This window comes from Streptomyces sp. NPDC094034, assembly GCF_040303865.1.
GTDB lineage: Bacteria > Actinomycetota > Actinomycetes > Streptomycetales > Streptomycetaceae > Streptomyces.
The window spans coordinates 1-48,075 of sequence record NZ_JBEOUD010000055.1 but is presented as its reverse complement, the minus strand read 5'-3'; the positions used below and the strand labels follow the sequence as shown (position 1 = coordinate 48,075).

The 48,075-nt window shown below is 68.7% G+C and carries 39 protein-coding genes and 11 pseudogenes; 19 read left to right on the top strand and 31 right to left on the bottom strand.

Going from position 1 to position 48,075, the window contains the following annotated elements; all coding sequences use genetic code 11:
- Positions 1-113: 113 nt before the first annotated feature.
- The 9 genes and pseudogenes from ABTZ59_RS32960 to ABTZ59_RS32920 all read right to left on the bottom strand — a co-directional run bounded on the left by ABTZ59_RS32960 (position 114) and on the right by ABTZ59_RS32920 (position 7,663).
- A pseudogene (locus ABTZ59_RS32960) lies at positions 114-1,117 on the bottom strand (IS5 family transposase).
- Between the two features lie 102 nt (positions 1,118-1,219).
- Entirely contained in the window at positions 1,220-1,951 is a 732-nt protein-coding gene (locus ABTZ59_RS32955) for a helix-turn-helix transcriptional regulator (RefSeq protein ID WP_351422492.1), read from the bottom strand.
- Positions 1,952-1,964: 13 nt separating this feature from the next.
- The gene (locus ABTZ59_RS32950) at positions 1,965-2,213 is read right to left on the bottom strand and encodes a hypothetical protein (protein WP_351422486.1); all 249 of its coding nucleotides are present in this window, start codon (positions 2,211-2,213) and stop codon (positions 1,965-1,967) included.
- Positions 2,214-2,997: 784 nt separating this feature from the next.
- Positions 2,998-3,756 (bottom strand): ABC transporter permease, encoded by a 759-nt coding sequence (locus ABTZ59_RS32945; protein WP_351422483.1) that lies wholly within the window; start codon positions 3,754-3,756, stop codon positions 2,998-3,000.
- Positions 3,757-3,851: 95 nt separating this feature from the next.
- Entirely contained in the window at positions 3,852-4,826 is a 975-nt protein-coding gene (locus tag ABTZ59_RS32940; RefSeq protein WP_351422471.1) for an ATP-binding cassette domain-containing protein, read from the bottom strand.
- Positions 4,823-5,245, bottom strand: a complete 423-nt coding sequence (locus tag ABTZ59_RS32935) for a lasso peptide biosynthesis B2 protein (protein ID WP_351422457.1) — start codon at positions 5,243-5,245, stop codon at positions 4,823-4,825. The genes ABTZ59_RS32940 and ABTZ59_RS32935 overlap by 4 nt, the downstream gene beginning before the upstream one ends.
- On the bottom strand, positions 5,246-5,500 hold the full coding sequence (locus ABTZ59_RS32930; protein WP_351422453.1) for a lasso peptide biosynthesis PqqD family chaperone: 255 nt from the start codon (positions 5,498-5,500) through the stop codon (positions 5,246-5,248).
- A complete protein-coding gene (locus ABTZ59_RS32925) occupies positions 5,497-7,344 on the bottom strand; it encodes an asparagine synthase-related protein (protein WP_351422450.1) in 1,848 nt (615 codons plus the stop codon). The genes ABTZ59_RS32930 and ABTZ59_RS32925 overlap by 4 nt, the downstream gene beginning before the upstream one ends.
- A gap of 184 nt (positions 7,345-7,528) precedes the next feature.
- Positions 7,529-7,663, bottom strand: coding sequence for a lasso RiPP family leader peptide-containing protein (locus tag ABTZ59_RS32920; protein ID WP_351422436.1), 135 nt, complete (start codon positions 7,661-7,663; stop codon positions 7,529-7,531).
- 1,200 nt (positions 7,664-8,863) lie between these two features.
- On the opposite strand from ABTZ59_RS32920, the pseudogene ABTZ59_RS32915 reads away from it, so the two are divergent.
- Positions 8,864-9,561 (top strand): annotated as a pseudogene (locus tag ABTZ59_RS32915) (IS256 family transposase); the annotation flags it as partial.
- A gap of 41 nt (positions 9,562-9,602) precedes the next feature.
- Here the strand turns inward: ABTZ59_RS32915 and ABTZ59_RS32910 are convergent.
- Both ABTZ59_RS32910 and ABTZ59_RS32905 read right to left on the bottom strand, forming a co-directional pair.
- Complete coding sequence (locus ABTZ59_RS32910) at positions 9,603-10,556, bottom strand: MerR family transcriptional regulator (protein WP_351422425.1); 954 nt, start codon at positions 10,554-10,556, stop codon at positions 9,603-9,605.
- Between the two features lie 80 nt (positions 10,557-10,636).
- The gene (locus ABTZ59_RS32905) at positions 10,637-11,329 is read right to left on the bottom strand and encodes an NsdA family TPR-like regulatory protein (protein WP_351422422.1); all 693 of its coding nucleotides are present in this window, start codon (positions 11,327-11,329) and stop codon (positions 10,637-10,639) included.
- Between the two features lie 135 nt (positions 11,330-11,464).
- Here ABTZ59_RS32905 and ABTZ59_RS32900 point away from each other — a divergent pair, with 135 nt between their 5' ends.
- Positions 11,465-15,826 (top strand): nSTAND1 domain-containing NTPase, encoded by a 4,362-nt coding sequence (locus ABTZ59_RS32900; RefSeq protein WP_351422417.1) that lies wholly within the window; start codon positions 11,465-11,467, stop codon positions 15,824-15,826.
- Positions 15,827-15,848: 22 nt separating this feature from the next.
- On the opposite strand, the gene ABTZ59_RS32895 is transcribed toward ABTZ59_RS32900, so the two are convergent.
- From ABTZ59_RS32895 to ABTZ59_RS32880, 4 genes are all read right to left on the bottom strand, one after another.
- Entirely contained in the window at positions 15,849-16,571 is a 723-nt protein-coding gene (locus tag ABTZ59_RS32895; RefSeq protein ID WP_351422411.1) for a ribonuclease FAU-1 family protein, read from the bottom strand.
- Positions 16,572-16,965: 394 nt separating this feature from the next.
- Complete coding sequence (locus ABTZ59_RS32890; RefSeq protein ID WP_351422514.1) at positions 16,966-17,937, bottom strand: hypothetical protein; 972 nt, start codon at positions 17,935-17,937, stop codon at positions 16,966-16,968.
- A gap of 616 nt (positions 17,938-18,553) precedes the next feature.
- Complete coding sequence (locus tag ABTZ59_RS32885; RefSeq protein WP_351422406.1) at positions 18,554-18,931, bottom strand: hypothetical protein; 378 nt, start codon at positions 18,929-18,931, stop codon at positions 18,554-18,556.
- 410 nt (positions 18,932-19,341) lie between these two features.
- Positions 19,342-20,349: a C40 family peptidase gene (locus ABTZ59_RS32880; protein WP_351422403.1), complete on the bottom strand. Its 1,008-nt coding sequence runs from the start codon at positions 20,347-20,349 to the stop codon at positions 19,342-19,344.
- A gap of 372 nt (positions 20,350-20,721) precedes the next feature.
- Between ABTZ59_RS32880 and ABTZ59_RS32875 the strand changes: the two genes are divergently transcribed.
- The 3 genes and pseudogenes from ABTZ59_RS32875 to ABTZ59_RS32865 form a co-directional block, all read left to right on the top strand.
- Positions 20,722-21,255 (top strand): hypothetical protein, encoded by a 534-nt coding sequence (locus ABTZ59_RS32875; RefSeq protein WP_351422398.1) that lies wholly within the window; start codon positions 20,722-20,724, stop codon positions 21,253-21,255.
- A 50-nt stretch (positions 21,256-21,305) separates the two neighbouring features.
- Positions 21,306-21,824 carry a hypothetical protein gene (locus ABTZ59_RS32870; RefSeq protein WP_351422395.1) on the top strand — a complete coding sequence of 173 codons (519 nt, stop codon included), beginning with the start codon at positions 21,306-21,308 and terminating at the stop codon, positions 21,822-21,824.
- Positions 21,825-22,068: 244 nt separating this feature from the next.
- Positions 22,069-22,368: pseudogene (locus ABTZ59_RS32865) on the top strand (site-specific integrase); the annotation flags it as partial.
- Positions 22,369-22,817: 449 nt separating this feature from the next.
- On the opposite strand, the gene ABTZ59_RS32860 reads toward ABTZ59_RS32865, so the two are convergent.
- Entirely contained in the window at positions 22,818-23,033 is a 216-nt protein-coding gene (locus ABTZ59_RS32860; RefSeq protein WP_351422391.1) for a site-specific integrase, read from the bottom strand.
- Between the two features lie 144 nt (positions 23,034-23,177).
- On the opposite strand from ABTZ59_RS32860, the pseudogene ABTZ59_RS32855 reads away from it, so the two are divergent.
- Positions 23,178-23,944 (top strand): annotated as a pseudogene (locus ABTZ59_RS32855) (Tn3 family transposase); the annotation flags it as partial.
- 67 nt (positions 23,945-24,011) lie between these two features.
- Here ABTZ59_RS32855 and ABTZ59_RS32850 read toward each other — a convergent pair.
- A complete protein-coding gene (locus tag ABTZ59_RS32850; RefSeq protein WP_351422387.1) occupies positions 24,012-25,328 on the bottom strand; it encodes an MFS transporter in 1,317 nt (438 codons plus the stop codon).
- An 89-nt stretch (positions 25,329-25,417) separates the two neighbouring features.
- On the opposite strand from ABTZ59_RS32850, the gene ABTZ59_RS32845 reads away from it, so the two are divergent.
- The gene (locus ABTZ59_RS32845) at positions 25,418-26,401 is read left to right on the top strand and encodes an ArsR/SmtB family transcription factor (protein WP_351422383.1); all 984 of its coding nucleotides are present in this window, start codon (positions 25,418-25,420) and stop codon (positions 26,399-26,401) included.
- A gap of 42 nt (positions 26,402-26,443) precedes the next feature.
- Here ABTZ59_RS32845 and ABTZ59_RS37455 read toward each other — a convergent pair.
- A pseudogene (locus ABTZ59_RS37455) lies at positions 26,444-27,606 on the bottom strand (IS30 family transposase).
- Between ABTZ59_RS37455 and ABTZ59_RS32830 the strand changes: the two are divergent.
- Both ABTZ59_RS32830 and ABTZ59_RS32825 read left to right on the top strand, forming a co-directional pair.
- A complete protein-coding gene (locus ABTZ59_RS32830; protein ID WP_351422380.1) occupies positions 27,599-27,919 on the top strand; it encodes a hypothetical protein in 321 nt (106 codons plus the stop codon). The pseudogene ABTZ59_RS37455 and the gene ABTZ59_RS32830 overlap by 8 nt on opposite strands.
- Before the next feature lie 34 nt (positions 27,920-27,953).
- On the top strand, positions 27,954-28,871 hold the full coding sequence (locus ABTZ59_RS32825) for an alpha/beta hydrolase (protein ID WP_351422374.1): 918 nt from the start codon (positions 27,954-27,956) through the stop codon (positions 28,869-28,871).
- Between the two features lie 144 nt (positions 28,872-29,015).
- On the opposite strand, the gene ABTZ59_RS37450 is transcribed toward ABTZ59_RS32825, so the two are convergent.
- Together ABTZ59_RS37450 and ABTZ59_RS32820 are read right to left on the bottom strand one after the other, a co-directional pair.
- Complete coding sequence (locus tag ABTZ59_RS37450; protein ID WP_503003797.1) at positions 29,016-29,267, bottom strand: zinc finger domain-containing protein; 252 nt, start codon at positions 29,265-29,267, stop codon at positions 29,016-29,018.
- Positions 29,268-29,638: 371 nt separating this feature from the next.
- Positions 29,639-30,247, bottom strand: a complete 609-nt coding sequence (locus ABTZ59_RS32820; protein WP_351422369.1) for a helix-turn-helix domain-containing protein — start codon at positions 30,245-30,247, stop codon at positions 29,639-29,641.
- Positions 30,248-30,420: 173 nt separating this feature from the next.
- On the opposite strand from ABTZ59_RS32820, the gene ABTZ59_RS32815 reads away from it, so the two are divergent.
- Positions 30,421-30,810: a DUF6210 family protein gene (locus ABTZ59_RS32815; protein WP_351422360.1), complete on the top strand. Its 390-nt coding sequence runs from the start codon at positions 30,421-30,423 to the stop codon at positions 30,808-30,810.
- A gap of 7 nt (positions 30,811-30,817) precedes the next feature.
- On the opposite strand, the pseudogene ABTZ59_RS32810 reads toward ABTZ59_RS32815, so the two are convergent.
- A pseudogene (locus tag ABTZ59_RS32810) lies at positions 30,818-31,078 on the bottom strand (IS5/IS1182 family transposase); the annotation flags it as partial.
- Positions 31,079-31,250: 172 nt separating this feature from the next.
- Between ABTZ59_RS32810 and ABTZ59_RS32805 the strand changes: the two are divergent.
- From ABTZ59_RS32805 to ABTZ59_RS32790, 4 genes are all read left to right on the top strand, one after another.
- On the top strand, positions 31,251-32,225 hold the full coding sequence (locus tag ABTZ59_RS32805; protein WP_351422497.1) for a TniB family NTP-binding protein: 975 nt from the start codon (positions 31,251-31,253) through the stop codon (positions 32,223-32,225).
- A gap of 935 nt (positions 32,226-33,160) precedes the next feature.
- Positions 33,161-34,156 carry a LacI family DNA-binding transcriptional regulator gene (locus ABTZ59_RS32800; RefSeq protein ID WP_351422356.1) on the top strand — a complete coding sequence of 332 codons (996 nt, stop codon included), beginning with the start codon at positions 33,161-33,163 and terminating at the stop codon, positions 34,154-34,156.
- A 64-nt stretch (positions 34,157-34,220) separates the two neighbouring features.
- On the top strand, positions 34,221-34,676 hold the full coding sequence (locus tag ABTZ59_RS32795) for an RpiB/LacA/LacB family sugar-phosphate isomerase (protein ID WP_351422352.1): 456 nt from the start codon (positions 34,221-34,223) through the stop codon (positions 34,674-34,676).
- A 166-nt stretch (positions 34,677-34,842) separates the two neighbouring features.
- Positions 34,843-36,171 (top strand): MFS transporter, encoded by a 1,329-nt coding sequence (locus ABTZ59_RS32790; protein WP_351422349.1) that lies wholly within the window; start codon positions 34,843-34,845, stop codon positions 36,169-36,171.
- A gap of 302 nt (positions 36,172-36,473) precedes the next feature.
- Here the strand turns inward: ABTZ59_RS32790 and ABTZ59_RS32785 are convergent.
- Positions 36,474-36,884: pseudogene (locus ABTZ59_RS32785) on the bottom strand (MerR family transcriptional regulator); the annotation flags it as partial.
- On the opposite strand from ABTZ59_RS32785, the pseudogene ABTZ59_RS32780 reads away from it, so the two are divergent.
- A pseudogene (locus ABTZ59_RS32780) lies at positions 36,840-37,573 on the top strand (phosphotransferase family protein). The pseudogenes ABTZ59_RS32785 and ABTZ59_RS32780 sit on opposite strands and share 45 nt — an antisense overlap.
- A gap of 491 nt (positions 37,574-38,064) precedes the next feature.
- Here the strand turns inward: ABTZ59_RS32780 and ABTZ59_RS32775 are convergent.
- The 8 genes and pseudogenes from ABTZ59_RS32775 to ABTZ59_RS32740 form a co-directional block, all read right to left on the bottom strand.
- Positions 38,065-38,208: pseudogene (locus ABTZ59_RS32775) on the bottom strand (winged helix-turn-helix transcriptional regulator); the annotation flags it as partial.
- 177 nt (positions 38,209-38,385) lie between these two features.
- Positions 38,386-39,624, bottom strand: a complete 1,239-nt coding sequence (locus tag ABTZ59_RS32770) for a cytochrome P450 (protein ID WP_351422342.1) — start codon at positions 39,622-39,624, stop codon at positions 38,386-38,388.
- A 57-nt stretch (positions 39,625-39,681) separates the two neighbouring features.
- Positions 39,682-41,217 (bottom strand): MFS transporter, encoded by a 1,536-nt coding sequence (locus ABTZ59_RS32765; RefSeq protein WP_351422339.1) that lies wholly within the window; start codon positions 41,215-41,217, stop codon positions 39,682-39,684.
- 78 nt (positions 41,218-41,295) lie between these two features.
- Positions 41,296-42,504 carry an NAD(P)/FAD-dependent oxidoreductase gene (locus ABTZ59_RS32760; RefSeq protein WP_351422334.1) on the bottom strand — a complete coding sequence of 403 codons (1,209 nt, stop codon included), beginning with the start codon at positions 42,502-42,504 and terminating at the stop codon, positions 41,296-41,298.
- A complete protein-coding gene (locus tag ABTZ59_RS32755; RefSeq protein WP_351422330.1) occupies positions 42,501-42,701 on the bottom strand; it encodes a ferredoxin in 201 nt (66 codons plus the stop codon). The genes ABTZ59_RS32760 and ABTZ59_RS32755 overlap by 4 nt, the downstream gene beginning before the upstream one ends.
- 42 nt (positions 42,702-42,743) lie before the next feature.
- Positions 42,744-43,397 (bottom strand): TetR/AcrR family transcriptional regulator, encoded by a 654-nt coding sequence (locus ABTZ59_RS32750; protein ID WP_351422327.1) that lies wholly within the window; start codon positions 43,395-43,397, stop codon positions 42,744-42,746.
- Positions 43,391-44,056, bottom strand: a complete 666-nt coding sequence (locus ABTZ59_RS32745; RefSeq protein ID WP_351422313.1) for a cytochrome P450 — start codon at positions 44,054-44,056, stop codon at positions 43,391-43,393. Before ABTZ59_RS32745 ends, ABTZ59_RS32750 begins: the two co-directional genes overlap by 7 nt.
- A gap of 68 nt (positions 44,057-44,124) precedes the next feature.
- Entirely contained in the window at positions 44,125-44,535 is a 411-nt protein-coding gene (locus ABTZ59_RS32740) for a hypothetical protein (RefSeq protein WP_351422305.1), read from the bottom strand.
- A 167-nt stretch (positions 44,536-44,702) separates the two neighbouring features.
- Between ABTZ59_RS32740 and ABTZ59_RS32735 the strand changes: the two genes are divergently transcribed.
- From ABTZ59_RS32735 to ABTZ59_RS32725, 3 genes and pseudogenes are all read left to right on the top strand, one after another.
- Positions 44,703-45,860 (top strand): sensor histidine kinase, encoded by a 1,158-nt coding sequence (locus ABTZ59_RS32735; protein WP_351422302.1) that lies wholly within the window; start codon positions 44,703-44,705, stop codon positions 45,858-45,860.
- Positions 45,848-46,492, top strand: coding sequence for a response regulator transcription factor (locus ABTZ59_RS32730; protein ID WP_351422298.1), 645 nt, complete (start codon positions 45,848-45,850; stop codon positions 46,490-46,492). The genes ABTZ59_RS32735 and ABTZ59_RS32730 overlap by 13 nt, the downstream gene beginning before the upstream one ends.
- A gap of 55 nt (positions 46,493-46,547) precedes the next feature.
- Positions 46,548-46,988: pseudogene (locus ABTZ59_RS32725) on the top strand (NF041680 family putative transposase); the annotation flags it as partial.
- A 16-nt stretch (positions 46,989-47,004) separates the two neighbouring features.
- Here ABTZ59_RS32725 and ABTZ59_RS32720 read toward each other — a convergent pair.
- Positions 47,005-47,325: a hypothetical protein gene (locus ABTZ59_RS32720; protein WP_351422294.1), complete on the bottom strand. Its 321-nt coding sequence runs from the start codon at positions 47,323-47,325 to the stop codon at positions 47,005-47,007.
- 386 nt (positions 47,326-47,711) lie between these two features.
- Between ABTZ59_RS32720 and ABTZ59_RS32715 the strand changes: the two are divergent.
- Positions 47,712-47,867: pseudogene (locus ABTZ59_RS32715) on the top strand (HNH endonuclease); the annotation flags it as partial.
- Positions 47,868-48,075 lie beyond the last annotated feature (208 nt).

Genomic DNA, 48,075 nt, shown 5'->3' with positions numbered 1-48,075 from the left:
GCGGTGCAGTCCTAGACAGCTCCACCACACCGGAGGTCTTCGCCATGATCAAGCACCGGCACGTGTCAACAACGCTCGTGATCAATACAACTAGGGCCTGTGTGATGTCGTGATCAGCCAGTCGCCTTCAGGAGATCGTTGATCCAGATCATCGAGGCACGGAGGTGGAGGCCGGCGAGGTAGCTCTCGGGCGTCTTGTCATATCGAGTCGCGATGCCCCGCCATGCCTTCAGCTTGTTGATCAGGCGCTCGACAGTGTTCCGCTCCTTGTAGAGATCGGTGTCGTGGCGTGTGGGCCGGCCACCCCGGCTGCCTCTCTTCTTCCGGTTTGCGGCCTGGTCCTTCTTCCCCGGGATGACCGCCTTGATGTTGCGTTTCCGCAGGCAAGAGCGGTTGGCGCGGGACGAGTAGGCCTTGTCCGCAGCCACAGCGCCAGGCCGGGTCCGGGGCCGGCCGGCTGGCAGACGGATACGCACCTTCCGCAGCACCGAGACGAACTGCGGGCTGCCAGCAGCCTGTCCCGCGGTCAGCACGAGTGACAACGGACGGCACCGGCGGTCCGCGGCGAGATGAACCTTGCTCGTCAGCCCACCACGGGACCTGCCGAGCAGGGCCTCCTTCAAACGGAGCTCGCGCCGTCGCCTGATGTGCCGCCGCCCTTCCCGCTCGGGATCGTCACCTCCGTCCTGACCGTTCTGTTCCGGCGGGCCGCCCCCCTTTGCCGGGCCCGCTCCTGCTCGGCAGCGGCTTCCTCAAGGGCATCCATGACCTCCTTGCCGATAGCCATCCCCGCGGCGTCGTGGTGGGCACGGGCGGTGGTGGAGTCCACGCTGACCAAGGACAAGTCTGTCCTGCCCTGACGGGCGGCCTCGGCGATCACGCCTTCCAGCAGTGCGGTGAAGACACCGGTGTCCCTCCACACCCGGAAGCGGCCGTAGACCGTCGGCCACGGACCGAACTCGCCGGGCATCTCCCGCCACTGGCTGCTGGAACGAAACCGCCAGATCACCCCCTCGAACTGCTCCCGCAACCGCCCGGGACAGGGGCCGTACTCGCCAATCGGCAGGAACGGCTCGATGAACTCCCACAGCCCGTCGGTAAGTTGCCTGCGCGTCACACCCGCCTTCCTACCGGATCCGCCTCTCCATGCGGATCCGGATCGGCAAGATTGATCACGACATCACACAGGCCCTAGTCCGTCACGGCCTGTCAGTGCCAACTAGCAGGTCACTAGGGCTACCCCTCTGACATCGAAACAACGACTCTCTACTGTCACTCCCCTGCAGACCATCACCCGCTTGACCAGGGATGCGGTCGCCGCCTCCACATCGCCCTCGTGCGCCTCGAGCGCCTCGGCCACGGCCGCCGCGATCGGGCCGGACGGGTCGGCGTCGGACGCGGTCGGCGCACGGCGGCCCGCGGGCGCGGCTTTTACCGGCTTCGCCGTGCGGCCCCCCATCTGTTGGGCGGGGGTGTCGGGTGCGGGGGCTGTAGTGGCGCACTGGGCGGGGTCGAGGTGCTGGGGAAAACCGGCGACCTGGTGGCGGGCAGGCTGCCCACACAGGACACACGACTCAGGCGCAGCCAGAGCTTCGACGTCGTCCATGTCGTCGTCTGCGGCCAGGCCGTCGCCGGCTGCCGGGGACGTTGTGCTCTCGTCCAGTGCGGGCCGGGGCGCGGAGGCTTCGTCTGCGGACTGGGGGACGGATGGTGCGAGTTTCACGGCCAGGCCGTCCAGGAGGTAGGCGTACTTCGTCCTGAGCTCCCCGGAGGGATCCCGGCCTGTCTCCCACCCCGTGACCGTGGAGGAGCTCACTCCGAGGGCCCGGGCCACCTGCGCCTTCGACAGGCCGGCCCGCTCACGCAGCCCGCGGCGTACCTGGGCTTCGGGGAGCGCGGGCTGGGGGGTGAGTGAGGCGAGCAGCGAGTCGATCGCGTCGAAGTCGCTCATCGGTCCGCGGCTCTCAGACGTAGGTGACGGGGTTGCGGGACAGGTGCGGGCTCGGCGTGGGCTGGCCCACGCGCGGGTCACCGCGCAGCAGGTCGCCCTCGAGGGCGTAGCGGGCGCCGTGCTTGGATATCCCGGTGATCCTCGCGACGGCGAGCACCGTGCCGTCGGTGTTGATGACCTGTACCTCGTCCTGGGACAGAGCCCGGTCGGCATTGAACTTCCAGATGCCGCGCCCTGCCTGCCAGGCCTCATCTTCAGACATCCCGGGGCGCCATCCGATCGTGGCGCGTCCCAGACCGTCGCCGGTGCCGGCGGGCCGCTCGGCTCCCAGCCGGATCTGCAGCACCCCGTCCACCCCTCCCGCCATTCAACTCTTTAACTTGTTGTGAAGTTACCAGCACTGGGGTAAGTTCGCAACAAGTTAAAGAGTAATCCGCTCACTCGGCGGACGGACCCGTCCGCCACCACCGAGCCAACCAGGGAAAGCGCACGGCGAAGAACAACGCGGCGTCCGCGAGGGCACCTGCACCTCGTGCGGCACACCCCGTGCCGAGCTGATCCACGTGCGGTTCACCCCCGACGCGGACAACCGCCGCTGCAGCGAATGCGGCGGCGACACACCGCTGGAGTTCCTCGCCTTTGCCCCGCCGAGCGAGGTCACCCACCCCGGCGCCGACCAACCAACCGGCCTGGTGGGGCGGCCCCGCCGTGCCCGGCGCCATCTTCCCCACAGCCGTCGTTCACGCCGCCCGACACACGGCCTGTCGTGCAACCCACCGGCGCTGCCAGGGAGATCACGAAAGGTCAACGGTACGGCCAGGACATCCCCTGTCCGCCGCCCGTGATCGCACGCCACTCGACGGCGGGAACACCGAGGCCGAGGCGCGCGGGAACCGTGCTTCGGGAAGGCCGGACAGCCGGCCCTGGCAGGCCTGAACTGCCGTGATCTCCGCCCAGCTTGGTTGGGTCGAGTCAACTGCACGGGCCGGGACGAGCGGCGGTCGCTCCCACTCCGGTATGGAAGGGACCGCCGCTCGTCCCGCGTATTACTCGATACGGGAGAAACGCCGCGCGGCCGTGAACAGCGCCAGCAGCGTCAGCGCTCCGATCAGCGCGATCTCCAGGGTTACCGACGGCTGCCAACCTCCCCAGTCAAGTCCGGTGCTGGCCCCCAGGTCGGGGAAGAGCGTGCGGCGCAGCGCGTCGACACCGTACGAGAGCGGGTTGGCCAGGACCGCCGCGTTCAGCCAGCCGGGCAGTCCGCTGACCGGGAAAACCGCCCCGGACAGAAAGATCAGCGGCATCATTGTCAGCCCGACCACCGCCTGAAAGGTCTCGATGCGGGTGATGCTCACGGCCGCGAGCGCTCCGAGCGCGGTCAACGCCAGCGTGATCACCAGCAGTTCCAGCAGCAACGGCGCCAGCAGGAACGGGTCGAAGGTGATGCCGAAGAGCGCAGCGAGGAGAAGCATCAGTCCGCCGTAGCTGGTCGCCGCGAGTGCGCCGCCCAGACAGATTCCGGCGATCAGCGCACTGCGGTGCACGGGGGCGACGAGCATCTCGCGGAGGAATCCGGCCCGCCGGTCCCAGACGATCGACACGCCTGTGTTCACCGCGGGCGCAAGGACGACCATGACCAGGACGCCGGGCAGCAGATACGTTCGGTAGTCGGTGTCGTCAGAAGCCGAACCCACCGCGGTGTTCAGCCCGGTGCCCAGCACCACCAGAAACAGAAAGGGCATCAGCAGGCTTATTACGACGGCGAACGGGTTGCGGGAGAGTCGGATGAGTTCACGCTGCGCCATTACCCGGACCGCACGCCGGTTCCGGGCGAACCGGCCGACGCCCGCAACGGGCAGCGGTGTCCACGCCCGGGTGCCAGGATCTGCTTCGGTACGGGTCACGGTGATCCCTTCGCGTCCGGGCCGCCGTCGCCGGTCTCCCGTATGGCGCGGCCGGTGTAGTGCAGAAAGACGTCGTCCAGGGTCGGTGGGGTGACGGACACCGAGTGGACGGGCACGGTGAGTTCAGCGCACAGCCGGGGCACGAACACCGCCGCGTCGGCCACCTGCAACCGGATCCCTCCGGGCCCTGCTTTGCCCCGCAGGGCGAAGTGCTCCTTCAGCGCCTTTACGGCCACTTCGTCGTCACCGGTGCGCAGCAGTAGCGTATCGGTGCCGACGACGGACTTCAGTTCGGCCGGCGCCCCCTCCACGACCAGGCGGCCCCTGTCCATGATGGCGATCCGGTCGCAGTTCTCTGCCTCTTCAAGATGATGCGTTGTCAGGAATATGGTGATTCCGCTTTCTTCGCGCAACTGGTGCAGGTGTTCCCAGATGGCTGCCCGGGTCTGCGGGTCCAGTCCAGTGGTCGGCTCGTCCAGGAACAGCACGCGCGGGTCGTGCAGCAGTCCCCGGACAACCTCCAGCCGTCGCCGCATACCGCCGGAGAAGCTTCGTACCCGGTCCGAGCGCCGCTGGGTCAGGCCTACCAGGTCGAGCATGGCCAGGGTCCTCCGGCGGCCCTCCCGGCTGGGCAGACCGTAGAGGTCCGCGTGGAAACGGAGGTTCTGTTCGGCGGTCAGGTCTGCGTCGAGGGTGGACTCCTGGAAGACCAGTCCGATGCTGCGGCGCACTTCGTCCTGCTCATGGCGTACGTCGTAACCGGCCACGCTGGCCACGCCCTTGGTGGGTCGCAGCAGGGTGCTGAGCATGCCGAGGGACGTGCTCTTGCCGGCGCCGTTGGGACCGAGGAAGCCGAAGATCTCGCCTGCTGGGACCGTGAGGTCGAGTCCCCGGACCACCTCGGCGGTGCCGTAGCTCTTGCTGAGGTCTGCCGTGAGGACTGCTGTTCCGGTGTCTCGGGCCGTCTTCACGGGCGGCTCGGCACAGTGAGCTGGACATGAAAGTGCTTGACCTCTTCGTTGTTCTCGCCGACCGGTCTGCCGTTGACGGCGACCCAGGCGTGCGCTTGGAAAGGCTGGGTACGGACACCGGTGCACCAGTCCGGCCAGAAGCCCTTCGCCCGGCAGAGCAGCACGACGGCGATAGAGCGTTGCAGACAGCGCGGTCCGGCCACCGGCACGCTGACGGACACCACGTCGTTACGGGCGCGCAGCGTTTCGGCCTCGGTCGCGGGACGGGCGCCCCGGCGGGCGAATTCCAGCACGCTGCGCAGCCGTCGCGGCGGGATCTTGGCGAGCACCCTGGCGGTTGCCACCGCGCACAGGGCGGCCGGGCGGCGGCGCCAGGGGGGCGATTCGGGGGTTTCGAGGTTCAGAGCCCGGACACTCATTCAGATCACCAACTTCGCTCTTCGCAACGCCGACACCAACTGCTCCACGTCGGCTGCCGCTTGCGACACGGGGCCGGGAAGCCCCTTGCTCAGCATGGTGGTCGCGGACTCGACCGTTCCGTCCTCCAGGAGGTGGCGCAGGACGAGCGCGCCGGTGTTGTTCAACTGCCAGTAACGGCCGTCCTTCTCGTCCAGCAGGACGAGGCCGTCGTCGGTGTCGGTGGCGGTGACGTGCGGGGCCATGGAGAATGTCATGACACTCCTTGGACGGGCGCGGACGGGACGGATGAGGTGGAGGTGGCGGACACGTCCGGTCCCGTACCGACCGATCGCAGCCAGAGCTCGGTGAGCAGCGTCGGGTCGAAGGGCATCACCGGGCGGGCGTCAGCATGCAGTCCGCGCAGTACGGTGCGGATACCGTCAGGCTCCACCAGGCCCAGCCGGGCCATCCGCGAGTCGTCGAACAACTCCAGCAGCCGTCGCCGGTGACGCCGCAGCCCGATGTACAGCTCCGGACTGGCGTCCCCCTTGCTCTTGCGGTCCAGGAGGTCGTCGGGCGCGATACCGCGCATCGCCGCCGCCAGCACCGGCTTGACCTGGCCGGGCACCAGCCGGTCGGCCAGCCGGACCGACATTGCCGCCGTCAGCACCTGGTCGTCGACGTAGGGAGCCTGGAAGGACATGCCGTATCGCGCGCCGATCCGGGAGGAGGCGCGGATCGCAGTGCCGTTGACCTGGGTCAGCCGCAGCATTTCGTGATGCACCGGCAGCGCGGCGAGTGGTTCGGCGTGCTCCTCGGCAGCCCGGCGGATCATGCGGCGTGCGACGTCGACCGCGTCCGCCGTGGCCCACGGTGGCATCTTCGGGGCGACCTCCCAGTCGATCGAGGTGCCCCAGGCCCGTTCGGCGGCAATGCCGTCGGCGGCGCGGCGCAGCCAGCGCGGATAGGACTCGCTGTGCAGAAGGTTGCGTGCCGTGGTCGCCCATGACCAGCGGCGCATCGACTTCATCGCCCGCACCTGCCGCATCGCGCCCAGCGGGTGACGGCGGACCAATCCGTGCAGGGACAGGGCGCTGGGGAGGAACAGTTCGTCGGAGCCCATGCCCTGCAGATGGAGGGTGGAGCCGTGGCCGGACACCAGTCGCGCGAGATGTTCCATCATCGGCCGCCGGACGAAGGACAGCGGCGCGTCTGCGTCCTGATCGGCAGCCATGGCCGATTCGCTGTACAGCCCCGGTGTGTCGGACATGGGGATCGTCAGATGCCGAGCGCCGGGCAGCTGGGCCGCACAGCGGGTGGCCCAGGCGTGATCCTCGTTCGCTGCGTCCGACGACCTGAGATGCACGGTCACCAGCGGGGCGTCGTGCCGGGCGGCGAGGAAGCACAAGCTGGTCGAGTCCTTGCCGCCCGACAGGTCTGCGCTGATGGTGCCGCCCCGGGCCGTGCGTGCCTCGACCGCGTTCTCCAGTGCCGTGCGGATCGCGGCAGCTCCCTCGGCCACCGGAACCTCCGGGTCCGGAGGTGTCCAGTAGGTCCGGACGCTTGCCCCCTCCTGCCGCATCTCCAGACAACTTCCGGGCGGCAGAGTCCGGACCCCTCGCCACACGGACCGGCTGTTCAGCGGCCACGGAGGGCCGAATGGGGCCAGCAGTTGCAACGCCAGCAGTTCCTCGTCGACACCGGCTCCGGTCATCGATGCCAGAGTCCGCGGACCGTCGGCCGCCACTGTCACACCAGCGACGGCCCCGTAGAAGATCTGGCACGCGTTGGACACGGTCCCCTGCGCCCGCACCTGACCGTCGACCGACGCGATCAGATGGAAGCAGCCGGGCAGCGAACGGACCAGCGTGTCCAGGTCGTACAGCGTGCGTACGGCGCCCAGCCGCTTGGCCAATCGCGCGGCGGTCGCCGTTGTGACGCCGAAGAGTGCCAGCCTGCTCTTTCCAGCCGACGCGAGGACGATGTCCTTGTCGTCCCAGTGCCCGACAATCCATGGCCGGCCCGAGGCGTGTGTCAGCTCCCGTGTCCGTGCCGCCCCCGGTAAGAGCGCCACCGCCCGTCGGCCTTCCGAATAGTCCGGGAGGATCACGAATCCCATGTCTGGTCTCCCCTACAGGGCCGACGCGGCGTTTGGCGCCGCGCTGGCCTCGATCTGCGCACTTGGGTCCGCCGGGTGGGACAGCTGCGCCACCCGAGCGCCGCCCCGGGCCGGAGCTCGGATGCGTCGCGCACCCACCGCTCCGGCCCGGGGCCACTGGGCCCTGACAGGCGTGGTCAGGGTTTTAGAGGTCGAACCAAGCCGAGACCCAGAACGGATTGTCCAGCCACCGGCCGCAGCAGGTGACACGCGTCAGTTCGCTGAACTCGCCGATCTCGATGAGCATCGGCGACTCGTACTCCAGCTCTTCGTCCTTCATGGAAGGCATCTCCTTGTGTGGTGTGAAATGAGGGCCCAGTGAGCTTGTCGCTCGGTGGGCCTGTGAAGGATCCTGTCGAACACATGTGGGTAAGTCGTTGTCTGTTTCCGTGCACCTGTTGACGATTCGCGCACGCGGATCGGCCTGCTCCCGGCAGGCCGAGGAGGCCCATCGCACGGCTCTCGTTCGCGTTGACCCGCAGGATGGCCTGTTCGGCCGCGAGGCGGACTGCTTGGCGCTGAATCTCATCCAGGGCCGCGGCCACCACGCCGGCACCGCCCTTCGCAGGTATGCCGTGCGGCTGTATAGCGCGCCGCCCGAGGCGGCGGCCAAGCAGCGGGGGCTCTGCCCCCACGCAAACAGGCGCTGACCGCCGGAGCCGAGCACGAACCAGACAGCCCACGCGAGTGGATCAACTGGTTCGCGGGCTCGAAGAAGGTGCTCCACGGGCATCACGCTGACCGTCAACCGCACATCAGGTGTGGACGCGGCGGAGAAGCCGTGCGGCGTGCTTACGCCGCCACTTTCGGCTGCGGCGACTACGTCAGCTCCTGACAGGGGGACGCGGCAAGCCTCGACCTTGTCCTCACTGAAGTCCGGGTGCCCCGAGCGGGCCCGCGACCGCGGCTGAGGCGGCGGCGACGGGTCCAAGGAGCGCGCTCAGGGCGACGAGAGCGACGGCAGCTGTGCGTAACAAGACAGCACCTTTCGAAAACACGTGGAGTACGGGTTCCTCAGTAGCGGCTCTGGACCGCCGCCGTGCTGTGACCAGCCGTCACCTCACCCGCGAGGGTGGTAAGTCGCACCGCCCGTCCCCGGATGTCTTCGCGCCAGGCGTCGACGGGACCATGCCTGCTGACGGAGTTCAGTCTCTGGGCTCGGCCAGCCCAATCGCGCCCATCCCAGCCGCCCGGCAGATCGCGTGCTGCGTGGCGAGAATGCTCCACCCGGGGCTGTGCGCGTACGGGTGCCAGGCGTGGCCGCAGTCCGAGCAGACCATGTCCGCGGATTCCCCATCGCCCCGGAACTGGAGCCGCCCCGAATGCGCAGGCAGTGCAGACCATGGTCTCCACGGTCTCCTCCGACGCGATGTCCTCCTCTGTCCGGCGGTGGGCGCCCGCACGAGATCGACACCGATCCGTGCGGCGAGCACGGGGCGATGTGCGCGAAGGACGGTTGACGCCTTGCTGGGCGAGCACGGAAAAGGACAAAGCGTGTGTCCTGGTGCTCATCGGAGTGCGTGCCGACGGCTCCAAGGAACTCGTCGCGGTCAAGGACGGCTACCGTGAATCGGACGAGTCGTGGGCCGACCTGCTGCGGGACCGCGCACACCGGGGCATGCGCGCCCCAATCCTCGCGGTCGGCGACGGGGCCCTGGGTTCCCGGAAGGCCCTGGCGGAGGTGTTCCCCGCCACCCGCGAGCAGAGGTGCCGGGTTCACAAAACCCCAAATGTGCTCGACTCCCTGCCACAGTCCGCGCAGCCGGGCGCGAAGAAGGCCATCCAGGACATCCACAACGCCGAGGACAGACAGAACGCCCAAGCGGCCATCAAGACGCTCGCTCAGCTCTACGGCGCGAAGTTCCCCAAAGCTGTCAAAAAGATCACCGACGACGAGGCCGAACTGCCGGCCTTCTTCGATTTCCCGGCCGAGCACTGGATCCACCTGCGGACCATGAATCCGATCGAGTCCACGTTCGCCACCGTCCGCCTGCGGACCAAGGTCACCCGCGGCGCCGGCTCCCGCACCGCCCGCCCTGGCCATGGTCTTCACACTCGTCGAGTCCGCCCAGCAGCGGTGGCGCGGTGAACGCACCCCACCTCGTCGCCCCCGCCCGCGCCGGAGCCCGCTTCGAGCAAGGCCGCCTTGCCGAACGCCCCGAGCCCCTCGCGGCCTGATCGAAGCCGCGAGGAAGCAGGGCCGACCGCCAGGCGCGGGACTACTCCACGCGGGACTGCTGCCCGGTGCGGGCGCGCAAGGCGTGCGTGAACCACGTGAACACCGGAGCCAGGCTGGGCGGGACAGGCCATCCGTTGATGACGGCGAGCAGGTGCCAGTAGCGTTCCGTACGGGGATCGCCGGCGATCTCCAGGCGCCTCAGCAGCCAGCGGCGCAGGTCGGCGTCGTCGGCGCGGCCGAAGGTCTGCGCGTAGCGGGCGGTGAGGACGTCGACGACTGATGCGGCCTCGGCCGAGGCCGGGGCGATGCCGGCATCGAGCGCGCGGCCGACGCTGTCTCGAACGGTCTCGGTGAGGCCGTGGTGCAAACCGGTGACGTCGCCTTGGGCGCGCTCGGCCGCCTGGTAGTGCGCCATGCGGCGCACGGCCGCGCGGAAGTCGGGATCCTGGGCGAGCTCGGCGAGTTCCACCCAGGCGTCGACCTGCTCAGGTTCTGGGTCGTCGGGCAGTTCGGGCATGGCCGAGCGCATCATCTCGACGAAGTCGGCGTTGGCGTCGAGCCCACCGAACGTGTCGTCGATGAAGTCGGTGATCAAGCGTCGGCGTTCGTTGTCGGAGAGCTTTGCGAGCTTGTGCATGAGGTCCATCTCCTCGGGGCTGGAGCCGCGTTTGGCCACCGCGCGCAGCACTGCGCGCCGCAGTCGCAGAGTGCGGATCTGCACCTCCAGGGCATCGGCGTGTGCGGCCGCGACCTCGGGCACCGAGACCTCCCGGTCCAGCACCTGCCGGATGACGGCAAGGTCGAGCCCCAGGTCGCGCAGGGTGCGCACCAGATCCAGACGTGTGAGCGCGCCGATGTCGTAGAGCCGGTAGCCGGCCGGGCTGCGGTCTGTCGGCGGCACGGTCCCCGTGTCGGAGTAGAACCGGATGGTCTTGACCGTCAGCCCGGTCCGCCGGGCCAGGTCACCGATCGTGAAGAGCGTGTCGCCGTCCATGCCCGCACTCTCGCGTCTCCCCCTACGGGAGACTCAACCTCACTCTCCCCGCTTGGCCACCAATCCACAGATCTTGACAATTACTCGTTGCGCGCGAACTGGTCGCCGTGCGGGAGAACGGCCTGTTCAGCGCCTGCGGCGGCGCGTTCGTGCTGGTCCAGGTCGGCGCGGGCGGGCACGTCGAGGCCGGCGAGTGCGGCGGGGGCGTAGAACTCCAGCCAGTTGGGGTCAGCGCTCTCGCGCGGGCCCCTGTCGGAGAGGGGGCGCGGACGATCGACTTGTCGGCGGCGCTCGCGTCCCCGAGCAGTGCCCACCCGCCGGCCTCGCAGCGCGAACAGGGCCAGCATCTGCGGCGAACCGTAGGTGCGGACCACCGACTGTGCGCCGTGCGCCGCGGCGACCGCCTTGCGGGGTCGGCCGGAGGCTTTGGCCAGCAGCGACAGGCAGCCAGAAGCGTGACCCTCCAGGCTTCGGTCGTCAGCGATCCTCGCGGCGGCCAGGGCCTCGTTGCAGAGCGAGCGGGAGTCGGCGGCCCGCCCCGAGTCGTACGCGAGCCACCCCGCCGCGATCGACAGGTGCCCCGTCGCCGAACACAGCCGTCGCCCGGCCCGGCCGGTGTACGTGCCCTCCCGAAGCCACCCGTAGGCGGTGTGCAGGGCCTCGGCAGCAGCACGGCGCAGCGCGGCGGAGCCGTGGTCGTGGTCGTGCGCGTAGATCCGGCTGACGGCCCGGCCGTTCGGGGTGCCGCTGTCGGCCGAGGCCGATGTGGTCATCGCGAGCACCGCCACCGCGGCGAGCTTTCCGTGATCCTCACATGGGGCAGGAACGACGATTCCGAGACAACGAGTCACACTTCGTGGGAAGTTGATCCGATGGGAATTGCCGGGCCGTGGTGAAACGGAGGCCATGTGACGGAGCCGGAGCCGCAGGAGCCTGATGAGGCGCTGGTCTCGTCGGTCGTCCGGATCAAGGGGCAGAACGGTGAGCCGGTGGGTGCGGGCTTCCTCCTGGCACCGGATGTGGTGCTGACCTGCGCCCATGTGGTGGCGTACGCCTCGGGGGAGAAACACGGCACGGCGAAGGTGGCGGCCGGGACCACGGTCACGCTGGACATGCCGCTGGACGCGGACCTGGCGGGACGTTCTTGGACCGCCGAGGTCGAGCACTGCGTCGAGGAGAGGGATGACCGTACCGGTGATGTCGCGGTCCTGCGTGTACGCGGCGCCCTACCGGGCGGCCGTCCGCTGGCGCTGGCCGAGCCCGCGACCGCCTGGGACAAGAGAGTCGGCGTCGTCGGATTCACGGGACGACGGCCGGGTGGATCCTGGTACTGGGGAGTCCTCGGCGGGCCGACGGAGGAGGGCTGGCGACAGCTCTCCCGGACCGATGAGACCAGGCCCTACATCGAGGAAGGCTTCAGCGGCAGCCCGGTCTGGGATTCCCACGGCCGTGCGGTCGTGGGCCTCGTCGCGGTGACCCAGCGGGGTGCCAACGAGGCCCAGCAGACGTTCGTGATCCGCGCGAGCACGGTGCTGAGGCTCATCCCCGAACTTGAGAAGATCGTGGAACCGCCGTCGCCGTTCCGGAGCCTGAAGACCTTCCAAGAATGCGACGCGGAGGTCTACTTCGGCCGTGAGGACGACAAGGCGAAGGTGACCAGAGCCCTGCTGGGCGGGCGTCCGAGCGTCACCGTGTACGGGCCGTCGGGCTCGGGCAAATCGTCGCTCGCGCTGGCCGGTGTGATGCCCACGATGCGTGAGAAGGGGTACGACGTCCTGGTGGTGGACGCCGGGCCAGTCTCCTCGCCGCTGGCCGCGCTCGCCACCGAACTGTACGAGGCCCATCGCACCGGGCGGCACGGGGCGCGCAACGCCGGTGACGTACAGCAGTGGCTCACGGATCTGGGGCTCGTGGACACCCTTCACCGCCTTCGTGGGAAGTCGGGCGGCAAGCTCCTCGTCGTACTCGACCAGGCCGAAGCTCTGCTCGCCGGCAAGGACACCGAGGTCGCCCAGGTGGTCGATGTGCTCTTCCCGGAGAAACGGCCGACCGGCGCGCCCAGCGTCCTGGTCACACTCCGGGCCGACTTCATCGACGCCGCCCTCAGACACCCGAGCCTCGGTCCCGCGCTGCAGCGCGGAGAGACCCTCCCGCTGACGCCGATGTCCCGCAAGCAGCTCACTGATGTGATCACCAAGCCGCTGCGTGACCTCCCGGGCATCGCCGTGACCTACGAACCAGGACTCGCCGAAAGGATCCTGGACGACGCCGGCAGCGAAACGGGGACACTGCCGCTCCTCGGTTTCGTCCTGGAAAAGCTGTGGAAGAGCAAGGAAGGCGGCCGGCTCCGGACCGCGGCCTACGAGGCGGCTGGCGGTGTCCCCGGCGCGCTGGCAGGCCACGCCGCGCAGGCCTGGGACCAGTGCGTCACAGACGAAGAGAAACAGAAGGACGGCGAAGCGAGCCGACTGCTCACCGGCCTCGTCCGGGTACTGCCCGGCAGCCCCCATCCACTGCGTCGCAGGCTCACCCGGCAGGAAGCGGGCGACAAACGATGGGACATCGCGATCCGGCTCACCGGCCCCGAGCACCGACTACTCGTCGTCCACGGCGGACAAGAAGAACCAGAGTCCGTCGAACTAGCCCATGAAGCACTGGTCACCGAATGGCCGGCCCTGCAGGAGCAGGTACGATCCGACAGCGAGTTCCTGGCGGCTCGGTGGGAACTCGCCCATGAGCGTGAGCGGTGGGCCGACGGGGACAAGGCGGCAGGGCTGTTACCTGGGGGGCTCCAACTCGCCGGTCTGGAACGGCACGTGAAAGACCGGGAGCACGAACTCGACCCAGACGAACGGGACTTCCTCCACCTCACACGTCAGCGCCACCGCGCGAGACGGAACCGGCTGCGCGCCGCGTGGACCGCGACCGCCGTGGTGCTCGCGGTGATCGCCGGGCTGGGTACGTTCCTCGTCTACCAGGGGCAGGTCAGCGAACGGCGGGACGCGGAGGCACGCTCCCGGGCGATGGCCGTCCTCGCGGGCCAACTGGACAGGAGTGATCCGGGACAGGCCGCACTCGTCGCCGTGGCGGCTTACGAGATCGCGCCGACGCAGGAGGCCCGCAACGCCGTGCTGCGCGGATACGACCGGTTCAAGCGAGCCGACTGGGTGCTCAGCGGCACCGAGGGGAAGATCGTCGATATGGCGATGAGCACCGACGGCACGGTGACTCTGGCGACGACCCAGCTCGGGCGCGCGTCACTATTTGTCCGCAGAGCCGGGAAGAGCGTCATGAGTACGCGGCTTCGTCTCCATGAGATGGCCTTCCGCCCCATGGTCAGCAGGGACGGGCGGCGTATCGCCTATACGTCGGGGGCAGGCGCGCTGGTATGGCACGACCTCGATCCGGAGGCGGACAGTACGGCGGAACTGCTGGGGCCAGCACATACGATCCGTAACGGCGAGTTCCGGGACAGGGCTGAGGAACAGGGGCACAGCAGCGATCAGGTCCACACCGCGGACTTCTCTCCGGACGCCCGGCGAATGGTCACGGTGGCACCCGACGGGCGGCTGCGGCTGTGGGATCTGGAGACGGGACGGCATGAGGGACTTCCCTCGCGGCTGCCCGCATTCGAGGCCGTGTGGTTCGGATCCAACAGCGACACGCTGGTGACCCAGCGGCGCAAAGCCGACGAATACGCGTTCGCGGCGGTGAACACCGGTACCGGCAAGATCCGCGAGCTGACGACCGACGTAGGGGACTTCAGTCCCACCGACGGCGTTTACAGCGCTCCCGCGGTCAGTCTCTCGGGCGACGGTGGGGTGCTGGCCTGGTGCAGGGTGGAACCTGACAAGGACGGCTTCAACAACGCTGTATACCGTTTCGTGCGCGTGCGTGACGGGCGGGTACTGAACCGCTACAGCAGCGATTCGTATGGCTGCGACGGTGTCTCCATGAACGAGTCGGGGCAGCGTTTCGCGGTATACGGCCGCGAGTGGGTGCTCGGTGACAATCGACAAGGCGGAGGAGAAAAGAAGGCGAACGGGTCGAAGCCGGCCAATTTCAGCAACCGGCTCCTCGGGGATTCGGCCCATCCCGTAGTCACCACCTGGGACGAGACGACGGTGACGGGACTGTCCCTGCAACCGATCAACGGCAGTGAATACCACATGGTCGCCAGCAGCCCCGTGCTGATCGACGACGGTCGCATTCAGGTGGCCCAGGTGACCCAGACCAGAGGCTCCTCCGGCCTCACCGCTGAAAAGCTCGTGCTCTACGACGTGGTGACCGACGAGGTGACGACCGAGGTGAAGCGGCCCACGACGGATGCGCCTGAAGACCCCCATCCCGCCAACGTGCTGGCGGTGAACGAGAGGGAGACTCTGGTAGCCGACGTGGTGGGACGCAACAAGATCCTTGTCCGGAGCCTTCCGTCCCTGCGCGAGGTTGCGGAGATCACCACGCTCACGCCCCCTGTCCGTAAGGATGGGGAGACGGAGCCGCTGTCGCTCTTCTTCGCGAGAGAAAACGAACTGATCACGCGGTCCGGCAGCCGGATCGAGCGATGGAACGCCAGGGAGGGTCGACGGCTCTCACAACCGGTGGACGCGCGTGGCCTCGGGCTCGCCAGAGAGAACCCACCGCTGTACACCTCGGAGGAGAAACCCCTCGACTCCGGCTTCGCAGTGAACAGGCGCCCCGAGCCGGGATACGTACAGATCATGGTCCGGGGTTACCCGACACTGCACGCCATCGATCTGCGCACAGGCAAGGAGGACAAGGCGCTGAGTGTCAGCCTCGCGCCGGACAACGACCGCGCGTTCCTCGACAGCAGTGGGCGATATGCGGCCGCGAAGACGAAGGGGGCCATGCTGGAGCTATGGTCGGTGCGGCCGGGACGAGAGGCCCACAGAGTGGTGGGTCCGCTAGGGCCAGTGGGAGCGAACGACGTGTCCTGGGGGGATGGGTTCCATCTCGGCTTCACCGGCCACGGGACCGAGTTCTTCGTGGCCAACGGGAACTCCGTGCGTTTCCAGCGGGCGGACGACCCCAGCCACTTCGACTCCTACGACTTCACGGAGGATCAGCATTTCGTCGCCGCGAGCAGGGACGGCAAGACGTTGATCCGGGTCGTCGACGGCCGCGGGGACCTGATCCGCCTCGATCCCGACCTCTGGGAACGGCACCTGTGCGACGTCGTCGACCGTAACCTCACTCAGGACGAACGCCGTGGCATGCCCGGCGGCCTCCCGGACCGGATCTGCCCCTGAACACGGGCAACCAGGGCGGGTCTCACCAGCTCACCGCCACCGGTCCGGGGCCGGCTTCCTCGCGCTGGGGCAGGCACGGCGGCGGCCAGGCCGGGTCCCAGCGCCAGGACGCCCACCGGTCGGCGTCCGCGAACGGTCCGGCCCGCTCGTCGAGCAGGCCAAGGACCTGGGCGCGGGCGAGCTCCACCGCCCGGTGCTCGGCGTCGGTAACAATGCCCAGGCGCCGGACGTGAGCGTACTCGTCCTCGTCCTTCCACGTGAGGGTGCTCAGGTCGGCGTCGATGACAAGGTCGACGGTCAGGTCGAAGGTGTCGAACCCGGCCCCGGTACGGCGCGCGGGGCGCTCGAAGTTGACGTACCAGTTCCTCAGCCGGCGCCCGTCACCGTCAGGGACGAAGAACGCGTTGATACTGAACCAGGCCGCCGACGGCTTCCACAGCAGCAGGTCGGTCTCCTGCCACACCGCCGCCGCCAGCTCCCACCGGCCGCTCGCCATCGCCTCGAACGCCTCCGTGCGCAACGAACGGTCCCCGTCCGTACGGGCCTTCGCGTACAGGGCGGGCCACCGGGCCTGCGCACCGGGCGCGCAGGCGGTCACCAGCGCCTGGTCTGTATCGGCGACGACACGCAGCGCGTGTTCGGTCCACACCCGGCCGCTGCGGTGCACCTCGCGCCGCACGACCGTCTGCCCTGCCTCGAAGGCGTACACCGTCTCCTCCTCCGTCCCGGCCGGGATACCCGGCACGACAACAGCTCAGCGCGATCCCGGCCCCAGGGCAAGCCGCCGCACAGCGGCTTGCCCAGGACCACCTTGCGCTTGCCCAGGCCAGATACAGAAGCCCGAGCACCAGCGGCCGGCCCCCACGGTGATCTGCTTGGAGGAGATCCGCGACAACCTCGTTGCCCGCATCGCCGAGGCCGAGCGCGAGGGCTGACTCGGCGAGGTCGAAGGACTCCGGGTCAGCCTGGCCGGCGCCGAGGACAAACTCGCGCAGATCACGAGACGCACGGCCCGGGCGTTGGCCGACCTCCAGATCCCGACGCTCCGGAGGGAGCCCTGGGCACGCACGAAAGCGTCGGCGGGACGAAGCATCGAGATTTCCTCAGGAGGTGTCCCTGGTCCTTCGCCGTGAAACGCGCTAGGCGAGCACCCATTGGGGCGGGTGTCCGGGGTCGGCCGGGCAGGCGAAAACGTGCAGGTCTCGGTCCCGGCCGAAGCGGAGCCAAGTGGGTCGGGCAACGGATGGGCCACCCCGGATCGATGCCTTCCCCCTCAGGGTTGGGTCTCGGTCCTCCAGCGGCACCCAGCTGTGCGAGCCGGCGTCCATCTCGTAGCCCTCGGCCGTCAGCAGCAGTCGCATGGGGATTGCGCAGGACGCGCAGTCGATGGCCATCGGGCCCGTCGACGCCCAACTGGGGTAGCCGCCGACGCGCCAGCCGGGAGGGATCGACAGGTCGTACTGGTAGCTGGGGGCATCGGGGCCGTGTTCCGCTACCTGGGCATCGTCCCACGCGTCGATACGCGCGATCAGCGAGGCGGGCAGCGTGCCGTCCTCCGCCCAGGGATAGGTGTCCACCTCTTCCGGGTGCAGGACACACGGCTCGGGGAGTTCGTGCTCCCATCGAAGCAGGGGCGCTTCGGGCGGAGCGGCGAGGAAGCGTTCCGCGCGCTCCGTCTGCCCTGCCTGTCGCCACCGCAGGCGGTGGAGGCGCTCCAGGTAGGGACCATGGGTGAAGGGGCAGCGGAAGAGCTGCACCAGGTCCGCACCGCTGGGCCCGCAGGCAAGACCGGGGATGTCACGGCGGAAGAACTGGGCCAGCCCCACGAAGGGCACCGGACCGTCCTTTTCGGCAGTTCCCGCGAGGGGCCATGGCCGGCTCGGCGACCAGACGCCTGCGGCCCGGGCGCTGCGGATCTCCCCCGGTGCGTACCCCCTCCCGGTCTCGCGCTGGTGCGGCTCGTGGCAGAGCGGCCATGGTTCGCCGTCCGGCCACAGCATCGGCCCGCCGACGTGGCTGTCATGCATGCCGGGCCGCCCCGGTCTGGGGTGCAACCGGGTCGTCCGGGCCCGGTACGGGGCCAGCTCCGGGAACACGGCCTCCACGGACACCGGTCTGGCCGGCGTGGTCCTCGTCATGCGCAGACCGTACGCGGCCGGGAAAAGGCCACGCGAACGGATTGCCGCGATCCCGGTGCAGCATCCCGACCGACGACCGAACCTCGGCTGTCGCCCTCACCTCGTAGTGAGGCCCAACTCGCGCCATGCGAGAGCCGGCATCCGGTCGGGTCTGCGGCAGCAGCTGCACGTCCCGATAACGGTGGTTCGGGGTGGCGGCAGGCGGCTGACCCGAGTGGTGCCGGCGGCGGCTTCGCGGAGCCCGATGATTTCTTCGTGCTGGGCGGCGAGCCGAGCCAGGGCCCGGCCGCGGAAGTCGGTGAGTGCTTCGACCGTCTGCTCCTCCGGGGCGCGAGGCATACCCTTCCGTTGTAGCGACAACGAGCCCTGTGGGGGTGGCCGTTGGCCGGGCGGAGAGGCGAGGTGCTCACAGCCTCCGCCATACGCGGGGAACGCGACGCCCAAGTCCGCCGCTCCGGCTTCGGCGCCGGATCACCACCGGCGGCGGGTATCGGGGGGTGCTGGCCATGCTGAAGGATCTCCCGTCTCGTCCATCCAGACCAACCCCGCAAAGCAGGTGCCTCAGCCGAGACCGCCAGAGAGGGGGCTCTCAGGCGTCCTTGGCACAGACGACGTTGACGTAACCGGCGTTCCTGATGTTGAAGTTCGGGGAGCCGGAGTGCCTGCGCACCTGCACCCGCCAGCCACGGGGCACCGTGTCGCCCTGCTCGAACGCCGGACCGGAGGTGGTCGTGTACACGTACTCGGTCGCCAGCGCGAACCCTCCGCCCGTCGCATGCCAGCCCTTGCGGCACAGCACGCTCGCCTCACCCACCATCTTGCCCTCGGCGACCGTGATCTGGGCCCGGTCCGCGTAGGAACTCTCCGCAGGCGCGGCGCCCGCCTCCCCCTGTGCGAGAGCGCACACAGCCACCGCACACACCGCCGTCGCCATGACCCGCCGCACCACCGCTGAATTCAGCGTCATCATCCGATCCCCTTCGCGCACACGCAGTCGGCTCCGGCGCCGGCACGGCACCGGTCGCTGTCTCCAACAGCCCAACGAGACCTGCACCGCTATCGCCACGGCGCCGGTTCGGGCGTCACTCGAAGGTGTCCAGACAAGGAGATGCGGGAGCGACTCCACTTCGAGATGCCCGCCGAGACCATGCTCGTGATCGCCGGTTCCCGCTCCGGTCTCCGAGGGGGTACGCCTCCCGTAGCCGCGACTGCATCCACAAGCTGATCGACATCGAGACCGCGAAGGGCCGTCATCAGCACTGTCCCCCATCTTCACCACGATCTCGTCGGCGCGGCGCGCCATCAAAACCGCAGCCAGCGCACTGCGGTTCTCCGGCACTGTCATCACCGGGTTCATGCCGGGAAGTTCCGCTTCGGTCACGGTGTGATGTGGCGGTAGCTGACGACTGTGGACGGGCTGGGGAGTTTCGCGGTGGTGACGGTACGGCCGGTGCCGGGGGCATGGATGACCTTGCCGTCGCCGATATAGAGCTGAACGTGCCCGCCCTTGTTGCTGATGATCAGGTCGCCGGGTACCAGGTCGGCGCGGGTGGTGGCTTTGCCGGCCTTCACCTGGCCCCACGTGGTGCGGGGGAGTTTCACCCCGGCTTTCTCCCAGGCCCGCATCACCAGACCTGAGCAGTCGTAACCGCGCGGGCCGGTGCCGCCCCAGATGTAGGGCTTGCCGAGCTGGTCCCGCGCGAAGGCGACGACCGCCTTCGCCCCCGCCTTCGGTGCCGTCTTCGGTGCCGTCTTCGGTGCCGTCTTGGGTGCCTTCTTCTTCCGCGGGTCGGACTTCGACGGGTCGGACTTCGGCTGATCGGACTTGGGCGCATCCGACTTCGGCTGATCCGACGTGGGCTGATCCGACGTGGGCTGATCGGCCTCCGGGAGTTCCGTCTCCGGCAGATCCAGTTGACCTGGCGCGGAGGGCGGGCTGCCGGGGACGCGCAGGGTGTCGTCCGCGTAGATGAGTGTCGAGGTGCCCAGATCGTTCAGCTCCTGGAGGACCTTGACGCTCGTACTGTGAGCGCCGGCCAGGGCGTAGAGCGTGTCGCCGGGGCGCAGGGTGACCTTCTCGACGGCCGTGTTGCCGGACGCGGCCGGGATGGCCGGCTTCTCCGACGAGGAGTGAGGCGCGGGCGGGGACGGCTCTTCCACGACTGTCGCTGGGGGTGGGGCCGATGTGGCCGGGGAGCTGTGCACACCGATGACCGCGCCCAGAAGGACGGAGGCGATGCCGGTCACGAGCACGGTGACCGCAGCCACCGCCAGCTTCGGCACCAGGCGTACGAAGGCCCTGGTGCGTGTGGGCCGGGCATGCCGCCCGCGGGGCACCGTGCGCGGCTTCCTGATCCGCGGGGCGGGGCTTTCTTTTCTGAGCATCGTGGCCTCCTCCGGGCCCCGGCGCGGCGCCCTGCCGGAAGCCTTTTGGAGCCGGTGAGAGGCAGGCAAGAGCCTTTGCCGTCCTGGACAGTCCGGGTCTGTCCAGGACGGCATACCGCTCGTGTCCGCAGGCATTCAGACGCCCTGTGACCTGCACAGACAGTTGCGGACTGTCTCGGACTTCACAGGTCATTGCCGATGCGGCGGACCACCCCGACTCTGGTCCTGGGCCAGTCGCAGCCCGTAGCGCTTTCCTTCTGGTGCTGCCTCAGCGCGGCTGAGTTCTCCGTCACCTGCCGGTGCTGTCCTGCCCGGTCGTCTCGGGCTACCGGACCGGCCCCCTTTCCTCTTTCATCCGATCAGGAGTCAGCAATGCGTCTTGCACGCGTTCACAGGGCCCGCCTCGTGGTGGTCACCGCGGTCGTGGGTCTGATGGCCGGCATGGTCGCCGCCCTGAGCACCGCCCAGGCCAACGAGGAGTCAGCGGAGTGCAGGCTCCGGCACGTCAAGGTCTACCCGGGCGACGAGATGCCTCCGTCCTGGCGCTACGGAGAGGTGGACTTCCAGGTCACTGTCTGCCCCGACGAAGACGCCTCCGAATGGGGCACCCAGGCCATCGCCATCACCAACAAGACCGGTTCCGCAGTCGGCTACCTGCTTGAGTCGGCCGACCTGAAGGTCGTGGCGTCAGGCGAGAACAAGCGGACCCGCAACGCCAGCTACTCGGGCAGCTTCGTCGTGCGGGACTGCCTTCCCTATGTCGAATGGCCCTGTGCGCGGACCTTCAAGATCGAAGTGGGCTTCGCCCTTACCGCCGACAAGAAGGACGGCCAGGTACGGCTCGTCTACGGCGGCGCCATCAACAGCACCGTCCCGAGCGCCATGACGGTCTACCGCACACCGTGACCCCACCCGGCCCCACTCCATCCGCTGTCGATCCGTGCAAAGGAAACCCAGTGAAACTGAAGCGCATCGCCACCGTCACCGCCACCTGCGGTCTCATCGCGGGGGCCCTGGTCACCGCGACCATGGCACAGGGAACGGCGGCACCCGCCCAGCGGGCCGCGGCCTGCCAGAACGTCAACGTCACCCTGTATCCCGGCAGCCAGCTCACCCCCCGCTACGGGGAATGGAGCATCGACGCACTGGTCTGCCCCACGAAAAAGCCCAGCAGCTGGAAGACACAGACCAGCGTCGAACTAAACGCAACAGCCAGCAACCTGGCCATGACCGTTCTCGACGAGCCAGTGCTGAGCATCGCTGAGACCGGCAGCAACCAGTGGAACAACTACGCCCGGTACGAAGCGACCTTCAAGTCACAAAGCTGCACTCCCAAGGTTGGCTGGCCCTGCTGGAGCACCAACACCTGGAGGGTATGGCTCACCATCACCGCGGACAAGAACACCCACGAAGTGAAGACCTACCTCCAGAAGAAGGAAATACCCCCCACGTTCGGGCTCTGGTCAACCCCCTGACACCGCGCAGGCCTCCGAGCACCCATACCCCCCGCCGGCACTGCCCGACGCACGGAGGCCCACCGCGGAGCAAGCCACAGACCTGGCCCTACATCCCCCTCTGATAGCCCGTGTCCCTCTGTTCAAGCGGCAATGTCCCCAGGGCGTACTGGAGAACGGCTGATCTCACATGCCCGACGGACGGCCGCATCAACGGCCCTGATACGCGCGCGGCCCCCAGCCAAGGCATCCGGCTGGGGGCCGCGCGCTTCGGCCCCGCGACGTGTGCCCGGACACCGGGCTGGCCCGGCTGTCGTACGGGCAGGCCCGCGCGCTGCTCGATCAGCACACCGCCGTCGCCGGGGTTGCCGGCACAGGCTGGGACCTGCACGAATGGCGCCACTCCGGGCTGACCCTCTTGGGGAGGCCAGGCGCGAGCCTGCTGATGCTCATGGCCAAGTCCTGGCACCGCAGGCCGGGGAACGTGAAGCACTGGTTCAAACCCTCCCCGGAGGCGATCGCGGAGATCACCGGTCTGCTCGCGCCGAGTGACGCCCACCGGTGACGCATGTGACCGGACAGGGCCGCAGTGAAACGGTCTGCCGCGCTGCGGCCGTAACACGCCGGTCGCGGGGCGGAACTCCGCCCCGCGACAAGCACCTCAGTTGATGAGAGAGTCCACGACAGCCCGAGCTATGCCCGCAAAAATGCCTCGCACAACAGCAGCGAGAATCCATTCCCGGGAAGCTGCACCGTCAGTCTTGGTCTTGCCTCTTCACATCGAGCGCGCTGAGTTCCACATCGAAGCTGCCCTCCTGGTCACAGTGAGCGGGGTTGCAGTGATCGCCTCGGCAGCGTCCCCGGCAACGGCACGATCAACGCGCCCGCTCGTGGATGAGCAAGGGAGGAGAGGGTTAGGAACTCGTAAACTGGCGCGTCAGAAGCCTGACGGTGACCAGCGCATGGGGCGCAACGTTGAGAGACATACCGTCAGGTTACTCCGAATCGCGGGGATCAACGACCTGAAAACCGGACAAGCAACAGGACGGGCACACGGAGCCGGAAACCGGCCAGGTAGACGAACCAGTCCTTCAGATCGTGGGCGTACGCCTTGACCGTGTTCGGTGACTTCTCGCCCCAGGCCAGGTAGGCCAGGTAGCGCTCGATCGGCGCGACCGGAACGTGGTCATCCCCGAGCACCGTCCACGACTCGGCCTCCGAGTCCGGCATCAGCACGCGCTGTACCCGTATGGAACTTCCCGCTCATCCGTGGTGGATGACGGAAGGTAATCCCATCCAGGACGGGCCGAAGGGGCCTTCACCCGTACGAGCTGGACGTGGTGGACAGGGCCTCAGCGACTCCAGATAACGAACCCCAGCCGGTTCGCCACCGACAATGCCTCCTACTCCGACATGGCCTTCGGCCTCTACAAGACGCTCGGCTTCCGCTTCGCCCCGCGCTTCCGCGACCTGAACGACCAACGCTTCTGGCGAGCCGACCTGCCCGACGGCGACGAGCCGTCGGGGTACGGACCGCTGGAGGCGGTCGCCTGCAACAAGGTCAACCTGAAGAAGATCGCCGCCTACTGGCCAGACATGCTCCGCGTCGCCGGATCGCTCATCACCAACCAGGCCCGCGCGTACGACCTGCTCCGCATGTTCGGCCGCGAGGGCCACCCCACCCCGCTCGGCGCCGCGTTCGCCGAGTACGGCCGGATCGACCATGCACCTGCTCGCCATGGTCGACCCGGTCGACGACACCCACCGGCGACTGATGAACCGGCAGCTCACCGTGCAGGAGTCCCGCCACCGCCTGGCCCGCGCGATCTGCCACGGCAGCCGGGGCCAGATCCGCCAGGCGTGCCGCGAGGGCCAGGAGGACCAGCTCGCCACCCTCGGCCTGGTCCTCAACGCCGTCGTCCTGTGGAACACCCGCTACCTCGACGCCGACGTCGCCCAACTCCGCCGAGGGCCACGACATCAAGGACGAGGACGTCGCCCGGCTCTCCCCGCTCAAGGACCGGCACATCAACTTCCTGGGCCGCTACCTGTTCAACATCACCGCCAGCGGCCCCGGTCAGGGCCTGCGCCCCTTCCGGGACCCGGACCCCGTCGAGGACGACGCCGACGACGAGGACTAAGCACAGGTCACGCGTCCGGAGAGACGAACCCGTCAATGCCGACCGCGGCCGGCCCGGCCTGCGACGGTTACTGCGCAGGTGGGCTACACGCATGCTGTTCGGTGCCGTTCGCCGATCCGGTCGAATAGCTCGGGACGGGGACCGGGGAGGTGGGCGGGTGCCAGGTGAGAATCCAGCCGGCGGTAAGCGCTACCGCGCCGCCTGCCAGGGCGATTGCGCCGCCTGTTCCAATGCCTGCGGCCACCGCGCCCAAGCAAACCGGTCCGACGCCCTGTAACGTCATGCTGCCGGAGCCGAGCAAGCCGAAGGCCTGACCTTGGCCGTCCTGCGGCAGAGCGTCCAGGAACAGGCGTTGCAGGCCGAGACCGTAGGCGTATCCGAGGCCGCTGAGCAGCAGCAGACAGGACGAGACGCCCACTCCGGGCTCGGCAGCAAAGCCGATCAGCGGCAGCCCCGTCAGCGCAATCAACGGGACTACCAGTCGCTCCCGGGCGCGTGGCCGTAGCAGTCGCCCCACCAGCAGGTCACCGACAAGCATGCCGACCGGCAGACAGCCCATCAGAACCGCGTACCAGCCGGGCGCGAAGTGGCGTTCTCCCGCGTAGGCGACGATGAGGCCTTCCGCGCCCGCTACGAACGCGGGCGGTAGCCACTGGGCCAGCATCAGTCGCCGCACTGTGCGTCCGCGCAGCAGCAGGCCTGCACCATGCAGGCTTGCACGGACGGCCCCGCTATCGCCCCCAGCGGTGCCGGGTGTGCCGCCGAACTCTCCCGGCTGCAGCCGGGGTAGCCGGATGCAGACAGCGAGCGCGCAGCCGAGGTAAAAGGCGGCGCTGACCGCGAGCGCCCAGCGTGGGCCGAGTGCCGCGACGACCGCACCTCCCAGCGCCAGACCGAACAATTGCGCGCCGGCGCCGGCGATGTTGTTCAGCGAACGGCCCAGTACATAGGCGTCACCCTCCAGCGACTGAGCGACCAGCCGACTCGACGCGCCGTGAAACACCGGTGTGGCGAGAGAGACCAGCGCCACGACACCGAGGCTTGCCGCGACCGGCATCCGCACCAGGGCGAGCAGCAGGGCGGCGGCGCACATCAAGGCGTAGCCGCCGGTAATGAGCGCGCGGGGCGGCAGTCGGTCGGCCAGTGAGCCCAGCAACATCGAACCGAACAGCTGCGGGATGAAGCCGATGCCGAAGGCCACTGCGCTCAGCAGCGCGGAGCCGGTGGCTGAGAAGACCAGAACCGAGAACGTGGCGATCCGCAGCGCGTCCGCAGTGATCGAGACGGCGCGGGTTGAGAAGAGCAGCCGGAATCGCGGCTCGGCCAGCACCTCCCGGTAGGTGGCACGGTGGTTGCCCTGCGCGGGCTCGGCGGTTGGGGTCATGGCGCCCAGCCTCGCCGTGCGCCCACACCACTCACCAATGATTCGTCGCTGGACGAATCGGAACAGACGTCCCCCGCTAGCATGGCCGCGTGCTGCGCTTCGAAGTCTCCGTCGATGACCTGCTGCGCAGCCGCTTCGCACTGTCGCCAGCGCTGGACCTCTGCCTACTGCTGCGCTCGCTTGCCGACCACGACGGGCCGCTGCCGCGAGCATGGGCCACCCGACTCATGCCGACCTTTGAGCGCCTTCGCCGCGAGACCGAACTGAACGCCGCCCTCGCCCTGCACACCCCGCGCGGGGGCGGACCGAACTTCGTCGCCCCGCCTCCACGCGGCCTCAACCAGACCTGGGCAGACGACCTGGCCATGATCCGGGCCACACCGCTGGAAGCGGCCCGCCACGAAATCACTACCAACGCGACCGGCCCGCCCGCCCTCGATCCCCGCGTGCGCGCAGTGCTGGACTCGACGGACGCCGTCCCCAGGATCGCCGAGGCGATGGACCATGCCTGGCACGAACTCCTCGCCACGGACTGGCCGCAACTGCGCGCGATCTGTGAGCGCGATGTCGTGCACCGGGTGGGTGTGATCGGCGAACACGGATGGGTCAGGACCATCGAGAGCCTGCACCCGAGCATCGCCTGGCAAGCCGGCGGTATCGAGATCGGCCACTTCCCTCAAGTCGGAACAGTCCCCCTGGCCGGCGACGGGCTCCTGCTGATCCCTTCGGCCGTCGTCGCGAATATCGCCGCCCACACGGAAGACCCCTGGCCCCGGACCTTGATCTATCGTGCCCGCGGCACCGCCGCCCTGTGGGGCGAACAGGAGACCGTCCCGCAACCGGACGCGCTGACCGCTCTGGTAGGCCGGGCCCGAGCCCGGCTGCTGGTGGCGCTGGACGCCCCGGCGAGTACCAGCCACCTCGCCCGAAGCCTCGCCATGACACCCGGCGCGGTAGGAGACCACCTCGCCATCCTGCGAGGCGCGGGACTGCTCGTCCGCGCCCGGTCCGGACGATCGGTGCTCTACCGGCGCACCCCGCTCGGCGAGGCACTGATCGCCGGTTCGGGCTGAGGGCACAGATTAGCAGTGCATTTCTCACAAACGGGGGCGAGCTCAAGGGATCAGCGCACCACCGCTGTTCAGGAGGTCAGCGTAAACCTCTGCCGGAGTCCGATAGCCGTGGGTCCTGCGCGGACGGTGAATGAGCTCGTCGGCGATAGCGTCCAGGTCGGTCTGGCTGAACGTGCGGAGGTCTGCGCCCTTGGGGAGGTACTGCCGAAGCAGCCGGTTGGTGTTCTCGTTGGTGCCGCGCTGCCACGGGCTTCGCGGCTTGCAGAGGTAGACCGGCATCCCGGTATCGGCGGTGATGGCCTGGTGCTCGGCCATCTCCCGGCCCCGGTCCCAGGTGAGTGTCCGCCGCAGTTGGGGCGGGATACCGAGGAGACTCCTGGTGAGGTGCGGAGTGACCTGCTCGGCCTTGATGCCGTCCGGCAGCGCAACGATGGCCGTGTAGCGGCTGGTGCGTTCGACGAGCGTAGCGACCGCGGAGGGCCGGGTGCCCATCACGAGGTCGCCCTCCCAATGGCCGGGAACCGCGCGGTCCTCGACCTCGGCGGGACGGGCGCTGATGGAGACCATGCCGCGGATGATGCCCCACCCGGTTGGCCGACGGGCGATCTTCGGGCGGCGAATGGGCCTGGCTGACCGCAGCCGCTGGGTCAGGTTCCGGTCGATCGCCTGGCGCCGACGCGGGTCGTGTAAAGCGGGAGGTAGATCGCTTCGTGTGAGATCTGCATGGAGGCGTCAACGGGGAACTGGCGTCGCAGCCCTCCTGCAATCTGCTCGGGAGACCAGCACAGAGCCAGCTTGGCCTCCAAGAGCACGCGCAGAGCGGGCCGTTGGGCGAGCTTGGCCCGCTTGGGCCGGCGCCCGCGCGCGTAGGCGGCCGTATCAGGGGATGCCGCACGGTAGCGGTCCCGGCCGCCGTTGCGGGCGATCTCACGCGAGACGGTCGAAGGCGATCTGCCCAGCCGGCTGGCCAACTGCCGGGCAGATTCCCCGGCGGCGATGCCGCAGGATATCTCTTCGCGCTCGGTGCCGGTCAGATGACGTTCTGATCGCTACTGCGGGGTGAGGCGGATGCCGCCGCTCTGGTACAGGAACTGGCGGACGTGGTGCATCGGCGCCCCGAGCGCTCGCCCGATCAAGCTGAACGACTGACCTTCACGCCACCGTCTCCAAACCTCGTCCTGCTGAGGCGTCGAGAGCTTGTGCACCCTGGCAGGAGTACCGCGGGCGACGCTCTACCGCGCCTACCCACACCTCAAGGCCGAGTTCGACCGTCAGCGCCAAGCCGCCCACGAAGCCGGACCGCAGGCCGAACCGCGCCTGGCTCAGATCGAACGGCTCAAGGCCGAGGTTGCCACGCTGCGCGAGCGCCTGAGCAGCAAGAACGTTGAACTCGACGCTCTGAAGGAGTTCCAGGCCACGGCCCTGTCCCGCCTCGCAGCCCAGCACGACGAGATCACCACGCTTCGACGACAGCTCGATGCCACCCCGGTGGCGTCAGTCCGCGCACATCCTCGATAGCGTGGAGTTGAGACCCGAGTGATGAGGAGGGCGCGTGCGATACGCGCTGGACGCACTATTCGCTGACGTGCCCGCGGAGCAAGTCGAGGAAGCTCGTGACTTCTACAAGTCGAGGGCGGCAGGCCGTGGCCCCAGCACACTGGAGGAGCTCAAGGAGGCCCGAGCGAAGAGGTCTGCTTCACATGCCGCCGATCCGCCTGCCATCGAAGAGACGATCGAAGCCGCGGAAGCGCGTGTCCCTGTCAGGATCTTCACTCCTATCGACGGTCCGCCGCAGGGCGTCTATCTGGACATACACGGCGGCGGCTTCTACATGGACTCCGCAGCGCGAGGAGACAAACGCAACCGCGAGCTCGCAGACGCCCTCCACCTCGCTGTTGTCAGCGTCGACTACCGGCTGGCCCCTGAGCACCCCTGGCCAGCGGCACCCGACGACTGCGAAGCGGCGGCGCTCTGGCTCATCGAAGAAGCCGATGCCCGCTTCGGAACGTCCCGACTTGCGATCGGCGGGAGTTCCGCGGGAGCCACACTCGCCTTGGCGACCCTGCTCCGGCTGAGAGACAGGGGTGCCGTTGGCCAATTCACCGGCGCCGCGCTCCAATTCGGGACCTACGACTTGAGCGCACGAACCCCGGCCGGTCGCCGCATCGCGGACGAATACTTCATCCAGGCGTACGTCGGCCATGTGGAAGACCGCACTGTTCCTGATATCTCTCCCATCTACGGCGTTCTTCGAGGGCTTCCCCCAACGCTGCTGGTCGTCGGAAGCGCAGACGTGTTGCTGGAAGACAACCTGGCGCTGGCGGGTCGGTTGTCAGCGGCCGACAATGATGTCGAGCTTCGGGTCTACCCCGAGTCACCTCACGGCTTCACGGCCCACCCGACGACAATGGCCAGGACGGCGCTCAGCGGCGTCGAGTCCTGGCTGCGCGACCGGATTACACAATCGTAGGGACCGACCGCGATCTCGAAGGATCCCAGTCCATAGGTCGATGTCGATTACGTGAGACACGGCCTCACGCACTCCCGCCGACGTGGGCGGCAAACCGTCAGGCGCGCAGTCGACATCGATCGACCGGACACGTCTCATGCCCGGCTATCTCGCATACCCGATCCGGACCGGCTTCGCGGCCGGCTCTGCCGGGGCGGCCTCGACGGGCGGGCCCGGCTTCCACGGCCGCCCGGGCTCCCGGTCCTTGGGGACGAGGACCTCCAACTCCTGGCGGAGCGCGAGGACGAGGACGAAGCGCGGGGTGTGGTACTTCGTCGCGGTCTTCCCGCCGCGGGTACGGCACGGGCTCCCGGCGAGGGCTTCACAGTTCGGACAGTCGTTTCGTTCTAACGCAATTGCGGTTTGATCGGGCGTCAGATAAACCCCGACAGTCCTTCAGAAGTGCCTTGCACAACGCCCCCGGTTTTGAGAGGACTTCTGCGAATCGCCACCGGCGGAAACGTGATCGACTCAGGGGCTCTCGCAGAACTCCCGTAACTGGTCAATTATGAGAATCACCCTGCGCGACAGGTGTCACGCGCGGCTGCGGTGGGGGCTGGCCCCGCGAGCCGGAACGCGGCGGGCGAGCGCGAAGGGCGTATTCGTCCCATCGAGCCAGCCGCCCTCGCCGGGTCGCCGCATCACCTCGTTCAGCAGGGGCGATCAACCGGAGTGCCCGCTCGCGGCAGCGCGGATCGTCCGTTTACCGTCCCGGTAGTGCGCTCGCTCTATTCGGCGTCGTGTTGCCGTTCACGGCCGGTGTCGAAGAATGACGAGAGGTAGTCTTGTGCTCCCAAATCACTGTCGCGCATCAGGGAGAATACCTCACTGCCGGATTCAGGCTTGTCCATGGTCATCTCGTATACCTGGACGAAGTCGAGATAGTCGGCGTTCTCCACAATCTCGCAGTACTCCCGGGCCTCGTCGGTGGCCTGCTCTACAGCATTCTGGAACGTGCCGGCCTGCACCATCGTGACCCGTTCCTCGTAGGTCTTCAGGTCATTGTGGTAGTACACCGTGCGGGCACCAAACCACTTGAGGTTCTTGCTCTGATCAGCCACAGGAATCTCCTCCTTGCCTGTCTCGTCAACCGCTTCTTGCTTTTTTCGTCCGGTGGCTGCCTGTCGCCGCAGAGCCGAAGCACCACCTTGCTCCCACACCCGCCGCCAACGCCGCACACTCTCGGCACACACCCCCACCGCCCTCGCGATCTCCGCATTCGAGACGCCGTCCTCGAACAACTCGACCGCCCGAACACGACGCGCCTCCGCCAACTGAGGCCGCGACAAAGGAGAAAGGGAAGAGCCGGCAACCGAAAGAGAAGGTTGATAAGCCACGCCGACAGCCTCCCACCCACACGGCCACCACACCCACCGAACTTACGAAAAGATCAGTAGGCCGTGTCTCGTAATTGATCTTGCAGGTGGAAAATGTCGTCGCGCTCGTGGTCAGCGTCCGGAAGACTGCGGCCATGAGCTCTCGACGCTTCGTTTTCCTAGACCCTGACGGCATGAGTGCCGGTGGCTGGCTGTACGCGGTGGTCGAGGCGAAGACGGGGGTCTTCTATCAGCAGCAGTACGGCGGAACCGCCTGTCGACAGGGGCAGGTCGAGGGCTTCCTGGTGCCGCTGTTCGGCCCTGATGAGCTGGACGCGTTGCGCGAGCTGTTCGAGAAGCACTTCCGTGGTGCCGGCACCTGGAACTACGCGTGGCCGGACGACGAGCGGGACAGGCTCCGCGAGATCATCGGGGCCATCCACTACTGGGCATGCGACGGGACCACCGAGGAGCTGCGCCCCCTGCGCCTGGACGCGAGCCGGATCGCTGAGGCCGATGAGGCCTGGGTGCCGGTGATCACGCCGGACGGCCCGGCAGTGCTGGTGTGGTTCAACTCGGACTGACCAGCGATCAGTCGCCCGCCCCGAGCCAGAGGATCAGCGCCGCGATGATCGCCCCGGCCCGGTAGCGGGCCGCCAGTTCGTCGAATCGGGTTGCCACTGCGCGGAACTGCTTCAACCGGGAGAAGCACCGCTCGACGACGTTCCAGCCCCGATAGGCAGTCTCGTCGAAAGCCGACGGTCGGCCACCAGAGCGCCGACGAGCCAGCGCAGCGGCACGAGGACGACAGCATCGACGACCTCGACGACCTCCCCGACGACGACACCCTCGCCGCGGCCACCGGATTCGGGCTCTACGACGCACACGAGGAAGCCGACAAGTGGTAACCCCCCGCCCGCGCACCGACCACGCCACCCGTGCCGGCGACACCAGCCCGAACGCTGCCCGGGCCCACAACGCGGCCACCGGCGCAGGCGGCGATGCGGCCGAGCCGTCCTGGCCCCTGACCACCTGGCAGGACTGGCACCACTTCGTCACCACCGAACCTGTCACCCCGCCCCCGCCCGGCCAGCCACCCCGCAGCCCGGAGGAACGCCTCGCCTACCACTCCGCGTTCGTCACCATCCGCACCCCCGCCATCAGCCAACTCGCCACCCAAGTCCGCACCCTGATGGTCCTCGGCCGCCACCAACAGGCCACCGCGCGGCCCTCGCTGATCGTCACCGGACCCGCCGCAGCCGGCAAAACGACCGCCCTCCTGAACGTCGGCCGCACCTGCCACCTCGCCCACACCCGCAAAAACCCCACACCGCCCGGATCAGCACACGCCGCGGTACCCGTCGCGTACGTCCTCGTCCCGCCCGGCGCCGCCGCGAAAACCCTCATCACCGAATTCGCCCGCTACCTCGGCATCCCCACCAACACCCGCATGACCCAGACCCAGATCACCGACGCCGTCTGCCACACCTACAGCCAAGCCGGTGTCCAACTCGTCCTCATCGACGAAATCCACCGCCTCACCCCCCGCACCACCACCGGCGCCCAGGCCGCCGACCTCTTGAAAGACCTCACCGAACGCCTCCCCGCGACCTTCGTCTACGCCGGCATCGACGTCACCGACACACCCCTCTTCTCCGGCACCCGCGGCGCTCAACTCGCCGGACGCGCCACCCTCATCACCTGCGGCCCCCTCCCCGCCCGCCACGAACCACGTGAACCCTTCCACGACGTCATAACCGACATCGAAAACAACCTCGACCTCACCCACCACAAAAACGGCACCCTCCCCCGCCACCACACCTACCTCCACCAGCGCACCGCCGGCCGCATCGGATTCCTCACCCGACTCATCCGCCAAGCCGCCATCACCGCCATCACCGCCATCTGCGACGGCACCGAACGCATCACCAAAGCCTCTCTCGACACCATCCGCCTCGACCACCTCGCCGAAACCCACCACCGCCCCCGCACCGACTGAGGAGAGGCATTGCCGTCGATCATTGAATGTGCCAGTCCGATGCTCCCGCGGCCGGTGTCCCACCGCAGCAACGCGTAGCCGTCGACGATCTCCGCCTGGTCGAAGTCGGCTTCGCCGTGCGCGGCCGGTCGGTCCAGCGTCCTCCCGCCGGGCGCGGATCCGCGTCTGTGAGCAGTCGCGTATTTCCCCACGATCACCGGTTTCGCGATCGCACAATTCCTCACTGGGCTGAGGCCGTGACGGGCCGCCCGACTGCTGAGCGTGGGGCAGGTCCGGCCGGTCAAAACACCTTCGGCGGCGCTGCGCGCTGGCCTCCGGCCACCCTGGACAGTCCTGACCTGCCCGAACGACCGGGGGTTATCAGGCGGCCCGAGAACCCTGGCGCCGCGGGGGCCGACGACACAGCTCCGTCTTCCCCACGGCCGTGACGACGGTGGCTCCGCCGTCCCCGTGGCCCATTCCATGATCTTTGAGGTGGGGAACTGCACGACCGTCGACAGCGTCGCCTGTCGCGTGTCGGACGCACAGCGCAACCGTGAAGGGATCCTGGAGATCGCGTCGCGACGCCGCAAGGCCGGTCCGCTGCGGGCCAGAGCACCGGCCAGCGCGTTGGAGTCTCGTTCGTATACGCTTCTCCGCTCTCTGCAACGCCGGCGAGCCTTGGGGGGCAGCAGGCTGCCATGCGCGACCTGGGGAGGGCTCATTTCCTTGAGCGCCGTCGCCATCGTGGTCTACACGTTTCCCCCGGGACGGACGAAGTCCGGCTGGTCGTGGCCCTGGACAGCGGGCTGACCGCTGGCTTGGCCGCACCGTTCGCACAAGGGATGGCCCAGGAGCGGTGCGATGAGAAACACGGGTCTTGCTCCCTTCGCGTTCCGTGTGCGATCTTTGAGGCATTCCCGCCATGGAAACGTTTCCACGAGGAGGTGGAGCCGGTGACCACGATCAAGGACGTCGCGGCACGGGCCGGAGTCTCGCTGGGTACCGCGTCCCGGGTACTCAGCGGGAGCAGCCAGACCTCGCCCGACTCCCGGTCCCGCGTTCTCGCCGCCGCGACTGAGCTGGGCTACATCGCCAACGGCCCCGCCCGGTCCCTGCGGCGTTCCCGTACCGACGTGCTCGGGCTGCTCGTCTCGGACATCCGCAACCCGTTCTTCTCCGAACTCGCCCACGCCGCAGAGCAAGAGGCGCGTCACCACGGCTACACCGTGCTGCTGGCCAACGCGAACGAGGACGCCGGACAAGCCGACGCATACCTGCGGACCTTCGCCTCGCAGCGCATCGACGGCCTGCTGTTCTCCCCGCAGGGCACGGTCTCGCCGCAGCTCGCGGCCACACTTGCCTCCGGACTGCCGCTCGTCCTCCTCAACCGTACGGTCGAGGGCGTCGACGCCCCGCTGTACGGCACCGACAACGCGGAGGGCGTCGGCCATGTCCTGGCCTGGCTGCGGCAGCGCGGACACTGTCACGTGGCGTTCATCGGCGGCCCCGAGACGATCTCCACCGGCGTGGAGCGCCGCGCCGCCTACCTCGCCGGGCGTGAGAAGCACGGGATCAGCACCGACGACAGGCTGCTCGACGCCGGTGACTTCCTGGCTGAGGGCGCGGCCGAGGCCATGTGCCGCGTCATTGACCGGGGCGTCCCCTTCACGGCCGTCTTCGGCGCGAACGGCCTGACCACCCTCGGGGCCGTGCGCGCGCTGCGCGAGCGGCTCGGTGCGGAGCGGGCCGCCCGCATCGAGGTCGTTTCCTTCGACGACCTCGACTGGTTCGAGTTCGCGTCACCGCCCATCAGCGCGGTCCGCAACGACGCGTCGTCGATCGGCCGCCTTGGCGTGCGCGGACTGGCCGACCTCCTCGCCGGCCGCCCGGCGTCCGGGCAACGCATCGCCACCTCCTTCGTCGACCGGTCACGGGGAGGCGTCCGATGAACACGCGCGCCGCCGTTGCGGACGGCGTCGACAGATACGAAACCCTCTTCGAAAGGATCAACCGATGAAGGTCGCCCTCGGAGCAGACCATGCCGGGTACCCGCTGAAAGCGGCCGTGCGCCGGGCGATCGAGGACCTCGGCCACGAGGTCGTCGACTGTGGCACTGACAGCTCCGACCCTGTCGACTTTCCCGACATCACCCGGGCCACCTGTGACGCGGTGCTCGCCGGAACCGCGGATCGGGCCGTGCTCGTGTGCGGCACCGGTCAGGGCGCCGTGATGGCCGCGAACAAACTGCCCGGCATCCGCTGCGCTCTGGCTCACGAGCCCTACTCCGCCCACCAGGCCGTCGAGCACGACGATGCCAACACCATGGCCATGGGCGCCTGGCTCGTACCGCACGCGCTCGTGCCGGACATCGTCCGCGAGTTCCTCGCCGCGACTTTCGACGACGACGAGGACACTCGCCGCCGAGTCACCAAGCTCAACGCGCTCGACACTCTCACACCGCCGGCCTGACACCGCCGACGGACGAGGTCCCTCGCAGCCCCGTCGTACGACGCCGCCGTGCGTCGACTCGGCATACCCGGAACCACCGGAAAGGGAGCCCGGCCCTGCCATGTCGGCCCGGCACTCCCGCATCACGCCCCCGCGCCCCGGAGACCACCTGAGAAAGAGAGTCCCCATGTCCACCAGCACCGTTACCGGACGGCGAAGCGTCCTCGGCACGAAGGACCGCTTCAAGACCGCGGTCGCCGCGGCCGTCGGCACCAGCGTCGAGAACTACGACTTCATCGCCTACGGAACCGCGTCCGCGCTCTACTTCGGAGCCGTCTTCTTCCCCGAGAGCGACCGCTTCGTCGGCACACTGCTGTCGTTCGCCACCCTCGCGGTCGGCTTCGTCATGCGCCCGCTCGGCGGCGCGATCGGCGGCTACTTCGCCGACAAACTCGGCCGCAAACCCGTCCTGGTCGCCGCCATGGTCGTCATGGGCGCCGCGACATTCCTCATCGGTGTGCTGCCGACGTACGAACAGGCCGGCGTGGTCGCACCGATCCTGCTCGTAGCGATCCGTATGATCCAGGGCCTGGCGTTCGGCGCCGAATGGGGCGGAGCGATCACCATGGCCTACGAACACGCTCCATGGCACCGCCGCGGCATGTTCGCCGCCATCCCCCAGTCCGGCAACCCCTTGGGCATCGCGCTCGCCAGCGGCATATTCGCCTGGAGCGCCACACTCAACGGCGACTGGCAGTGGCGAACTCCCTTCCTGCTCAGCGCCGTCCTTGTCATTGTCGCGCTGATCGTGCGCTCCCGGCTCTCCGAATCCCCCGAGTTCCAGGAAGCCCAGGCCAGCGGCAAGACCGAGAAGAACCCGCTCCTCGCAACCCTCCGCGACGACTGGCGGAGCATCCTGCGTGTGATCGCCCTGCGCGTCGTCGAATCCTTCGCCTATTACTCCACCGCGACCTACCTGCTCAACTACATCACCGAACGCCACCCCGATCTGCGCCCCGTCGCTCTCGGCGCCATCACAGCCGCCAGCATCCTGGCCATCGCGGTGACCTTCCTCGCCGGCGCGCTCACAGACCGCATCGGACGCCGCCCCATCTACATCGCGGGCTGCACGGCGGCGATCCTCTTCGCCTTCCCGATGTACCTGCTCACCAACACCGCCCGTCCAGCACTGGTCGTAGCCGTGTTCATCATCGGAATCGGGCTCATCCACGCCTCGCTCACCGGGACACAGGGGTCCCTGCTTACCGAGCAGTTCCGCACCGCCACCCGCACCTCGGGAGCCTCACTCGGCTACCAGGTCGCCGCAGCCATCGGCGGCTTCGCACCGCTGCTCGCCGCCGCCCTGGTGGGCGCCTTCGGCTGGCCCGGCGCCGCCCTGCTCTACCTCAGCGCCGCCGTGATCGGCTTCGTCGGCATTGTCGCCACCAAAGAAACCTGGGGCCATGACGAGCGCAAGCGCGTACTCGCCCTCGTCGCCGAAGAACGCCGACCCTGACATCACATCGGGCAGCAAGGCCGTGTCTGAGAAACGGCCCCACCGAGGGCGTCAACACCAAGACCAAGCGGATCGCACGCCAGATGCACGGACGCGCAGGCTTCACCCTGCTTCGCCACCGCATCCTCCTCGGATAGCAGCACACTCCGTCACCACCGAGAGTGAGACAGGGCCGAACATTTTACAGTCCCCAAGATCCCCGGCAGAGTCGAGTTGAGCTTGTGGGTGCGGCTGGCGTGGAAGCCGGTGACGCTCACGGGGTCGTGTACGTCGTTGTCCAGGCCGCAGAAGCCGGGGTCCGCGAGGGCGCCGAGGCTAGCGGCGCGCAGGTGACCACTGACCAGTGGTGAGAGCAGGCCCAGCGGGCTGCCCACCTCGCGCAGGCGGCGCACGGCGGCCAACTGGGCTTCGATTGCGGCCGCCTTGGAGGCGAGGGACTCCTCCAACCGGGCCAGGGACTGTTCGATGCCGGTGGCGCCCTCAAAGCCATCCCGGATGTCGTCCAGGGAGATGCCCGCATCAGCCATTCTCCGGATCCACAGCAGGCGGATCATGTCGTCGTATCCATAGCGGCGACGGTCATCACTGCCGCGTTCCGGCTCGGCGAGGAGCCCGATGGCGTGGTAATGGCGGATGGCGCGGGGTGTGATCCCGGCGAACGCGGCGGCATCGCCGATCTTGACCCGGCGGCGAATCGTCTGCGCGTCGGCGATGTGTTTCTGAAGGTGGACGCCGATCAGGCACGCATCGACGTCGAGGTCGAGGCGATGTCCCTGGCGCCGGTCCCAACCCCCGGAGGTCCTGTGGCGCAAGCCGCCCGTGCTCGCGATCGCCGCGCTTCCGGGGACGACGCTTGGGCGCCTCGACGGGCCGTCGACCGGGGCGCCGGCGGCATGGGCGGCGGCGGGCGCCGCCATCCGGAAGCTGCACGCCGCGCCGCTGCCGTCCCAGCGGGGCCCAGCCGGCCGGAGCATCGTCGCGCCGGCGGCGGAACTCGACGACGAGTGTGAGTTGCTCGTGACACACGACGTCCTGCCCGCCGATCTGGTCACCCGCAACCGCCAGGTCGCCGAGGCCGCACTCGGGCCGTGGACTCCGGCGTTCACGCACGGCGCCCTGCAAGATCGCGTACGTCGTCGTCAACGGCGACGAGGTCACGGGCATCATCGACTGGTCCGAGGCGGGCCAGGGTGATGCCCTGTACGACCTCGCCACCTTCACGCTCGGACACGAGGAGTACCTCGACGACGTCATCGCCGGCTATGGCACTGGCATCGACCTCGACGTGATCCACGCATGGTGGTCGTTGCGAAGCCTGGTGGCGATTCGCTGGCTGATCGAGCACGGCTTCGCCCCCTTCGCACCGGGCTGTGAGGTCGACGTGCTGGGATCCCGCATGTGAGGCTGCGCGGTCCCGACTGCCACGTATGCGTGCTGACGCATCGAGGAGGCCATCCCCTGGGGCGATCGCCCGCCCCTACTCTCAACAGAGTACGGTGCGTAGTCGTCGCCAGCAGATGACGGCACAGCCGAGGGTGACGAATGGTGGTGGATGTCGTCGTGGATCTCCCACCGATACACAAGCGGCGGAACCGGTGCAGCAGCGCGATCGTTCCTTCCACAACCAGCGGTACACGCCCAGGCCGGAGCCGTGCCCGGTGCCGCGCCGAGCGAGGCGCGGGGTGAGCCGAAACCGGTGGACCTTGTCCCGGTAGGCCTCGTGGTCACAACCGCGGCAGGCGCCCGCGCCCTCGGCCCGCTTCCTGGCCTCTCCCCGCGCAACATGCCGTCGCCCCTCGATGCCGGCCTGCCACGGCAAATGGGCCGTGCTACGACCTGTTCCGCCGTTGTGGCAGCGCAACGGCACCCGGCAGCACATCGGGTCTGGGTGAGCATCTTCTGTGTGATGCCGTCCAGCAGACGCCTCAGTTCGTTGAACCGCATGGCCCCGTCGTTTCGCTGGAGGGCCCCGAGCACGTACAGAACCCACTTGTTGGCGAGCACTTCGATGACCGTGTGAGCCGGGCAATCCCGCATCTGTGCGGCGAACCACTGGGCGTCCGTGAGCCTGCCGGCCGGCGCGTCACGGTCTGACGATCGGTACCCGGACTGCTTGGTGGGTGTGGCGGGCCCAGCGCGGGCCCGTGACGGGGTCCCGTACCGCGCGCTGGGGGTCCGCCCGCGTGCTGCGATCCGTTGCGATCCCTGGCCGCTTTACCAGGTGACGGGAAGGGCGTGGAGGCCGTAGATGACGGCGTCGTATTTGAAGGGGATGGCGTCGAGGCCGTCGACGGTCCGAAGGGTGGGGATGCGGCGGAACAGGGTGGGGTAGATGACTTGGAGTTCCATGCGGGCCAGCGGCTGGCCGACGCAGTGGTGGGTTCCGGCGCCGAATGCCTGGTGTTGGCGGGCGTTGCGGGTGATGTCGAGGCGGTCGGGGTCGGTGAAGACGGCGGGGTCGCGGTTGGCGAGTTCGCCCAGGAGGATGACGCCTTCTCCGGCGCGAATGGTACGGCCGGCGATGTCGATGTCCGCCAGCGCGGTGCGGCGGCGCCCGAGGTGGACGATGGAGAGGTAGCGCAGGAGTTCCTCGACGGCGTCGCGGATGACGGCCGGGTCGTCCGTGTCCCGGATGAGGGCGAGCTGGTCGGGGTGTTGCAGGAGCAGGAGGGTGCCCAGGCTGATCATGTTCGCGGTGGTCTCGTGTCCGCCGAGGAGAAGGAGCACGCCCATGGTGGCGGCCTCGCGGCGGGTGAGTTCTCCGGCCTCGATCTGGGCGCAGAGGCTGGAGAGGAGGTCGTCGCCGGGCTCGGTGAGTTTGCGGCCGACGAGGTCGTCCAAGTAGGCGGCGAGATTGGTGTGGGCTGCGTGGCGGTCCTGGGGGGTGGCGACGGCGGAGACGATGGTCTTGCTGTTGCTCTGGAAGAACTCGTGGTCCTCGTAGGGGACGCCGAGCATGTCGGAGATGACCAGTGAGGGGATCGGGAGCGCGAGGTCCTGGACGAGGTCCGCGGGTTTGGGGCCGTCGAGGATGGCGTCGATGAAGTCGTCGGCCATCTTCTGCACGCGGGGCCGCATCGCTTCGACGCGCTTGATGGTGAAGGCGCCGCTGATCATTCGGCGGAGCCGGGCGTGTTCCGGATCGTCCATGCCGACGAAGCTCAGGTCGGTGGCGCCGACGTGGGCGTGTGAGGGGTCCACCGGGCTGGGGAAGCCGGGCTGGGTGAACTGGGCGCTCAGGCGCGGGTCGGACAGCAGTGCTTTCTGCTCCGCGTGCCCGCTCACGGCCCAGGGAGTGGTGTCTCCCCAGGAACGGACGCGGGTGAGCGGCCCGAGGTCGGACAGGGCTCGCATGTCGGGCGAGGGTGCGAAGGGGCATGCGGAGGAGCGGGGTTCGGGGAAGTCGGGCAGGCCCCGGCTGTCGGCTTCGGGCGCGGCGGGCGTGTGCGTCATGGGTCTCTCCGATGGTCGAGGTTCTGGCGAAAGGCGCCGGGGGGCGTGGTGGCCGGGTCAGTCGGCGGTCGTTGACGGGGATGTCGGCGTGTCCGGGGGCCTGATGACTGTGGCGACGGCTGCGGCAGTCGGCTTCGAGGCCGACGGGGTGTGGGACGTGTCGCCGGCGTCGTCTGTGGCATCGGGCCGGTTCGCGACGGGCTTGCGGTAGGGAATGGCCAGGGTGATGGCGGCGGCGGCGAGGGCGACGAGGCATCCGAGGAGCAGCCCGGTGCGGAACCCGTTCTCGCTGGGTACCGTCTGTGCGCCCGTCCCCACGGTCATCTGAGCCAGAATGATGCCGACGACGGCGGCTGCGACAGAGGTGCCCACCGAGCGCAGGAGGGTGTTGAAGCTGTTCGCGGACGCGGTCTCGGACTGCGGGACACCGCCCATGATGAGAGCGGGCATGGCCCCATAGGCGAGGGCGACACCGGTGTTGCAGATGCAGGTGACGATGAGCAGGCCCCAGGTCGAGCCCATCAACAGCAGCGAGGAGCCGTAGCCGAGGGCGATGACCAGGCTTCCCACGAAGAGGGTCGTCTTTGGGGAGCGGGCGGCCGAGAGCTTCGCGCCCAGTGGGGAGACGAGCATCATCATCAGGCCCGAGGGGGCCATCCAGAGGCCCGCGGCCAGCATGGACTGTCCCAGTCCGTAGCCCGTCCGCTCGGGCAGCTGAAGCAGTTGGGGCAACAGGAGGGCCGCGGCGTACATGGAGAAGGCGACCACGACGGAGGCGGCGTTGGTCACCAGCACCAGGGGACGGGCGGTGACCCGGAGGTCGACCAGCGGCGCGGGGGTGCGCAGTTCCCACCAGGCCCAGGCCAGCAGGATCACCGGCGTCGCGATCAGGAGGGTGAGGGTGGTGGCGCTGCCCCATCCCCAGTCGGCGCCCTTGGAGACACCCAGCAGGAGACAGATCAGACCAGTCCCCAGCCCCAGGGTCCCGAGCAGGTCGAACGGGGCCTTTTCCTTCTCCTGGGCGGGTGAGACGGGGATGACCAGGTAGATGAGCACGGCGACAACGGCGCTGAGCGCGGCGGAGACCCAGAACAGGATGCGCCAGTCGGCGCTCTCGGCAACCGCGGCGGCGAACGGCAGACCGAGGGCGCCGCCGATGCCGAGCGAGGAGCTGATGAGCGCGATCGAGGAGCCGAGCCGCTCCGGGGGCATGATGTCACGCAGGGCGCTGATCCCCAGGGCGACGATGCCCATGCCCATCCCCTGCAGGGCGCGGCCCACGACCATCGGGATCAACGAGTCGGCCAGCGCGCACACGACTGATCCCGCGACCAGCGGCACACAACAGGCCAGCAGGACGCGGCGTTTGCCGTACAGGTCTCCGAGGCGTCCGCTGACCGGTGTGGTGACGGCGCTGGCGAGGAGTGTTGCCGTGACCGCCCAGGAGGCGTTGGAGGCGGTGGTGTCCAGTAGCGCGGGCAGACTGCCGATGAGTGGTACGACGAGGGTCTGCATGAGGGCGGCGACAATGCCGGCTGCCGCCAGCACGGCGACGCTTCTGCCCGGGTGGATGACAGGTCTGAGAGTGGTCATGGTGCATTTCCGTTGCTGTGGAGGGGCGCCGCGCGCACCACGAGGCGTTCGTCTCGGACGTGCGGCCGCGGCCATGGCCTACCGCGAGGCGGTAGCGGGTTCGGGCCGTGTCGAGGGGGTGTACAGGGGAAGGAGGTGTTGGCGGTGCTTACGGGCCTGCTTGGGCATGTTCCAGCCCAGGACCGCCACGGGATGGCCTTCGTCGTCGAGGTAGCGGGCGACGAAGCGGCCCTCCTCCACGTCGCCTTCGGCGATGTGCACGGCGGCGGTGGGCGTGGGCAGCCCGTACACCTGGATCTTCACGCCGAGTTGGTCCGTCCAGAAGTAGGGGACGGGAGTGTAGGGGCGGTCCTCTCCCAGGATGTTCGCCGCGACTGTCTGCGCCTGCTCGGTGGCGTTCGTGCGGTTCTCCAGACGCAGTGACCGGCCAAGGGTCTGGTGCTGGAAACGGGCGACATCCCCGACGGCGTAGATGCCTTCGGCGGCACGGCAGTGGGAGTCGCACACGACGCCGTCCTCCAGGACCAGACCGCTGTCGGCCAGCCAGCCGGTCGCGGGGACGCCGCCGACCGCCGTGACAACGAGGTCGGCAGGAAGAACTTCGCTCTCGGCGGTGCGGACGCCGCGGACGCGTCCCTCGGTCGTTTCCACTTCCTGGACGAGGGTGTGCGGACGCAGCCGCACCCCGTGCCCGCTGTGCAGCACGGCGAGCTGGTCAGCGATGGCGGCGCCCAGCTGCGTCCGCATGGGCGCGGCCTGCGGTCCGGCGAGCGTCACGTCCCGGCCCATCTGGCGGGCCGTCGCGGCGATCTCGGCGCCGAGCACCCCGTCACCGATGACCACGGCCTGCTCGGCGTGCAGCAGTTCCTTGCGGAGCTGGGCAGCGTCGTCGAGGGTCCGCAGGACGTGAACGCCCGATATGCCGGTCAGACCGGGGAGTCGGCGTGCACGCAGTCCGGTGGCCAGGACGACGGCCTGCGCTCCCAGCTCCCTTCCGCTCGCGGTCCGCACGGTGCGCGTGGCGGCGTCGAGGGACACCGCCCGCTCGCCGAGGACGAACTCGGCGTCCAGGGCCTCCAGGACGTCGCGGGTGCGCAGGTGGGTGCGTTCGGCATCCCATGTGCCGGCCAGGACCTGCTTGGACAGGGGCGGCCGGTCATACGGTGTACCGGCTTCCTCGTCGAGCAGGGTGATCCGACCCCGGTAGCCCTTGCGGCGCAGGCTCTCCACGATGGCCAGCCCTGCGGCACTCGCTCCGACGACGAGGACGTCCGATGGCACGTTCACGCGTCCTCGCTGAGGACGATGGCCGCGGCGGGGCAGACCGCGGCGGACTCGCGGACCAGTTCCTGCTGGTCGGCGGGGGGCGCGGCGTCGAGGAGTATGACGATGCCGTCCTCGTCACGCTGGTCGAACACTTCCGGTGCGATCAGCACGCACTGGCCGGCGCCGCAGCACTTCTCCTCGTCCACGGTGATCTTCATGGTGTCTCCCCTTGTCGTATCGGGTCTGTTCTCGTTGGTCATTCAGCGGTGGAAGGTGGGCGCGGTGAACAGGCCCACCAGCGCGTCTTCCAGCGCGTCGGCGGTACGTTCCCAGGACGCGCCGGGTTCACAGCTGCCCTCGGCCAGGGCACGTTCCCGCTCCGCGCAGGTATGGGTGATCAGGTGCCGTGCCATTTCGCCGCGCTCGCGGCGCACCTCGGCGGGGACGGCGTCACGCAGGCAGCGGCCGAGCCCCTGGAGGGTGCGACGCAGGCTGTCGCGGGTGAGGGACTCGTCGGTGACGAGCGCCCGCATCATGGGGTCGGTCATCACCTGCACCGCGAATCTGGCCTGCCAGGAAGGCGTGCCGAGGGAGCTCAGGTGCTCGGGAACCGGCCGCACCAGGCAGCGCACCCAGTCCCGTACGTCCGTGCTGTCGCCGGCCGCTTCCACATGCAGCTGGCGGACGGCGTCGACCAGCATGACGTGCTTGGTCATGATGGCGCGCACGAGCGTCGCCTTGGTGCCGAAGTGGTAACTGACGACGGTGTTGTTGCCCTGGCCGGCGGCCTCGCTGATCTGGCGGTTGGAGACGTTGGACAGGCCGTGTTCGGCGTAGAGCCGCTCGGCCGCCGCCATGATCGCCTCGCGGGTGCCGGCACCGCGGCCGGTGCGGGGCTCGGTTCTGTTCACCATGTCACCGGTACCTCTTTCAGCGGAGCGGTCAGCGTGCCTTCGTGGCGCCGCGGGTCATGGGCGTCCAGGGCGAGCCGCAGGTCCGGCAGGCGGCGCAGCAGCACTCCGAGGACGGCCCGCAGTTCGGTGCGTGCCAGCGGCTGGCCCAGACACGAGTGCGCTCCGGCACCGAACGTCAGGTGGGGATTGAGTCTGCGGCCCCCGTCCATGACCTCCGGGGTACCCGAGGAACGCTCATCCCGATTGGCTGCGGCCGTGCTGCACACCACCGTCGTACCGCGCGCCACCGTGCCGCCGGACAACTCGACGTCCTCGTGGGCGTAGCGCAGCATCCCGAAACCGCTGCCGTTCGGGTCGAAGCGCAGCACCTCCTCCACCGCGGAGCGGATCAAGGAGGGATCCTCGACCAGTCGCTCCCAGCGGCTGCGGTCGGACAGCAGGTGTGCGGTCATCGTGGCGATGAATCCGGCCGTGGTCTCATGACCGGCCAGCAGCAGAGCCTGCCCGGTGGCGACCAGATCCGCCTCCGACATCGGTTCGCCCGCGGCGTCCGCCCCGTCCATCAGCTGCCGCAGCTCCGCCCGCTCCACGGGCGGCTCCAGGACCGCCGGAGCGGAGATCGGATAGTTCATCGGCTCCGTCTCGCGCGTTTCGTTCATGCCTGCCTCCTTGGGAGTGCTGCTCGGCCGCACCCGCCGGCCCAGTCAAACCACGAACTCCGATTAAGTCAATCGACTGACTTAATCGCGTGCTGTGACTGGCCGGAAGCATGCCGCCGACCGCGGACAGCCCGCCGCGGGGTGCGATCCCGCTGGAGGCCGAGATAAGCCCCCGCCGCGACCACTCCCATACCGACCGCCGTGCCGACGCCTCTGGCCCCGCTCACCAGGGAGGCCGCGGCAAAGGCGGCGGCGGTGTTGAAGAAAAAGAGGAACCAGAGCACCGGGCGGGCGGACAGGAACGACGTCACCGGCTCACGTCGCCCCAAGAGGAGACCGGTCAGCAGCGAGAGTGCTACGCCTCCCGCGGTGCACCAGTTCTTCACGGCGCCGTCCAGCACCACACCAGAACCCACTGCGGCGGCCAACCCGGCCGTGAACAGCAGAATGGGAATGATCCATGAGAGCAGAATTTTCACGGTGGTCTTCCTTGTCGGGCGTCGTCTGTGGGTACCAACGATCCCGATCCGGGGACACGGACACGAGCGGGCACACTCCCCGATCGGTGGTGTAGACCGCTACACCTTTGGCCCCGACGGGCAGACGGCGACGATCTCGCCGCCAGCCGGGGCGTTACGCTGCGACCATGGGCGCAACTTTGCGGCGCGCGGCGCGTGCCACGGCCTATCTGCTCACCAGCGCGGCGATGGCCTTTGGCTTGTATCTGTTCACCACCGTGCTGCTGCTCACCGCTGCGGGAACCCTGCTCGTGGTGGGCGCCTGGATGTTGCCGGAGACAGTACTGCTGATCCGCCGGATCGCCGGTGCCAAACGACAGATGGTGGGGGCCTGGGACGGAGCACCGATCGAGGAGGTCTACCGACCCCTCCACGGCAGAGTCGCCGAGCGAGTGCGCACAGCGACGCGCGACCCGGCGACGCGTACCGATCTGCGCTGGATCGCCGCGACCTGGTTCTATCCCGTCCCCCTCTTCCTCACAGCACTGCTGCTGTGGCCGCTGGGCCTGGTGATCGACGCCGTGGCCGCCGGAGTGCTGCGCCGTCGCCCCCTCGTCGTGCCCCTGATCAGCCGACTCGCCGATGCTGAGGCCACATGGTCCCGCCGCCTCTTGCGGCCCTCCAAAGCCGCACGGCTTTCCGCCCGCGTCGACGAACTCGCCGCCACCCGGGCCGATGCCATCGCCGCACACGGCGCCGAACTGCGCCGTATCGAAAGGGACCTGCACGACGGCACACAGGCGCGCCTGGTAGCCATGCACATGCGGATAGGAATGGCGCTTCAGATCTACGACAACGACGCCGCCGCCGGACGAGACCTCCTGGAGCAGGCTCGGGACCAGGCCGAAGCATCCCTGCGAGAACTACGACACGTAGTGCGGGGCATCCATCCACCGATCCTCACCGACCGTGGATTGGCCGGTGCCGTTCGCGCGCTCGCGGCAGACAGCGGTCTACAGGTGGAGGTGCGGGTCGACGGTTTGGAGGACGAGAGGACGCGCCCGGCGGCCGCCCTGGAGGCAGCCGTGTACTTCACGGTGTCCGAAGCCCTGACCAACGCCGCCAAACACAGCACGGCGAAACGAGCCTCGGTGCGGCTCGAGCGCCTGCCGGCCGGAATACGCGCCGTCGTGAGCGATGAGGGCATCGGCGGCGCGCAGGAGACATCGGGCTCGGGGCTGGCCGGCGTCCGGCGGCGGACGGCCGCCCTCGACGGGACACTGACCCTCTCCAGTCCCCCGGGAGGACCGACCGTGATCGAAGTGGAGCTGCCGTGCGTGTGGTGATCGCCGAGGACAACACCCTCCTCAGGGAAGGACTGACACTTCTTCTGACCACGTCGGGACACGAGGTGGTGGCGACGGCCTCGACTGGGCCGCAGATCCTCCCCGCGCTTCTGGAGCACCGGCCCGAGATCGCCGTGCTCGATGTCCGCATGCCCCCAAGTCACCGGGACGAGGGCCTGCGCGCCGCACTTGAGGCCCGTACACACCTGCCTGCGCTGCCTGTTCTGATGCTCTCCCAGTACGTCGAGCAGTCCTACGCTGCCGAACTCCTCGGCGGCGGCGCGAGCGGCGTCGGCTACCTCCTCAAAGACCGGATCGGCCGGGTCGAGGAGTTTCTCGATGCGCTTCGGCGCGTGGCGGCAGGCGGAATCGCCCTCGACCCGGAAGTCGTCGGCCAACTCCTCACCCGCCCCGCCCACTCCCCCCTGGACGCACTCACCCCACGCGAACGCGAGGTCCTGACCCTGATGGCCGAGGGCCACGACAACATCACGATCGCCAAAACCTTGGTCCTGACCGAACGCTCTGTCAGCAAACACATCGGCAACATCTTCGCGAAGCTCGGCCTCACCCCCACCGACAGCGGGCACCGCCGAGTGCAGGCCGTCCTCGCCTACCTCGGCCACCAGTAGCCCCTCTGCCGTCCCCTGCCCCGCCGGTGTGATTACGGTCCTCCAGGACCGGCGCGCCACCCCGGACGATGTGGACCGCCTATGGCAGGCGTTTCTCCGGCCGCTTCGACCTGAAGCACACCTTGCGTTTCGCGAAGCAGACACTCGGCCGGACGACTCCGAAGTTCCGTACTCCCGAGGCGCCGGACCGCTGGACCTGGATCCTGATCGTCGCACAGACCCAGCTCCGGCTCGCCCGGCCGCTCGCCGCGGACCTCCGCCGACCCTGAGAGAAACACACCACCTCCGACCGGCTCACCCGGGACAGGGTCCACCGAGGGTTCAGGAACATCCGCGCTCATCTCGCGTGCACGACCCCGTTCCGAAACCCCGAGGCGCCAGCCCCGGACGGCTACCCGGCACCAAGAACAAACACCGGGCACCCCGCCACAACGTCGGCAAAACCGTCAGACGCCCCGAGACCCTCAAAGGCATCGGCAAGCCTGGAAGATCTTGATCGGCAAAGATCAAGCTCAGGTACCGAGGAGCTCGATGATTTCGCTCACCCGGCGGACCGGGAGGGGGGTCCATCGCGGCGTTGGCGCCAGCCGGGAGACCACCGCGCTGAGCCACTCCGGGTCTCCGAGGCGGTGCAGCGCCTTCGCCTCGGACATCTTCGCGACCAGGTCGATCACCAGGGCCATGTGCATGGACGTGTAAGTGCGGTCGTGGTGGGTGTAGTTCACCGACCAGGGCTTATTTTGATCGCGAATGCCGGACAGGGAGCAGCCGTCTCGGCCACCGTCCATGTAGCCGCCTGCCGCGATGATGACACCCCCGGTGCGGGTGGCCATCCATGGCTTCATAGTGGCCCTCAGCCGAACGGTGTGGAGGCTGCTCCACGGGACGACGTCTCGGGGGTCCGCCTCTCCCCGCACACAGTGCTCGATTCCTTCGGTGGCAAGCACCAGGCACGACCCGTCGTTCCGCTTCGGGTCCCCGATGACCCATCGGTCCCCGACCAGTTCCAGCGGCCCCAGGTGCTGCATCAGACTCCCCCGCTCCCCCGACAGATCGTGTGCCCCCCTGTCCGGATTTTACCCTCCGCAGGCCCACCCGGGAGTCGTGCCGCCGAGGAATACCCCCCTCACATCGACCAAGTCCGTGCCCGATTCCGCTGTGACAGAGAACCCTCGGCAAGGTCGGGCGGCCCGGGGGGAGGGGTCCCCATGTTCACCACGTCCGCAAGCTCGCCGATCTCAACCGACCCGGACGCCGGGAACGGCCCGCGTGGGTCCATCTGATGGCGATGCGACGGCGAAAGACCCCGGTGATCTGCCGCCGCTGCCATGAAGACATTCACGCGGGACGTCCCACCGCAGCACCACGGAAGTGATCACTGGCGAGCCGGATGCCTGAAAATCGGGCCCGTCCGGTTCGGGAAGGGGCCATCGGAAAAGGACCCGAGCCGCGGGCACCTCGTCGGCGGCCTACTTCACTCGGGAGGCGGCTAGGGCGTTTCGTTTGGATCATCGGGCGGACCAGAGGTAGATGCCTGCGATGTGGAGTCCTGCGAGGTAGATGGTTGCGGTCTTCTCGTAGCG

Coding starts and splice junctions, on each gene's coding strand:
- ABTZ59_RS32795 (WP_351422352.1), top strand. CDS start 34,221: ATGAAGGTCGCCCTCGGAGCAGACCATGCCGGGTACCCGCTGAAAGCG.
- ABTZ59_RS32850 (WP_351422387.1), bottom strand. CDS start 25,328: ATGACCCCAACCGCCGAGCCCGCGCAGGGCAACCACCGTGCCACCTAC.
- ABTZ59_RS32750 (WP_351422327.1), bottom strand. CDS start 43,397: ATGGTGAACAGAACCGAGCCCCGCACCGGCCGCGGTGCCGGCACCCGC.
- ABTZ59_RS32880 (WP_351422403.1), bottom strand. CDS start 20,349: ATGCTCAGAAAAGAAAGCCCCGCCCCGCGGATCAGGAAGCCGCGCACG.
- ABTZ59_RS32770 (WP_351422342.1), bottom strand. CDS start 39,624: ATGACGCACACGCCCGCCGCGCCCGAAGCCGACAGCCGGGGCCTGCCC.
- ABTZ59_RS32935 (WP_351422457.1), bottom strand. CDS start 5,245: ATGAGTGTCCGGGCTCTGAACCTCGAAACCCCCGAATCGCCCCCCTGG.
- ABTZ59_RS32875 (WP_351422398.1), top strand. CDS start 20,722: ATGCGTCTTGCACGCGTTCACAGGGCCCGCCTCGTGGTGGTCACCGCG.
- ABTZ59_RS32950 (WP_351422486.1), bottom strand. CDS start 2,213: ATGTCTGAAGATGAGGCCTGGCAGGCAGGGCGCGGCATCTGGAAGTTC.
- ABTZ59_RS32955 (WP_351422492.1), bottom strand. CDS start 1,951: ATGAGCGACTTCGACGCGATCGACTCGCTGCTCGCCTCACTCACCCCC.
- ABTZ59_RS32735 (WP_351422302.1), top strand. CDS start 44,703: ATGGGCGCAACTTTGCGGCGCGCGGCGCGTGCCACGGCCTATCTGCTC.
- ABTZ59_RS32945 (WP_351422483.1), bottom strand. CDS start 3,756: ATGGCGCAGCGTGAACTCATCCGACTCTCCCGCAACCCGTTCGCCGTC.
- ABTZ59_RS32905 (WP_351422422.1), bottom strand. CDS start 11,329: ATGACCACATCGGCCTCGGCCGACAGCGGCACCCCGAACGGCCGGGCC.
- ABTZ59_RS32755 (WP_351422330.1), bottom strand. CDS start 42,701: ATGAAGATCACCGTGGACGAGGAGAAGTGCTGCGGCGCCGGCCAGTGC.
- ABTZ59_RS32885 (WP_351422406.1), bottom strand. CDS start 18,931: ATGACGCTGAATTCAGCGGTGGTGCGGCGGGTCATGGCGACGGCGGTG.
- ABTZ59_RS32860 (WP_351422391.1), bottom strand. CDS start 23,033: ATGCCGGACTCGGAGGCCGAGTCGTGGACGGTGCTCGGGGATGACCAC.
- ABTZ59_RS32930 (WP_351422453.1), bottom strand. CDS start 5,500: ATGACATTCTCCATGGCCCCGCACGTCACCGCCACCGACACCGACGAC.
- ABTZ59_RS32720 (WP_351422294.1), bottom strand. CDS start 47,325: ATGGCCACCCGCACCGGGGGTGTCATCATCGCGGCAGGCGGCTACATG.
- ABTZ59_RS32790 (WP_351422349.1), top strand. CDS start 34,843: ATGTCCACCAGCACCGTTACCGGACGGCGAAGCGTCCTCGGCACGAAG.
- ABTZ59_RS32920 (WP_351422436.1), bottom strand. CDS start 7,663: ATGAAGGACGAAGAGCTGGAGTACGAGTCGCCGATGCTCATCGAGATC.
- ABTZ59_RS32765 (WP_351422339.1), bottom strand. CDS start 41,217: ATGACCACTCTCAGACCTGTCATCCACCCGGGCAGAAGCGTCGCCGTG.
- ABTZ59_RS32815 (WP_351422360.1), top strand. CDS start 30,421: ATGAGTGCCGGTGGCTGGCTGTACGCGGTGGTCGAGGCGAAGACGGGG.
- ABTZ59_RS32745 (WP_351422313.1), bottom strand. CDS start 44,056: ATGAACGAAACGCGCGAGACGGAGCCGATGAACTATCCGATCTCCGCT.
- ABTZ59_RS32910 (WP_351422425.1), bottom strand. CDS start 10,556: ATGGACGGCGACACGCTCTTCACGATCGGTGACCTGGCCCGGCGGACC.
- ABTZ59_RS32925 (WP_351422450.1), bottom strand. CDS start 7,344: ATGGGATTCGTGATCCTCCCGGACTATTCGGAAGGCCGACGGGCGGTG.